Origin of the sequence: Xanthomonas sp. LMG 12459, from assembly GCF_009192905.1 — a bacterium.
Classification (GTDB): Bacteria; Pseudomonadota; Gammaproteobacteria; order Xanthomonadales; family Xanthomonadaceae; genus Xanthomonas_A; species Xanthomonas_A sontii.
This window is the reverse complement of the sequence record NZ_NSGT01000006.1, coordinates 1-57,671: the sequence shown is the minus strand read 5'-3', so window position 1 is coordinate 57,671 and position 57,671 is coordinate 1. Positions and strand designations below refer to the sequence as shown.

43 protein-coding genes (1 of these 43 running past the window's edge) are annotated in these 57,671 nt (G+C 69.1%); 18 read left to right on the top strand and 25 right to left on the bottom strand.

The features are described 5' to 3' along the window. From CEK65_RS02205 to CEK65_RS02180, 6 genes are all read left to right on the top strand, one after another. On the top strand, positions 1–1,447 hold the 3' portion of the coding sequence (locus CEK65_RS02205; RefSeq protein ID WP_152180625.1) for a methyl-accepting chemotaxis protein. It extends 779 nt beyond the left edge of the window; only the last 1,447 of its 2,226 coding nucleotides appear in the window; the start codon falls outside the window, past its left edge; its stop codon occupies positions 1,445–1,447. A 362-nt stretch (positions 1,448–1,809) separates the two neighbouring features. Continuing rightward, entirely contained in the window at positions 1,810–4,035 is a 2,226-nt protein-coding gene (locus tag CEK65_RS02200; protein ID WP_152180624.1) for a methyl-accepting chemotaxis protein, read from the top strand. A 97-nt stretch (positions 4,036–4,132) separates the two neighbouring features. Next, positions 4,133–4,999 (top strand): CheR family methyltransferase, encoded by an 867-nt coding sequence (locus CEK65_RS02195; RefSeq protein WP_017917563.1) that lies wholly within the window; start codon positions 4,133–4,135, stop codon positions 4,997–4,999. Continuing rightward, positions 4,996–5,598, top strand: a complete 603-nt coding sequence (cheD, locus tag CEK65_RS02190) for a chemoreceptor glutamine deamidase CheD (RefSeq protein ID WP_017908723.1) — start codon at positions 4,996–4,998, stop codon at positions 5,596–5,598. Before CEK65_RS02195 ends, cheD begins: the two co-directional genes overlap by 4 nt. Next, the gene (locus CEK65_RS02185; protein ID WP_026143996.1) at positions 5,595–6,668 is read left to right on the top strand and encodes a chemotaxis response regulator protein-glutamate methylesterase; all 1,074 of its coding nucleotides are present in this window, start codon (positions 5,595–5,597) and stop codon (positions 6,666–6,668) included. Before cheD ends, CEK65_RS02185 begins: the two co-directional genes overlap by 4 nt. A gap of 4 nt (positions 6,669–6,672) precedes the next feature. After that, on the top strand, positions 6,673–9,270 hold the full coding sequence (locus tag CEK65_RS02180) for an EAL domain-containing protein (protein WP_152180623.1): 2,598 nt from the start codon (positions 6,673–6,675) through the stop codon (positions 9,268–9,270). Between the two features lie 132 nt (positions 9,271–9,402). Here the strand turns inward: CEK65_RS02180 and acnB are convergent, their stop codons facing one another. The 3 genes from acnB to CEK65_RS02165 are packed head-to-tail and all read right to left on the bottom strand — an operon-like array spanning position 9,403 to position 12,714. Further along, on the bottom strand, positions 9,403–11,994 hold the full coding sequence (acnB, locus tag CEK65_RS02175) for a bifunctional aconitate hydratase 2/2-methylisocitrate dehydratase (RefSeq protein WP_152180622.1): 2,592 nt from the start codon (positions 11,992–11,994) through the stop codon (positions 9,403–9,405). 52 nt (positions 11,995–12,046) lie between these two features. After that, positions 12,047–12,454 carry a type II toxin-antitoxin system VapC family toxin gene (locus tag CEK65_RS02170; protein ID WP_017908728.1) on the bottom strand — a complete coding sequence of 136 codons (408 nt, stop codon included), beginning with the start codon at positions 12,452–12,454 and terminating at the stop codon, positions 12,047–12,049. Continuing rightward, the gene (locus tag CEK65_RS02165; protein ID WP_010343322.1) at positions 12,451–12,714 is read right to left on the bottom strand and encodes an AbrB/MazE/SpoVT family DNA-binding domain-containing protein; all 264 of its coding nucleotides are present in this window, start codon (positions 12,712–12,714) and stop codon (positions 12,451–12,453) included. Before CEK65_RS02165 ends, CEK65_RS02170 begins: the two co-directional genes overlap by 4 nt. Before the next feature lie 149 nt (positions 12,715–12,863). On the opposite strand from CEK65_RS02165, the gene acnA reads away from it, so the two are divergent. Then, positions 12,864–15,623 (top strand): aconitate hydratase AcnA, encoded by a 2,760-nt coding sequence (gene acnA, locus CEK65_RS02160; protein ID WP_152180621.1) that lies wholly within the window; start codon positions 12,864–12,866, stop codon positions 15,621–15,623. 523 nt (positions 15,624–16,146) lie between these two features. On the opposite strand, the gene CEK65_RS02155 is transcribed toward acnA, so the two are convergent. After that, positions 16,147–17,691 carry a BCCT family transporter gene (locus CEK65_RS02155; RefSeq protein WP_152180620.1) on the bottom strand — a complete coding sequence of 515 codons (1,545 nt, stop codon included), beginning with the start codon at positions 17,689–17,691 and terminating at the stop codon, positions 16,147–16,149. 168 nt (positions 17,692–17,859) lie between these two features. On the opposite strand from CEK65_RS02155, the gene betI reads away from it, so the two are divergent. The 5 genes from betI (at position 17,860) to CEK65_RS02130 (ending at position 24,670) form a co-directional block, all read left to right on the top strand. After that, the gene (gene betI, locus CEK65_RS02150; RefSeq protein WP_017913893.1) at positions 17,860–18,450 is read left to right on the top strand and encodes a transcriptional regulator BetI; all 591 of its coding nucleotides are present in this window, start codon (positions 17,860–17,862) and stop codon (positions 18,448–18,450) included. Between the two features lie 39 nt (positions 18,451–18,489). Beyond that, positions 18,490–19,962 (top strand): betaine-aldehyde dehydrogenase, encoded by a 1,473-nt coding sequence (gene betB / locus CEK65_RS02145; protein ID WP_017913892.1) that lies wholly within the window; start codon positions 18,490–18,492, stop codon positions 19,960–19,962. A gap of 90 nt (positions 19,963–20,052) precedes the next feature. Beyond that, entirely contained in the window at positions 20,053–21,735 is a 1,683-nt protein-coding gene (gene betA, locus CEK65_RS02140; RefSeq protein ID WP_017908733.1) for a choline dehydrogenase, read from the top strand. A gap of 230 nt (positions 21,736–21,965) precedes the next feature. Further along, entirely contained in the window at positions 21,966–23,651 is a 1,686-nt protein-coding gene (locus CEK65_RS02135) for a long-chain fatty acid--CoA ligase (protein WP_017908734.1), read from the top strand. A 149-nt stretch (positions 23,652–23,800) separates the two neighbouring features. Then, positions 23,801–24,670: a crotonase/enoyl-CoA hydratase family protein gene (locus CEK65_RS02130; protein WP_017908735.1), complete on the top strand. Its 870-nt coding sequence runs from the start codon at positions 23,801–23,803 to the stop codon at positions 24,668–24,670. Between the two features lie 66 nt (positions 24,671–24,736). Here the strand turns inward: CEK65_RS02130 and CEK65_RS02125 are convergent, their stop codons facing one another. The 18 genes from CEK65_RS02125 to CEK65_RS02040 all read right to left on the bottom strand — a co-directional run bounded on the left by CEK65_RS02125 (position 24,737) and on the right by CEK65_RS02040 (position 49,147). Then, positions 24,737–26,914 carry an ATP-binding protein gene (locus tag CEK65_RS02125; RefSeq protein WP_152180619.1) on the bottom strand — a complete coding sequence of 726 codons (2,178 nt, stop codon included), beginning with the start codon at positions 26,912–26,914 and terminating at the stop codon, positions 24,737–24,739. A gap of 1 nt (position 26,915) precedes the next feature. Next, positions 26,916–28,052 (bottom strand): two-component system response regulator, encoded by a 1,137-nt coding sequence (locus CEK65_RS02120; RefSeq protein WP_043086876.1) that lies wholly within the window; start codon positions 28,050–28,052, stop codon positions 26,916–26,918. 147 nt (positions 28,053–28,199) lie between these two features. Further along, positions 28,200–29,717 (bottom strand): lysine--tRNA ligase, encoded by a 1,518-nt coding sequence (lysS, locus tag CEK65_RS02115; RefSeq protein ID WP_148828371.1) that lies wholly within the window; start codon positions 29,715–29,717, stop codon positions 28,200–28,202. A gap of 94 nt (positions 29,718–29,811) precedes the next feature. After that, positions 29,812–30,937, bottom strand: a protein-coding gene (gene prfB / locus CEK65_RS02110) for a peptide chain release factor 2 (protein WP_100224025.1) whose coding sequence is annotated in 2 segments (ribosomal slippage) — positions 29,812–30,861 and positions 30,863–30,937 — 1,125 coding nt in all. Because the reading frame shifts where the segments join, the coding sequence is not laid out codon by codon here. 68 nt (positions 30,938–31,005) lie between these two features. Beyond that, positions 31,006–31,902, bottom strand: coding sequence for a LytTR family DNA-binding domain-containing protein (locus CEK65_RS02105; protein WP_226980446.1), 897 nt, complete (start codon positions 31,900–31,902; stop codon positions 31,006–31,008). A 50-nt stretch (positions 31,903–31,952) separates the two neighbouring features. Continuing rightward, positions 31,953–34,874 carry a VIT domain-containing protein gene (locus tag CEK65_RS02100; protein WP_226980445.1) on the bottom strand — a complete coding sequence of 974 codons (2,922 nt, stop codon included), beginning with the start codon at positions 34,872–34,874 and terminating at the stop codon, positions 31,953–31,955. 565 nt (positions 34,875–35,439) lie between these two features. Beyond that, on the bottom strand, positions 35,440–37,173 hold the full coding sequence (recJ, locus tag CEK65_RS02095) for a single-stranded-DNA-specific exonuclease RecJ (protein ID WP_152180617.1): 1,734 nt from the start codon (positions 37,171–37,173) through the stop codon (positions 35,440–35,442). Continuing rightward, positions 37,170–38,090, bottom strand: coding sequence for a phosphoglycerate mutase (locus CEK65_RS02090; protein ID WP_152180616.1), 921 nt, complete (start codon positions 38,088–38,090; stop codon positions 37,170–37,172). The genes recJ and CEK65_RS02090 overlap by 4 nt, the downstream gene beginning before the upstream one ends. A 4-nt stretch (positions 38,091–38,094) precedes the next feature. Continuing rightward, the gene (gene greA, locus CEK65_RS02085; protein ID WP_026143501.1) at positions 38,095–38,559 is read right to left on the bottom strand and encodes a transcription elongation factor GreA; all 465 of its coding nucleotides are present in this window, start codon (positions 38,557–38,559) and stop codon (positions 38,095–38,097) included. An 8-nt stretch (positions 38,560–38,567) separates the two neighbouring features. Further along, positions 38,568–41,810, bottom strand: a complete 3,243-nt coding sequence (gene carB / locus CEK65_RS02080) for a carbamoyl-phosphate synthase large subunit (RefSeq protein ID WP_152180615.1) — start codon at positions 41,808–41,810, stop codon at positions 38,568–38,570. A 53-nt stretch (positions 41,811–41,863) separates the two neighbouring features. Continuing rightward, positions 41,864–42,433, bottom strand: a complete 570-nt coding sequence (locus CEK65_RS02075; RefSeq protein ID WP_152180614.1) for a hypothetical protein — start codon at positions 42,431–42,433, stop codon at positions 41,864–41,866. Beyond that, complete coding sequence (carA, locus tag CEK65_RS02070; protein WP_152180613.1) at positions 42,430–43,557, bottom strand: glutamine-hydrolyzing carbamoyl-phosphate synthase small subunit; 1,128 nt, start codon at positions 43,555–43,557, stop codon at positions 42,430–42,432. The genes CEK65_RS02075 and carA overlap by 4 nt, the downstream gene beginning before the upstream one ends. Positions 43,558–43,719: 162 nt before the next feature. Beyond that, the gene (gene dapB, locus CEK65_RS02065) at positions 43,720–44,436 is read right to left on the bottom strand and encodes a 4-hydroxy-tetrahydrodipicolinate reductase (RefSeq protein WP_081613344.1); all 717 of its coding nucleotides are present in this window, start codon (positions 44,434–44,436) and stop codon (positions 43,720–43,722) included. 327 nt (positions 44,437–44,763) lie between these two features. After that, positions 44,764–45,480: an MOSC domain-containing protein gene (locus CEK65_RS02060; RefSeq protein ID WP_152180612.1), complete on the bottom strand. Its 717-nt coding sequence runs from the start codon at positions 45,478–45,480 to the stop codon at positions 44,764–44,766. A 20-nt stretch (positions 45,481–45,500) separates the two neighbouring features. Then, complete coding sequence (locus CEK65_RS02055) at positions 45,501–46,709, bottom strand: PLP-dependent aminotransferase family protein (RefSeq protein ID WP_152180611.1); 1,209 nt, start codon at positions 46,707–46,709, stop codon at positions 45,501–45,503. A gap of 74 nt (positions 46,710–46,783) precedes the next feature. Continuing rightward, a complete protein-coding gene (locus CEK65_RS02050; protein ID WP_148828380.1) occupies positions 46,784–47,038 on the bottom strand; it encodes a DUF6587 family protein in 255 nt (84 codons plus the stop codon). 1 nt (position 47,039) lies between these two features. After that, complete coding sequence (gene feoB / locus CEK65_RS02045) at positions 47,040–48,899, bottom strand: ferrous iron transport protein B (protein WP_152180610.1); 1,860 nt, start codon at positions 48,897–48,899, stop codon at positions 47,040–47,042. Continuing rightward, positions 48,896–49,147, bottom strand: coding sequence for a FeoA family protein (locus CEK65_RS02040; RefSeq protein ID WP_026143668.1), 252 nt, complete (start codon positions 49,145–49,147; stop codon positions 48,896–48,898). Before CEK65_RS02040 ends, feoB begins: the two co-directional genes overlap by 4 nt. Before the next feature lie 124 nt (positions 49,148–49,271). Here CEK65_RS02040 and CEK65_RS02035 point away from each other — a divergent pair, with 124 nt between their 5' ends. From CEK65_RS02035 to CEK65_RS02010, 6 genes are all read left to right on the top strand, one after another. Continuing rightward, entirely contained in the window at positions 49,272–50,060 is a 789-nt protein-coding gene (locus CEK65_RS02035) for an enoyl-CoA hydratase-related protein (RefSeq protein WP_043091924.1), read from the top strand. After that, the gene (locus CEK65_RS02030; RefSeq protein WP_152180609.1) at positions 50,057–50,461 is read left to right on the top strand and encodes a VOC family protein; all 405 of its coding nucleotides are present in this window, start codon (positions 50,057–50,059) and stop codon (positions 50,459–50,461) included. Before CEK65_RS02035 ends, CEK65_RS02030 begins: the two co-directional genes overlap by 4 nt. Before the next feature lie 144 nt (positions 50,462–50,605). After that, positions 50,606–51,502, top strand: a complete 897-nt coding sequence (locus CEK65_RS02025; protein ID WP_152180608.1) for a hydroxymethylglutaryl-CoA lyase — start codon at positions 50,606–50,608, stop codon at positions 51,500–51,502. 112 nt (positions 51,503–51,614) lie between these two features. After that, positions 51,615–52,385 carry an SDR family oxidoreductase gene (locus tag CEK65_RS02020; RefSeq protein ID WP_152180607.1) on the top strand — a complete coding sequence of 257 codons (771 nt, stop codon included), beginning with the start codon at positions 51,615–51,617 and terminating at the stop codon, positions 52,383–52,385. Between the two features lie 109 nt (positions 52,386–52,494). After that, entirely contained in the window at positions 52,495–53,061 is a 567-nt protein-coding gene (gene yeiP / locus CEK65_RS02015; protein ID WP_017912214.1) for an elongation factor P-like protein YeiP, read from the top strand. Positions 53,062–53,065: 4 nt separating this feature from the next. Then, the gene (locus CEK65_RS02010; RefSeq protein ID WP_152180606.1) at positions 53,066–53,497 is read left to right on the top strand and encodes a hypothetical protein; all 432 of its coding nucleotides are present in this window, start codon (positions 53,066–53,068) and stop codon (positions 53,495–53,497) included. A 318-nt stretch (positions 53,498–53,815) separates the two neighbouring features. Here CEK65_RS02010 and CEK65_RS02005 read toward each other — a convergent pair whose 3' ends face one another. From CEK65_RS02005 to CEK65_RS01995, 3 genes are all read right to left on the bottom strand, one after another. Next, the gene (locus tag CEK65_RS02005; protein WP_226980444.1) at positions 53,816–55,672 is read right to left on the bottom strand and encodes a DUF4105 domain-containing protein; all 1,857 of its coding nucleotides are present in this window, start codon (positions 55,670–55,672) and stop codon (positions 53,816–53,818) included. Positions 55,673–55,734: 62 nt separating this feature from the next. Then, a complete protein-coding gene (locus tag CEK65_RS02000) occupies positions 55,735–56,052 on the bottom strand; it encodes a DUF2388 domain-containing protein (protein WP_010341821.1) in 318 nt (105 codons plus the stop codon). Between the two features lie 111 nt (positions 56,053–56,163). Then, positions 56,164–57,552 (bottom strand): FAD-binding oxidoreductase, encoded by a 1,389-nt coding sequence (locus tag CEK65_RS01995; protein WP_152180605.1) that lies wholly within the window; start codon positions 57,550–57,552, stop codon positions 56,164–56,166. Positions 57,553–57,671: the final 119 nt, after the last annotated feature.

Below are 57,671 nucleotides of genomic sequence, written 5' to 3'. Positions count from 1 at the left end.
CGAAATGATCCGGATGCTGGAGCGCTTTTCCAGCGAGACCGCGCAGATGGCCGTACTGCACGCCGACAAGGACATGTCCCACCGCATGCCGGAGGATTTCCCCGGCGTGTACGGCGACCTGGCTGCCAGCATCAACCGCATGATGTTCGAGCACCTGGACGCGATCGTCGACGCCATCGCGGTGCTCAACGAGTACGCCAACGGCGACCTGCATCGCGACGCACGCCGCCTGCCCGGCAGCCGCGCGGTGCTGCACGAATCGATGGACGCGGCCAAGGCCAGCCTGCTGGCGATCAACACCGAGATCAAGCGCCTGGCCGCTGCAGCCGCCGCCGGCGACTTCAGCGTGCGCGGCGACGCCGGCCGGTTCCAGCACGACTTCCGGCTGATGGTGCAGGACCTCAACGCGATGATGGAGGTCAGCGACCGCAACCTGGGCAAGCTGTCGACGCTGCTGCAGGCCATCGCCGCCGGCGACCTGAGCGCGCGCATGCACGGCGACTTCCACGGCGTGTTCGCAAGGATGCGCGAGGATGCCAATACCACCGCCGACCAGCTCGCCGACATCGTCGGCCGCATCCAGACCGCGGCGCGCAGCATTCACGGCGCCACCACCGAACTGGCCGCCGGCAACGACGACCTGTCGCGCCGCACCGAACAACAGGCGGCCAACCTGGAAGAGACCGCGGCCTCGATGGAGGAGCTGACCTCCACGGTCAAGCAGAACGCCGAGCACGCCCGCCAGGCCAACCAGCTCGCCACCGGCGCGGCCGCGGTGGCCTCGCAGGGCGGCCAGGTGGTCGGCCAGGTGGTCACCACCATGAACGGGATCGAGGCTTCGTCGAAGAAGATCGCCGACATCATCGGCGTGATCGACGGCATCGCCTTCCAGACCAACATCCTGGCACTCAATGCCGCGGTGGAAGCCGCCCGCGCCGGCGAACAGGGCCGCGGCTTCGCCGTGGTCGCCACCGAGGTGCGCACCCTCGCCCAGCGCTCGGCCAACGCCGCCAAGGAGATCAAGACGCTGATCGACGAGTCGGTCGGTCGCGTGAACGAAGGTTCTGCCCTGGTCGACCAGGCCGGTCGCACCATGCAGGAGATCGTCGCCTCGGTGCAGCGGGTGACCGACATCATCGGCGAGATCGCCGCGGCCTCGCAGGAGCAGTCGATGGGCATCGAGCAGGTCAGCCGCACCGTGGCGCAGATGGACCAGGCGATCCAGCAGAATGTCGCCGTGGTCGAGGAAGCCAGCGCCTCGGCGCGGGCGCTGGAAGACCAAGGCCGCCGGCTCGGCGAGGCGGCGGCAGTGTTCCGGCTGGACCCGGCGCAGGCCGGCGCGCACGGCAGCGCAGGCCCCAAGACCGCGCCCCCCGCACGCGGTGCGTCGCGGCAGGCGCCGCTGCGGCTGGTGCGCACGGCAGCCTCGACCATCGAGGCCGATTGAGCGGACATACCGTTGCGATAGAAACAATCACGCACGACACGCCGATTCGCACCACAGCACGGTTCAAGCTATCGCCGCGCTAGTCGATATCAGGATCACGCTTCGTGGTCCGCGCATGTCACCGCCGGATCACCACCGCGACCGTTCAGGGAGCACGTGATGCCCAGCCGCCGACATCCGCCATCGTCCACCCTCCCGTCGCGGCGCCGCGGCGTCGCACGCGTGCCCCTGTTCGGCATGGGCTCACGCCCGCCTGCGCGCGCCGCCACTGGCGCGGCGCTGCCCTCGCCGCGCTTCGTCTTCGCCGGCTGACCGCCGGCCGCCCTGCCTTTTTTCAACCCGCTGCTGCACATGGAATGCCCATGAACGTACTTGCGCACCTGAAAATCCGCGACAAGCTGATCTTCGCCTTCGCCGTGACCACGCTGCTGACGGTCGTGCTGGGGGGCTTTACCTACTCCCGGACCAGCCTGTCCATCGCCGAGCTCAAGCACATCCAGCACGATTGGGTGCCGGCGACCCAGGCACTGGCCGAGGTGCGCGCGCAACTGGGCGAATTCCGTACCTACGAACTGGCGCAACTGTCGCGCGCCGGCGATCCCCAGGCCCAGGCCGACTACTTCAAGCGCATGCAGAAGGTGCGCACGGAGGTGGCGAAGAACCAGCAGGTCATCGCCGCGATGATGCGAGACCAGAAGCAGGTGCAGATGTACGCCGGCGTGCAGGAGACGCTGAAGGCCTACCTGCAGGCCAACACCGAGATGGGTGCGGCGCTGCGCGCCGGCGACGTGGCGGGCGCACAGAAGATCTCCGACACCCAGTCGCGGACGCTGCGCCGGACCCTGTTCGAGCGCATCGTGGCGCTGACCCAGTACAACGTCGCCGAACTGAACCGGGAGATGGATCTCGCCGACAGCCAGCTGTCCAACACCAAGACCCTGATCGTGACGCTGCTCGGGCTGGCCGTGCTGTTCGCCAGCGTCACCGCCTGGCTGATCGCGCGCGGGATGGCGCGCCAACTGCACGCGGCCAAGCGCCTGTCGCAGGCGGTGGCGCGCGGCGAACTGGAGGGCGCCACCTATCCGCACGGCAAGGACGAGATCGGCGAGCTGATGGACGACATGCTGATCATGCGCTCGCGCATCCACAGCGTGATCCGCGCCCAGGAGGAGATGGCCCGGCAGCACGCGTGCGGCACCATCAGCTACCGCATGGACGAGAACGCCTTCCCCGGCGAGTACGGGCAGATGGTCAAGGGCACCAACGAACTGGTGGCCTCGCACATCGCAGTGAAGATGCGACTGCTACAGATCATCCAGCGCTATGCGATCGGCGACCTTTCCGAAGACATGGACCGCCTGCCCGGCGAGAAGGCCGTGCTCACCGAAACCATGGACATGGCCAAGCAGAACCTGACCGCGATGAGCGAGCAGATCAAGCAACTGGCGGAGGCGGCCGCGGCCGGCGCCTTCGGCACGCGCGGCGACCCGGAACGCTTCCAGTACGGGTTCCGGGTGATGGTGCAGGACCTCAATGCGATGATGGAGGTCAGCGACCGCAACCTGGGCGAGCTATCCACGCTGCTGCGGGCCATCGCCGCCGGCGACCTGACCGCGCGCATGCACGGCGAGTTCCATGGCGTGTTCGGTCGCATGCGCGACGACGCCAACGCCACCGCCGCACAGCTGGCGGCGATCGTCGGCCGCATCCATGCCGCGGCCGCCAACATCAATGTCGCCTCCACCGAGATCGCCAGCGGCAACGGCGACCTGTCGCGCCGCACCGAACAGCAGGCGGCCAGCCTGGAGCGCACCGCCGCCTCGATGGAAGAGCTGACCTCCACGGTCAAGCAGAACGCCGAGTACGCACGCCAGGCCAACCAGCTTGCGGCCGGCGCCGCCGCGGTAGCCTCGCAGGGCGGCGACGTGGTCGGCCACGTGGTCACCACCATGAACGGGATCGAGGCCTCGTCGAAGAAGATCGCCGACATCATCGGCGTGATCGACGGCATCGCCTTCCAGACCAACATCCTGGCACTGAACGCGGCCGTCGAGGCCGCGCGCGCCGGCGATCAGGGCCGCGGCTTCGCCGTGGTCGCCACCGAGGTGCGCACCCTCGCCCAGCGTTCGGCCAATGCCGCCAAGGAGATCAAGACGCTGATCGACGAGTCGGTGGGCCGCGTCGCCGAAGGCTCGGCCCTGGTCGACCAGGCCGGCCGCACCATGAGCGAGATCGTGACCTCGGTGCGTCGCGTCACCGACATCATGGGCGAGATCGCCGCCGCCTCGCAGGAGCAGTCCGCCGGCATCGAGCAGGTCAACCAGACCGTGGTGCAGATGGACGAGAGCACCCAGCAGAACGCCGCGCTGGTGGAAGAAGCCACCGCCGCGGCGCGCTCGATGGAGGAACAGGCCGGCCAGTTGGGCGCGGCCATCGCCGCTTTCAAGCTGGACACCTACCAAGGCGTGGCCGCCAACGCGCCGATTGCGCAAGCCGCGCCGGCCCCGGCCCGCGCCAGGCCGCGTGCGGCAGCGCGCCCGCGCCCCGCCAGCGCCGCCGCCAGCGAGGCCCAGTGGCAGGAGTTCTGAGCCCGCAGGCCACCGCCGGCGGTCTTTCCTGACTGTCAGCTGTCAATTTCGTCCGTTCCCGGCCGATAACCCGATTGACCGACCATCGCTGCGCATCATGGCCATCCAGACTCCCGCTTCGCCCTCCTCCGGTTCCGACAATCGCGACTTCGACTTCAGCGACCGCGATTTCAAGCGGGTCTGCGACCTGATCTACCAGAAGGCCGGCATCGCCCTGGCCCCGGCCAAGCGCGACATGGTCTACGGCCGGCTGTCGCGGCGCCTGCGCGTGCTGGGCCTGCGCTCGTTCCGCGACTACCTGGACTGGCTGGAGCGCGACGGCGGCGACGAATGGGAGGCGTTCACCAATGCGCTGACCACCAACCTGACCTCGTTCTTCCGCGAGCCGCACCATTTCGAGCGGCTGCGCGAAGAGTTGCAGAAGCACTCCGGCGCGGCGCCGCTGAAGATCTGGTCCTGCGCCTCGTCCACCGGTGAGGAGCCCTACTCGCTGGCGATCACCGCCTGCGAGGCGTTCGGCACGCTGACCCCGCCGGTGCGGATCCTGGCCACCGACGTCGACACCCAGGTGCTGGCCACCGCCTCGCGCGGCGTGTACGCGCTGGAACGCGTCGCCAGCCTCGATCCCGCCCTCAAGCGCAAGTATTTCCAGCGCGGCAGCGGTGCCAACGAAGGCCAGTGCCGGGTGCTGCCGGCGCTGCGCGACCTGCTCGAGTTCCGCCAGCTCAACCTGCTGGAACCGCGCTACGACGTGGCCGGCCCGTACCTGGCGCTGTTCTGCCGCAACGTGATGATCTATTTCGACAAGCCCACCCAGCGCGGCATCCTGTCGCGGCTGATTCCGCACCTGGACGACGACGGCATGCTCTACACCGGCCATTCGGAAAACTATCTGCATGCGGCCGACCTGATCCAGCCCTGCGGCCGCACGCTGTATCGCCGGGCGCAGAAGGATCGCGCATGAGCGCCGCGGCCATGGCCCTGGACCAGGTGATGCGCTATCACGACACGCGCTTCCAGACGATGGCGGCCAAGCTGTTGCCGACCCAGTACCTGGTGGTGGACGACGACACCGCGCTGACCACCATCCTGGGCTCGTGCGTGGCCGCCTGCATCCGCGACCCGCTGCTGAAGATCGGCGGCATGAACCACTTCATGCTGCCCGACGGCCAGAGCGGCGACGGCGCGCCGGCCCGCTACGGCAGCTATGCGATGGAAGTGCTGATCAACGACCTGCTTAAGCGCGGCGCCGCCCGCAACCGCCTGGAAGCCAAGGTGTTCGGCGGCGGCAACGTGCTCAAGGGCTTCACCAACAATCCGGTCGGCACGCGCAACGCCGACTTCGTGCTGAACTACCTCAAGGCCGAACATATCCCGGTGGTGGCCGAGGATCTGCGCGGCATCCATCCGCGCAAGATCTGGTTCTTTCCCGCTACCGGCCGCGTGGTCGTGCAGCGCCTGCCGCACGCGCACGAGGAAGCCGAAATCGCCGCGGCCGAGTCGGCGGTGCGCGCCCGTCTCGCCAAAGCCCCCGTCACCGGTGCCGTGGAGTTGTTCGAATGAGCCTGGAAGCCCCTTGCCGCGTGCTGATCGTCGACGACTCGGCGGTCGTGCGACAGATCCTTACCGAAATCCTGTCGGGCGCGCCCGGCGTGGAAGTGGTCGGCTCGGCCGCCGACCCGCTGCTGGCGCGCGAGAAGATCAAGCGCCTGAATCCGGACGTGATCACCCTGGACGTGGAAATGCCGCGCATGGACGGGCTGGCGTTCCTGGAAAACCTGATGCGGCTGCGGCCCACGCCGGTGGTGATGATTTCCTCGCTGACCGAGCGCGGCGCCGACACCACCTTGCAGGCGTTGTCGCTGGGCGCGGTCGACTTCGTCTCCAAGCCCAAGCTCGACGTTGCCCGCGGGCTCGAGGAGTACGCCGAAGAGATCATCGCCAAGGTCAAGAACGCGTCCAAGGCCAAGGTCCGCGCCCTGGACCGGCCGGCCGCGCCGAAACCGGCCGGCGCCACCGCCACGCCCGCCGCGGTGTCCTCGCTGAAGTTCCGCACCACCGACCGGCTGATCGCCATCGGCGCCTCCGCCGGCGGCACCGAAGCGCTGCGCGTGGTGCTGGAAGGCATGCCGGCCGACGCGCCTGCGGTGGTCATGACCCAGCACCTGCCGGCCGGCTTCAGCACCGCCTTCGCCGACCGCCTCAACCGGCACTCGGCCATGGCCGTGCGCGAAGCGACCGAAGGCGAAGCGATCCTGCCCGGCCACGCCTACCTGCCGCCCGGCGGCAAGCACCTGCAGGTGATCCGCGACGGTGCGCGCTGGCGCTGCAAGATCGACGACGGCCCTCCGGTCAACCGGCACAAGCCGGCGGTGGACGTGCTGTTCCAGTCGGTGGCACGCAACGCCGGCGCCAACGCCATCGGCGCGATCCTCACCGGCATGGGCGACGACGGCGCGCGCGGCCTGCTGGAAATGCTGCAGGCCGGGGCCAGCACCCTGGTCCAGGACGAGGCCACCAGCGTGGTCTGGGGCATGCCCGGCACCGCCTTCCGCCTGGGCGCGGCGCAGGAGGTCTTGCCGCTGGACAAGATCGCCGAGCGCCTGATCGCGCTGTCCGTGCAGGCGCGCTGACACCATGCCGGGCCGCCGCGTCACAACGTCGAGCGTGCCCAGCGACGTCAGCGTGGAGGCGGCGCGGGTGGCATCGGCCCGTTCCGAACTGGACCTGCTGCTCTGCCTGCAGTACGCACCGGAAGGCGTGCTGATCGTCGATCCGCAGGCGCGTGTGGTTGCCTTCAACCACACCGCCGAGGCGCTGTGGAACCGTCCCCGCGCGCAGGTGCTGGGGCGGCCGCTCGGCGAGTTGGCCGATGCCGACGTGCGCGACGACTTCCTCGCGCATTGCCTGCACGACGGCGGCAGCGGCAGCTACGAGCTGCTGTTGCGCGACTACGATGGCGCAGCGCGCTGGCTGGCGGTGAGCGCGGCGCGGGCACCGCAGCACTACAGCCAATTGCAGGTGCTGTTCGTGCGCGACATCAGCGCCGAGCGCGCTCGCGACGCCAGGATGCGACTGCTGTCGCTGGCACTGGACTCCAGCGACGCCGCCATCGTCGTCTGCGATCCGGAGTTGAACATCCTCTACGTCAACGCCGGCTTCAGCCAGGTGTTCGGCTATGCCGAGAGCGAAGTGCTGGGGCATCTGCCGAGCAACGTGTTGGCCGGCCCCGGTACCGACCTGCAGACCGTGCAGCAGACCCGCGAGCGCGTGCGCGCCGGTTTCGGCCACCAGGCCGACATCCTGGTCTATCGCAAGGATGGCACGCCGCTGTGGGCCACCCTGGTGGCCACCCCCATCGCCAGCGAGGATGGCAGCCAACAGCACTACATCCTCTCGTTCACCGACATCACCCAGAGCAAGATGCACGAGGTGCTGCACAAGAACGTGCTGGATGCGCTGGTCCGCGAACAGCCGCTGATCGAGGTCGCCACGCTGATCTGCAAGGAGGTCGAGCGCATCGCGCCGGAACTGATGGCCGCGATCGTGAGTGTCGACGGCAGCGGCTGCCTGCAGCCGCTGGCGGCGCCGAGCATGCCGGCGCGGTTCGGCGAGACCATGAACAACATGCGCGCCGGACCGCGTGCCGGCGCCCTCGCCACCTCGATCTGGCGCGGCAAGCAGGTGCTCGTGCTCGACCCGCGCACCGACCCGCTGTTCGCCGACTACATGGGGCTGGTGCAGCATGTGGAGTTGGGTACCTGCGTGGCCACCCCGATCAAGTCCAGCAGCGGTCGCGTCCTCGGCAGCTTCGCGCTGTGCTATCGGCAGGTGCGCGAGCCATTGGCCTGGCACCTGCGCCTGATCGAGCTCTGCGTGCATCTGTGCGCCTTGGCGCTGGAACGCGAGCAGACCAGGGCACGCGTGCACCAGCTCGCGTTCTACGACTCGCTCACCGGCCTGCCCAACCGGGTGATGTTCAGCGCCCGCGCCGAGCAGGCGCTGGCCGCCGCCGAGCATCAGGGCGCACCGGTGGCGATCCTGTTCGTGGACCTCGACCGCTTCAAGCGCGTCAACGAGACCCAGGGCCATGCCGCCGGCGACGGCCTGTTGCGCGACATCGCCCGGCGCATCGGCGACACCCTGGGCCTGACCGATCTGGTCGGTCGCCAGGCCGGCGACGAGTTCGTGCTGATGCTGCCGAACTGCAGCGTCGAACAGGCCGCCGGCGTCGCCGAGCGCCTGCTGCTGGTTCTGGCCGAGCCGCTGGTGGTGGGCCAGGTGACCCTGCACCCCAGCGCCAGCATCGGCGTGGCCATGTTCCCCGACGACGGCCGCGACATCGAGACCTTGCTGCGCCATGCCGACCTGGCCATGTTCCGGGCCAAGCGCGAGGGCGGCGACAGCGTGCGTTACTTCAGTTCCGACATGAACCGCATGGCGCAGGAACGCGTGGCAATGGAGACCGCGCTGCGCGACGCCCTGCATCGCAACAAACTGCAGCTGCACTACCAGCCGCAACTGGACAGCCAGGCGCCGCACGCGCTGTACGGCGTGGAGGCGCTGCTGCGCTGGGAACATCCCAATCTCGGCGCGATCTCGCCGGCGCGGTTCGTGCCGATGGCCGAAGAATGCGGGTTGATCGACGAACTCGGGCAGTGGGTCTTGCGCGAAGCCTGCCGGCAGATGGCCGACTGGCGTCTGCGCGGCATCGCGGTGCCGCGCGTGGCGGTGAACCTGTCGGCGAACAACTTCGCCGACCCCGAATTGCCCACGCGGGTGGAAGGCCTGCTCACCGCGTCCGGCCTGCAACCGTCCGACCTGGCACTGGAAATGACCGAGAGCGTCATGCTCTCCAACACCAACGCGGTGCTGGCCAACCTGCGCCAGTTGCAGGCCAGCGGCGTGCTGCTGTCGCTGGACGACTTCGGCACCGGCTATTCCAGCCTCAGCCATCTGCACCAGTTGCCGGTCAACGAGCTCAAGCTGGACATGAGCTTCGTCAGCGACCTGGAGCACTGCCAGACTTCGCGAGCGCTGACCACCTCGGTCCTGCGGATCGGCGAAACCCTGGGCATGCACACGGTCGCCGAGGGCGTGGAAACCGAAGCGCAACGCGCGTTCCTGGCGCGGCTGGGCTGCCGCGTGCTGCAGGGCTTCCTGTTCGCGCCGGCGCTGCCGGCGGCGGCGCTGGAACACTGGCTGCAGGGGCGAGCGTCCGCACCACAGGCCTAGCGCAGGCAAGCGGCGAACCCACCGTCGTACGCACCACAGGCACCACCAACGAAAAAGCCCGGCAGTGCCGGGCCTCTTCGTTGCGACCGTGCCGCACGGGCGGCACGTCGCATCAGCGCATCGCCGGGGCGATCAGGCCGCGACCGTCGCGGCCACGTCCTGGTAGTCCTGGATCTGATCGAAGTTCATGTAGCGATAGATCTGTTCGCCACTGGTCTTGATCACGCCCACGTCGGCCATGTACTCGTCCTTGGTGGGGATGCGGCCCAGGCGCGAGCAGATCGCCGCCAGTTCCGCCGAGCCCAGGTACACGTTGGTGTTGCGGCCCAGGCGGTTGGGGAAGTTGCGGGTGGAGGTCGAGAACACCGTGGCGCCCTCGCGCGCCTGCGCCTGGTTGCCCATGCACAGCGAGCAGCCCGGCATTTCCATGCGCGCGCCGGCGGCGCCGAAGGTGCCGTAGTGGCCTTCCTTGGTCAGCTCCGAGGCGTCCATCTTGGTCGGCGGCGCGACCCACAGGCGGGTCGGGATGTCGCGCTTGCCTTCCAGCAGCTTGGCCGCGGCACGGAAGTGGCCGATGTTGGTCATGCACGAGCCGATGAACACTTCGTCGATCGCCGCACCGGCGACGTCGGACAGGGTCTTCACGTCGTCCGGGTCGTTCGGGCAGGCCACGATCGGCTCGTGGATGTCGGCCAGGTCGATCTCGATCACCGCCGCGTACTCGGCGTCGGCATCGGGCTCGAGCAGCTGCGGGTCGGCCAGCCACTCCTCCATCTTCTTGATCCGCCGCGCCAGCGAACGCGCGTCGGCATAGCCTTCGGCGATCATCCACTTCAGCAGGGTGATGTTGCTGGTCAGGTACTCGACGATCGGCTCCTTGTTCAGGCGCACCGTGCAGCCGGCGGCCGACCGCTCGGCGGAGGCGTCGGACAGTTCGAACGCCTGCTCCACCTTCAGCTCCGGCAGGCCTTCGATCTCCAGGATGCGGCCGGAGAAGATGTTCTTCTTGCCCTGCTTGGCCACGGTCAGCAGGCCCTGCTTGATCGCGTACAGCGGGATCGCGTTGACCAGATCGCGCAGGGTCACGCCCGGCTGCATCTGCCCCTTGAAGCGCACCAGCACGCTCTCGGGCATGTCCAGCGGCATGACGCCGGTGGCGGCGGCGAAGGCGACCAGACCGGAACCGGCCGGGAACGAGATGCCGATCGGGAAGCGGGTGTGCGAATCGCCGCCGGTGCCGACGGTGTCGGGCAGCAGCATGCGGTTGAGCCAGCTGTGGATCACGCCGTCGCCCGGACGCAGCGACACGCCGCCGCGGGTGGAGATGAACTCCGGCAGGGTGTGGTGGGTCTTGACGTCCACCGGCTTCGGATACGCCGCGGTGTGGCAGAACGACTGCATCACCAGGTCGGCGGAGAAGCCCAGGCAGGCCAGGTCCTTCAGCTCGTCGCGGGTCATCGGGCCGGTGGTGTCCTGCGAGCCCACCGAGGTCATCTTCGGTTCGCAGTAGGTGCCCGGGCGCATGCCCTGGCCTTCCGGCAGGCCGCAGGCGCGGCCGACCATCTTCTGCGCCAGCGAGAAGCCCTTGCCGGTGTCCGGCGGGTCCATCGGCAGGCGGAACAGGGTCGAGGCCGGCAGGCCCAGGAACTCGCGCGCCTTGGCGGTGAGGCCGCGACCGACGATCAGCGGGATGCGGCCGCCGGCGCGCACTTCGTCGAACAGCACGTCCGACTTCATCGCGAACTCGGCGATCACCTGCCCGTTCTTCAGCGCCTTGCCCTCGTACGGACGCAGTTCGACCACGTCGCCGTGCTCCATCTGCGACACGTCCAGCTCGATCGGCAGCGCGCCGGCGTCTTCCATGGTGTTGTAGAAGATCGGCGCGATCTTCGACCCCAGGCACACGCCGCCGAAGCGCTTGTTGGGGATGTACGGGATGTCCTCGCCGGTCCACCACAGCACCGAGTTGGTCGCCGACTTGCGCGAGGAACCGGTGCCGACCACGTCGCCGACGTAGGCGACCAGGTGGCCCTTGGCCTTGAGGTCGGCGATGGCCTGGATCGGGCCGCGCTTGCCGTCTTCTTCCGGCTCGAACGGCGCGCCGTCGCGCTTGTTCTTCAGCATCGCCAGCGCGTGCAGCGGGATGTCCGGGCGGGTGGTGGCGTCCGGCGCCGGCGACAGGTCGTCGGTGTTGGTCTCGCCCGGCACCTTGAACACGGTGATGGTCAGGCTCTGCGGCACTTCCGGCTTGCTGGTGAACCACTCGGCCTCGGCCCAGCTCTGCAGCACGGCCTTGGCGTGCGCATTGCCGGCCTCGGCCTTTTCCTGCACGTCATGGAAGGCGTCGAAGATCAGCAGCGTGTGCTTGAGGCCCTCGGCGGCGACGGCGCCCAGCTCGGCGTTGTCCAGCAGCTCGACCAGCGGATGGATGTTGTAGCCGCCAAGCATGGTGCCCAGCAGCTCGGTGGCGCGGGTGGGCGAGATCAGCGGGGTGGTCTCGCTGCCGAAGGCGACCGCGGCCAGGTACGAGGCCTTGACCTTGGCGGCGTCGTCGACGCCGGCCGGCACGCGCTGGCTCAGCAGCTCGACCAGGAACTGCTCCTCGCCGGCCGGCGGGTTCTTCAGCAGTTCGATGACCTGCGCGGTCTGCTGCGCGCTCAGCGGCAGCGGCGGGATTCCGAGCGCGGCGCGCTCTGCAACGTGGTGGCGATAGGCTTCCAACATGCGGGTTCTCCGGAAAAATACGGTGGGGATGTGCGGCAGCGGCGGCGCGGCGTCAGCCGGCAGGCTTGGGGACGATGATCTTCAGGCCTTTGAAGTAATCGCGGAAAAAACGGTCGTCGTGGGTGATCAGGCCATCGCATTGCAGCAGCGCATGCGCACCGATCAGGAAATCGGCCACCACCCGCTCGCGCTTGCCGCCACGGGCGCGGAAGCGGCGCTGCATCTCGCCGGCGCGCAAGGCCGACTTGGCCTCCAGCGCGCTGAAGCGGATGCTCATGTCCTCCAGCACCGACAAGGCCTCGGCACCGTCGCGCAGCGCGCTGCAGACTTCGGCCAGGACGATGTCGCAGACCACCACCGGGCCGGTGCTCAGGCACTGGCGCAGGCAGGCTTCGGTGGCGTCGGCCTGCGGGCCGTCGGCCAGCAGGTCCACCAGCACGGACGAGTCGATGGCGATCATGCGCCGGCGTCGGGCTCGGGTTCGAACGGATCGCCCGGGGCACGGCCGCGGATGGCGCGCATCGCCTCGTCGGTGCTGGCGAAGCCGTCGAGCTTGAAGCGGCCGCGGGCGCGCGAGATGGCATCGTCGACGCTCTTGCGCAGGATGATCCGGCCGCCATCCAGTTCCACCTTCAGGATGGTGCCCTTGCTCAGGCCCAGCGCATCGCGCACGGCCTTCGGCAGGGTGATCTGACCGCGTTCGGCGACAGTGGCTTCCATCGGGCGGGCTCCACAAGGTATGTACGAATTTTACATACTTGAAGCGTCATACTCAAGCCCGCATACAGCGGCGGTCACACCTGCCATACACACTGAATCGGTCAGAATGACCGCAGTCCCTACAGCCGCGACGCCATAGGAGTTCCGTGATGAGCGATTCCTTTTCCACCCGCGCCTCGCTCGAGGTCAACGGCCAACGCTACGCCTACTACAGCCTGCCCAAGCTCGCCGAGCGCTTCGATATCGCCCGCCTGCCCTACTCGCTGAAGATCCTGCTGGAAAACCTGTTGCGCCACGAAGACGGCGGCGTGACCGTGGGCAAGGACCACATCGAGGCGGTGGCCAAGTGGGATCCCAAGGCCGAACCCGACACCGAGATCGCCTTCATGCCGGCGCGCGTGGTGCTGCAGGACTTCACCGGCGTGCCCTGCGTGGTCGACCTGGCGGCGATGCGCGATGCGGTGGTCAAGCTCGGCGGACGCCCGGAGCAGATCAACCCGCTGATCCCCTCGGAACTGGTGATCGACCATTCGGTGCAGGTGGACGTGTTCGGCAAGCCCGACGCGCTGGACCTCAACGGCAAGATCGAATTCCAGCGCAACAAGGAACGCTACGGCTTCCTGCGCTGGGGCCAGAAGGCCTTCGACAACTTCAAGGTGGTGCCGCCGAACACCGGCATCGTGCACCAGGTCAACCTGGAGCACCTGGCGCGGGTGGTGATGACCGGCGAGCGCGACGGCGAGGCGATCGCCTACCCGGACACCGTGTTCGGCACCGACAGCCACACCACCATGATCAACGGCATCGGCGTGCTCGGCTGGGGCGTGGGCGGCATCGAGGCGGAAGCGGCGATGCTCGGCCAGCCCTCTTCGATGCTGATCCCGCAGGTGGTGGGCTTCAAGCTCACCGGCAAGCTGCCCGAAGGCGCCACCGCCACCGACCTGGTGCTGACGGTGACGCAGATGCTGCGCAAGCACGGCGTGGTCGGCAAGTTCGTCGAGTTCTTCGGCGACGGCCTGCAGCACCTGCCGCTGGCCGACCGCGCCACCATCGGCAACATGGCGCCCGAGTACGGCGCCACCTGCGGCATCTTCCCGATCGACGCCGAATCGCTGACCTATCTGCGCCTGTCCGGGCGCAGCGAGGAGCAGATCGCGCTGGTCGAGGCCTACGCCAAGGCGCAGGGCCTGTGGCACGACGCCGACAGCGCGCATGCCGAATACAGCGCCGTCCTGGAACTGGACATGGGCGACGTCAAGCCGTCGCTGGCCGGTCCCAAGCGCCCGCAGGATCGCGTGCTGCTGGAAGACATGCAGCGCAACTACCGCGACAGCCTGGTGCCGTTCGCCGACGCGCGCGCCAAGCGCCGCAGCGATGCCGTGCAGGAAGACCGGCTCAAGAACGAAGGCGGCGGCGGCACTGCGGTCGGCGCCCAGGCGGCGCATGCGCAGGACGCCGAGGCCAGCGGCGCTGGCTGGCAGCTGCGCGACGGCGCGGTGGTGATCGCGGCGATCACCTCCTGCACCAACACCTCCAACCCGGCGGTGATGCTCGGCGCCGGCCTGCTCGCGCGCAATGCCGTGGCCAAGGGCCTGAAGGCGCAGCCGTGGGTCAAGACCTCGCTCGGGCCGGGCTCGCTGGTGGTCACCGACTACCTCAAGAAAGCCGGAGTGATGGGCGACCTGGAACAGCTCGGCTTCTACGTGGTCGGCTATGGCTGCACCACCTGCATCGGCAACTCCGGCCCGCTGCCCGAGGACGTCTCCGCGGCGATCGCCAAGGACGACCTGGTGGTGGCCTCGGTGCTGTCGGGCAACCGCAACTTCGAAGGCCGCGTGCATCCGGAAGTAAAGATGAACTACCTGGCCTCGCCGCCGCTGGTGGTCGCCTACGCCATCGCCGGCACCACCGACATCGACCTGACCCGCGACCCGCTCGGCACCGGCAGCGACGGCCAGCCGGTGTACCTGCGCGACATCTGGCCGAGCAACAAGGAGATCGGCGACACCATCGCCGCCACGGTCGGCCCGGAGATGTTCAAGCAGAACTACGCCGACGTGTTCAAGGGCGACAGCCGCTGGAACACCATCGCCTCGCCCGATGGCGAGCTGTACGCGTGGGACGGCGCCTCCACCTACATCAAGAACCCGCCCTACTTCGACGGCATGACCATGCAGGTCGGCCGCATCGAGGACGTGCACGGCGCGCGCGTGCTGGGCCTGTTCGGCGATTCGATCACCACCGACCACATCTCCCCGGCCGGCAACATCAAGAAGGACTCGCCGGCGGGCCGCTTCCTGCAGGAGCGCGGCGTGCAGCCGGCCGACTTCAACAGCTACGGCAGCCGCCGCGGCAACGACGACGTCATGGTCCGCGGCACCTTCGCCAACATCCGCATCAAGAACCTGATGTTCGGCGGCGAGGAAGGCGGCAACACCCTGTACCACCCGCCCGGTGGCGGCCAGCCGGAAAAGCTGGCGATCTACGACGCGGCGATGAAGTACAAGGCCGACGGCGTGCCGCTGGTGGTGATCGGCGGCAAGGAGTACGGCACCGGCTCCTCGCGCGACTGGGCAGCCAAGGGCACCAACCTGCTCGGGGTCAAGGCGGTGATCGCCGAGAGCTTCGAACGCATCCACCGCTCCAACCTGGTGGGCATGGGCGTGCTGCCGCTGCAGTTCCTGGAAGGCCAGAACGCGCAGAGCCTGGGCCTGGACGGCTCGGAGGTCTTCGAGATCACCGGCCTGCAGGACGGCGCCAGCAAGCGCGCCAAGGTCGTCGCGACCAAGGCCGACGGCAGTGCGCAGTCCTTCGAGGTGGCGGTGATGCTGCTGACCCCGAAGGAAGTGGAGTACTTCCGCCACGGCGGCCTGCTGCAGTACGTGCTGCGGCAGTTGGCTGCGCGCTGACCGACCCGGCGGTTTCCAACAGCGGAAGCCCGGCCCCCGCGCCTGCGCGGGGGCGCTGCGCCGGCACGCGAACCCGTGGTTCGCAAGCGCGCCGGCTCGCCCACCACGGCGGCCTGCTGCAGTACGTGCTGCGTCAGTTGGCCGCGCGCTGACCGACCCTGCGGTTTCCGGCAGCGGAAACCCGGCCCCCGCGCCAGCGCGGGGGCGCTGCGCCGGCACGCGAACCAATGGTTCGCAAGCGTGCCGGCTCGCCCACCACGGCGGCCTGCTGCAGTACGTGCTGCGTCAGTTGGCTGCGCGCTGATCCGCCCGCGGGTGTCCGACAGCGGAAGCCCGGCCCCCGCGACTGCGCGGGGGCGCTGCGCCGGCGCGCGAACCCGTGGTTCGCAAGCGTGCCGGCTCGCCCACCACGGCGGCCTGCTGCAGTACGTGCTGCGTCAGTTGGCTGCGCGCCGATCCGCCCGCGGGTGTCCGACAGCGGAAGCCCGGCCCCCGCGACTGCGCGGGGGCGCTGCGCGGTGGCTCAGGGCACGTCCTCGTCGCTGCGCAAGGCGCGCAGCAAGCCGATCATGTACAGCACCAGGATGAACGAGAACGGCAGGCCGCACAGCACCACCGCGGTCTGCATCGCGGTGAAGTTGCCGGCCAGCAGCAGTCCGATGCTGGCCACCGTGATGCCCGCCGCCCAGAACACGCGCAGCCAGATCGGCGCATCGTGCTCGTCCTCCGTGCCGCCCTCGACCCGACGCGTACACAGGTTGGCGATCATCAAGGTGCCCGAATCCACCGGGGTCAGGAACAGCACGAAGCCGATCACCACCGCGGCGCCGGCCACGTACGGCGCGGCGGGCAGATATTCCAGCAGCTTGAACAGGGTCATCGCCGCATCGTGCTGCGCCACCTGGCCCAGAACCGCCTGGCCATGGTTGAGCACCAGATCGATCGCGGTGTTGCCGAAGATCGACAACCACGCCAGGGTGAAACCCAGCGGGATCAGCAACACCCCCAGAATCACCTCGCGAATGGTGCGGCCGCGCGAGATCCGGGCGACGAACAGCCCCACGAACGGCGCCCAGGCGATCCACCACGCCCAATAGAACAGCGTCCACGAGCCGAGCCAGGTGCGCCCGTTGCGATCGTTGAGATACATCTCGAAGCTCTTGCGCACGAACGCGGCCAGATAGTCGCCGGTGTTCTGCACCAGGCCGTCCAGCAGGTGCAGGGTCGGCCCGGTGCACAGCACGAACAGCAGCAGCACGCACAGCAGGCGCACATTGAGGTTGGACAGCCAGGCGATGCCCTTCTCCACCCCGGCGACCACGCCCAGCGTCGCCACCGCCATCATCGCCAGCACGATCAGCACCAGCACCTGCGGGGTATTGGGAAGGCCGAACAGGTAGACCAGGCCCGATTGCAGCACCAGCGCGCCGATGCCCAGGTTGGTGACCATGGAGATCAGCGTGGCCAGGATGCCGAAGCCATCCACCATGTCGCCGATGCGGCCATGCACGCGGTCGCCGAAGACCGGCTGCAATGCCGAGCGCAACGCCAGCGGCAGGTTGCGGCGATAGGCGAAATACCCCAGCGCCACGCCCACCAGCGCGTACAGCGCCCAGCCGTGCAGCCCCCAGTGCAGAAAGGTCAGCACCAGCGCCTCGCGCGCGGCCGCCGCGGTGCCGCCAGGCTGTCCGGGCGGGCTCAGGAAATGATCCAGCGGCTCGTAGGCACCGTAGTACAGCAGCGCGATGCCGATACCGGCGGAAAACAGCATCGACACCCAGGCCACGTAGCCGAACGCCGGCACTTCGTCGTTGCGGCCCAGGCGGATGCGCCCGTACGGCGAAGCCGCCAGCCACAGCACGAACCCCAGGCACGCCACGATCAACACCATGTACCACCAGCCGAAACCGGCCGACACCCCGGCCTGCGCCCATTGCAGCCAGTGTTCGCTGGCCTCGGGGAAGAGCACGGTGAGCAGCCCGAGCACGCCGATGGACAGCGATGCGCTGAAGAACACGAAGCGATTCAGGCGCAGGGCCGAGCGCTTGGGAGGAGCCTGGAAAGACATGCAGTTGTCTCATCGGTCCGGATGGGCGCATGGGCAAGGCCGGACCGGAAACCGGGCCCATGGCGTGGGGGGCGGGTGCATCGTATGGTTTATTGATTGAACGTTCAATCAATAAAAAGCATAATGGCCGCCAGCCGATCCCGTGGGATCGAAGACCGTGGAGCCGCGATGCCCAAGAAAGGCGTGGAACCGATCCGCCGCGAGCAGCTGATCCGTGCCACTTTCCAGACCATCGACGAGATCGGCATGGCCGATGCGACCGTCGCCACCATCGCCAGGAAGGCCGGGCTTTCCAGCGGCATCGTCGCCCACTACTTCGGCGACAAGGACGGCCTGCTCAATGCCGCGATGCGGCAGATCCTGCGCGATCTGCGCGCCGCGGTGTCGCGCTGCCGCGGCGCGTCCGAGGACACCCCGCGTGCGCAACTGCGCGCCATCGTCGATGGCAATTTCGACGACAGCCAGGTCAACGGCGCGGCCATGCGCGTCTGGCTGACCTTCTGGGCCGCGAGCATGCACCAGCCGGAACTGGCGCGGCTGCAGCGGGCCAACGATCAGCGCCTGTTCTCCAACCTGTGCCATCAGTTCAACCGGGCGCTGCCGCGGGCGCAGGCGCGCCAGTCCGCGCGCGGGCTGGCCGCGATGATCGACGGCCTGTGGTTGCGCGGCAGCCTGGTCGGCGCCGCCTTCGATACCGGCAAGGCGCAGCGCATCGCCTACGAATACATCGACTTCCAACTGCGGGCCGACACGCCCTGACGCGCGCCTGCCGCGCCCACCGCCTTTCCAGGAGCCCCCATGACCGCCCTTCCCGTCCAACAGCTCTACATCCACGGTCGCCTGGTCGATGCCAGCAGCGGCAGGACCTTCCAGACCGTCAATCCGGCCAACGGCCAGGTCCTGGCCGAGGTGCAGATCGCCAGCCAGGCCGACGTCGAGCGCGCCGTGCAGAGCGCGGCCGCAGGCCAGAAGGTCTGGGCCGCGATGACCGCGATGGAGCGCTCGCGCATCCTGCGCCGCGCCGTGGATCTGCTGCGCGCGCGCAACGACGCCCTGGCCCGGCTGGAAACCCTGGACACCGGCAAGGCGCTGAGCGAGACCACCAGCGTGGACATCGTCACCGGCGCCGACGTCCTGGAGTACTACGCCGGCCTGGCCACCGCGATCGAAGGCATCCAGTTGCCGCTGCGCGCATCGAGCTTCTTCTACACCCGCCGCGAGCCGCTGGGCGTGGTCGCCGGCATCGGTGCCTGGAACTATCCGATCCAGATCGCCCTGTGGAAATCGGCCCCGGCGCTGGCCGCGGGCAACGCGATGGTGTTCAAGCCGTCCGAAGTCACCCCGCTGAGCGTGCTGGAGCTGGCCAAGCTCTACACCGAGGCCGGCGTGCCGGACGGCGTGTTCAACGTGGTGCAGGGCCCGGGCCGCGAGATCGGCAACTGGCTGACCGAGCATCCGGCGATCGAGAAGATCTCCTTCACCGGCGGCGTGGCCACCGGCAAGAAGGTGATGGCCGCCGCGGCCGCCTCCTCGCTGAAGGAAGTGACCATGGAACTGGGCGGCAAGTCGCCGTTGCTGATCTGCGACGACGCCGACCTGGACCGCGCCGCCGACATCGCGGTGATGGCCAACTTCTTCAGCTCCGGCCAGGTCTGCACCAACGGCACCCGCGTGTTCGTGCCGCGCCGCATGCTGGCCGCGTTCGAGGCGGCGCTGGTCGAGCGCGTGCAGCGCATCCGCATCGGCGACCCGATGGCGGCCGCCACCAACTTCGGCCCGCTGACCAGCTTTGCGCACATGGAGAATGTGCTGCGCTACATCGACAGCGGCAAGGCCGAAGGCGCGCGCCTGCTGATCGGCGGCGGCCGCGCCAGCGCAGGCGCGCTGGCCGACGGTGCCTACGTGCTGCCGACCGTGTTCTCCGACTGCCGCGACGACATGCGCATCGTCAGGGAAGAGATCTTCGGGCCGGTGATGAGCCTGCTCGCCTACGACGACGAGGAAGAGGCGATCCGCCGCGCCAACGCCACCAGCTTCGGCCTGGCCGCCGGCGTGGTCAGCAAGGACATCAGCCGCGCCCACCGCATCATCCATCGCCTGGAAGCCGGCATCTGCTGGATCAACACCTGGGGCGAATCGCCGGCCGAAATGCCGGTCGGCGGCTACAAGGAATCGGGCGTCGGCCGCGAGAACGGTCTCTCGACCCTGGCCCACTACACCCGCGTCAAGTCGGTGCAGGTCGAACTGGGCGACTACGCCAGCGTGTTCTGAGCCGCGCCCCCCTCGTCCGGCCGACGCGCCGATCCGACCTTCCGCCGGGACGCCTGCGCGCAGCGCGCCCCGGCCTGCTGGAGAACCGTCATGAAGACTGCCCAAGCGTACGACTACATCATCATCGGCGCCGGCTCGGCCGGCAACGTGCTGGCCACGCGGCTGACCGAGGATGCCGATGTCAGCGTGCTGTTGCTGGAAGCCGGCGGCCCCGACTACCGCCTCGACTTCCGCACCCAGATGCCGGCCGCGCTGGCCTTCCCGCTGCAGGGCCGGCGCTACAACTGGGCGTACAAGACCGACCCGGAGCCGTTCATGAACCACCGCCGCATGGACTGCGGCCGCGGCAAGGGCCTGGGCGGCTCCTCGTTGATCAACGGCATGTGCTACATCCGCGGCAACGCGATGGACTACGACAACTGGGCCGGCATGCCGGGCCTGGAAGACTGGACCTACCTGGACTGCCTGCCCTATTTCCGCAAGGCCGAAACCCGCGACATCGGTGCCAACGACTACCACGGCGGCGACGGTCCGCTGCGCGTGACCACGCCCAAGTCCGGCAACAACCCCCTGTTCGCGGCGATGATCGAAGCCGGCGTGCAGGCCGGCTACCCGCGCACCGACGACCTCAACGGCTACCAGCAGGAAGGCTTCGGCCCGATGGACCGCACGGTGACGCCGCACGGGCGCCGCTCCAGCACCGCACGCGGCTACCTGGATCTGGCCAGATCGCGGCCGAACCTGACCATCGTCACCCACGCGCTGACCGACCGCATCCTGTTCTCCGGCAAACGCGCCATCGGCGTGCAGTGGCTGCGCAACGACGTGCTGCAGCGCGCCACCGCCCGCCGCGAAGTGCTGCTGTGCGGCGGCGCCATCGCCTCGCCGCAGATCCTGCAGCGCTCCGGCGTCGGCCCGGCCGACCTGTTGCGCGGGCTGGACATCGAGCTGGTCCACCACCTGCCCGGCGTCGGCGCCAACCTGCAGGATCACCTGGAAATGTACCTGCAGTACGAATGCAGACAGCCGGTGTCGCTGGCACCGGCGCTGAAGCTGTACAACCAGCCGGCGATCGGTGCGCAATGGCTGTTCCTGGGCACCGGCATCGGCGCCAGCAATCAGTTCGAGGCCGGCGGCTTCATCCGCAGCCACGAGGACTTCGCCTGGCCGAACCTGCAGTACCACTTCCTGCCGGTGGCGATCAATTACAACGGCTCCAACCCGATCAAGACGCACAGCTTCCAGATGCACGTGGGGTCGATGCGCTCGCCCAGCCGCGGCCGCATCCACATCGTCTCCAAGGACCCGCGTCAGCATCCGAGCATCCTGTTCAACTACATGTCGCACGAACAGGACTGGCGCGAGTTCCGCGCCGCGGTGCGGATCACCCGCGAGATCTTCGCGCAGCCGGCGCTGGCGGCGTACAGCGGCCGCGAGATCTCGCCGGGGAGCGAACTGCGCAGCGACGCGCAGATCGACGCGTTCGTGCGCGAACACGCAGAGACCGCCTACCACCCGTCGTGCTCGAACAAGATGGGCCACGCCGACGATCCGATGGCGGTGGTGGACGGCCAGGGACGCGTGCACGGCCTCGAAGGCCTGCGCATCGTCGATGCCTCGATCATGCCGCAGGTGGTGACCGGCAATCTCAACGCGCCGACGATCATGATCGCCGAGAAGCTGGCCGACCGCATCCGCGGCCGCCAGGCGCTGCCACGCAGCACCGCGCCGTACTACGTCGCCGATGGCGCACCGGTGCGCCGCACGCGCTGAGCCGGACCTAACCCGCGGTGGCGCTGCCGCCGGGCTGCGCGTGGCAGCATTGCTCGGGCCGGCACCGCCTACGCGCGCGCGCCAGTGGTGGCCGCGCGCCGCCGACGCGGCGCCGCAGCCTGCGGCCTTGCCCTGTTCGCCTTTGCCCTACGGAACGGTATGCTGCTGTCGTCGGTTCTGATGGATACTGTCCGCGCCGCACACATCACTACGTTTCCTGGAGGGGGAATATGAGTCTGGATCGTCCGTGGTTGCAGAGTTATCCGGCCGGCGTTGGCGCCGACATCAACGTCGACGAGTACCGCTCCGTCGCCGCGGTGTTCGAAAGCTCCGTGGCCAAGTTCGGAGACCGCCCCGCCTACTGCAACTTCGGCAAGACCCTGACCTACCGCGAGGCCGGCGAACTGGCCCGGCAATTCGCCGGCTACCTGCTGGGCGAACTGCAGCTCAAGAAAGGCGACCGCGTCGCCCTGATGATGCCCAACTGCCTGCAGTACCCCATCGCCACCTTCGGCGTGCTGCTGGCCGGCATGACCGTGGTCAACGTCAATCCGCTGTACACCCCGCGCGAACTGCGCCACCAGCTGATCGACTCCGGCGCCAGCGCCCTGGTGGTGATCGACAACTTCGGTACCACCGTGCAGGAAGTGCTCGCCGATACCCCCGTCAAACAGGTCATCACCACCGGCCTGGGCGACATGCTGGGCTTCCCCAAGGGCCCGCTGGTCAACTTCGTGCTGAAGTACGTCAAGAAGCTGGTGCCGGACTACGACATCCCCAACGCGATCCGCTTCCGCGACGCGCTGACGCTGGGCCGCCTGCACACGCTGCCTCAGATCGACATCGAACCGGACGACATCGCCTTCCTGCAGTACACCGGCGGCACCACCGGCGTGGCCAAGGGCGCGATGCTGACCCACCGCAACCTGGTCGCCAACATGCTGCAGGCCGGCGCCTGGATCTCGGCGACCGGCAAGCTGGAGGAAGGCAAGGAAGTCATCATCACCGCGCTGCCGCTGTACCACATCTTCGCGCTGACCGCGAACGGGCTGGTCTTCATGAAGCTCGGCGGGCTCAACCACCTGATCAGCAATCCGCGCGACATGCCGGGCTTTGTCAAGGAGCTGCAGAAGACCCGCTTCACCGCCTTCACCGGCGTCAACACCCTGTTCAACGGCCTGCTCAACACTCCCGGTTTCGACAAGGTGGATTTCTCCTCGCTGAAGTTCACCCTCGGCGGCGGCATGGCGGTGCAACGCGCGGTGGCCGAGCGCTGGAAGCAGGTCACCGGGGTCACCCTGGTCGAAGCCTACGGCCTCACCGAGACCTCGCCGGCGGCCTGCATCAACCCGCTGACCCTGACCGAATACAACGGCGCGATCGGCCTGCCGATCCCGTCCACCGACGCCTGCGTCAAGGACGACCAGGGCCAGGTCCTCGCCCATGGCGAGGTCGGCGAGCTGTGCATCCGCGGGCCGCAGGTGATGAAGGGCTATTGGCGCCGTCCGGAGGAAACCGCCAGCGCCATCGACGCCGACGGCTGGCTGCACACCGGCGACATGGCGCGGATGGATCCGCAGGGCTTCTTCTACATCGTCGACCGCAAGAAGGACATGATCCTGGTGTCCGGCTTCAACGTGTATCCGAACGAGGTCGAGGACGTCATCGCGATGATGCCCGGCGTGCTGGAAGTGGCCGCGGTCGGCGTGCCGGACGAAAAATCCGGCGAAGCGGTCAAGGTGGTGATCGTGAAGAAGGACCCCAACCTGACCGCCGACGAGGTGAAGGCGCACGCCCGCGCCAACCTCACCGGCTACAAGCATCCGCGCATCGTCGAGTTCCGCAAGGAACTGCCCAAGACCAACGTCGGCAAGATCCTGCGGCGCGAACTGCGCGACGCGCCGCCGCCGCAATAAGCAGGTCCGACGGGCGCCCACGCGGCGCCCGTGCAGGCGCTGGCGGGGCGAGTTCCGGCCGCGGCACCCGGGTGTAGCATCCGCCGGGTGGAAACGCACTCGCCCGCTGCGCCACGCCATCTCCGCGGGCGTCTTTCCGAGAGCCCGCCATGAGCACGATCGACACGCTGCCCCGTACCCGCGCCTACTCCAGCATCCGCATCGATGCGGACGGCGACGACGATAGCCATTGGCTGTACATGCATGCGAATCCGCAACTCGGAACGCGTCCCTGCTTCCATAGCCAGATGCTCGATGACGTCCTGGCAGCGCTGGAGGTCATGACGACGCGATCGCAGGCGCCCAGGAAGAGCGCGCTGCAGCATCTGGTCATCGCCTCGGACGCCAATGTCTTCAACCTCGGCGGCGATCTCGCGCTTTTTTCCGACCTCATCCGCCGCAAGGACCGTGCGCAACTGCTCGACTACGCCTATCGCTGCGTCAGCGGCGTCCACCAACTGCATCGCGGCCTGTCGGGCGATGTGCGCACCATCGCCCTGCTGCAGGGCGATACGTTGGGCGGGGGGCTTGAGATGGCGTTGGCCTGCCACACCATCGTTGCGGAGGAAGGCGTCACCATGGGCTTGCCCGAGGCGATTTTCGGGCTGATTCCCGGCATGGGCGCTTATTCGTTCCTGTGCAAGCGGGTCGCTCCGCATGTCGCCGAACGGATCATTCTGAGCGCCGACCTCTACAGCAGCGAGCAGATGCATGCGATGGGCATCGTCGATGTGCTGGTCCCGCGGAATCAGGGCATCGACCGCGTGAAGCAACTCATCCACGACCAGCGCCGCAACCCGCAGTCGTACCTGGCGATGAACGCCGTGCGCAATCTGGCGCAACCCGTGACGCTGCAGGAACTGCAGGCGATCACCGACATCTGGGTCGACTCCGCGTTGGCGTTGGACGAGAAATCGCTGCGCACGATGGATCGGCTGGTACGCGCGCAGACCCGGCGTGCGCGGGACGTCGCAGCCTAGGGCAAGACGTCAGCGGTCTGCGATCAGTGGTCGGCCCGGTGCCATGCCCGGGCCCTACTGCGGGCGTCAGCGCAGCTCGTTCTCTTCGGAACTGGCGCTGCGGCGCGCGCGCGCCTCGAGTACTTCCCTGCCCTCGGTCAGACTGGCATTGAGTGCCATCAATCGGGAGCGCCATTCGCTGCGCATCTGCCATTCCGCCATCTGCATCAGTTCGCCACCGAGGCTGGCCAACCGGATCAGGCCCAGATTGCTCGCCACGCCCTTGATCGCGTGGGCATGTTCGCGCAGGCGTTCCCAATGCTCCGCGTCGCCTGCGATCTGCATGCCGCCCAGACAGCCTTCGGCGTCGTTGAGGCACTGCGAAATGAACTCGCGCTCGAATCCCTCGCCCATGCCCAGCCCGGCCAGTTCGTCGAGCACAGAGGAATCCAGCACCCCTTCGGCGGTGGCACTCAACTGCCTGACCTGAGCCTCGCCCGAACCGCGCAGACGTCCTTCCACCGCGATGTCGGCCAGGGTATCCAGCAAACGGCTGGCCACCACCGGCTTGGCCAGGAACGTGTGCGCACCGGCCTGCTCGCAACGCTGGATCGCATCGGGCGTGACGTCCGCACTGAGCACCACCACAGGCGTCCGCGGGCCGCCAGCCTGCATGATCCGCAACTGCTTCAGCATGTCCAATCCGCTCATGCCCGGCATGTGCAGATCGACGATGACCCCGTCGAACTCGCTCTCCGCCAAGGCGTCCAGCACCGATTCGGCCCCTTCGACGCAGATCGGACGGTGACCGGCCTTCTGCAGCAGGCGCTGCAGCACCATGCGATTGGCGGCATGATCGTCGGCCACCAGAATGCGCATGCTGCGGATGCGTGCACGGTGGCGCAGGAAGGGATCGGAAAAGGCGATGACGTTCCCGGGCTGACCGTTTTCCTCGGGATGTTCGGCGGCAGCCGCTTCCGTTTCCGGCGCTTCCTCAACGCTGCTCGCAGCGATCTCGAAAGGCAGATCGAACCAGAACCGGCTGCCGCGCGGCAGGTTCTCCTGATAGCCGATACTGCCGCCCATCGATTCCACCAGGCCTTTGGCGATCGTGGTCCCTAGCCCGGTGCCCTCGTAACGCCGGGCCAGCCCCACATCCGCCTGCTCGAACGCATCGAACAACCGCGATCGCATCGATTCCGGCACCCCGATACCGGTATCGACAATATCGAAACTCAGCCACGTCCGCTCCGCGTCGCTGCGCAGCAGCTTGACCCGCACGTCGACGCGACCGGAATCGGTGAACTTGATCGCGTTCCCGGCCAGATTCAGCAGCACCTGGCGCAGGTGACCCGCATCGCCCAGCAGATGGTTCGGTACTTCAGCAGCGATGTCGACGAAATAGCCGATCGCCTTGGCCCGCGCCTGCGGCTGCAGGATCAGCCCGATCTGCTCCACGGTCTCGCGCAGCGAGAAGGCGCTCTTGTCGACGCGGACCTTTCCGGCCTCGATGGCGGAGATGTCCAGCACCTCTTCGACCAGCGAGAGCAGGCTCTTGGCAGAGGCCTGGATGGTGCTGACGCACTCGCGCTGCTCGGCATCGAGCCTGGTTGTCGACAGCACCTCGGTCATGCCCGAGAGGCCATTGAGCGGCGTGCGGAACTCGTGGCTCATGTTGGCCAGAAAGCGGCTCTTCGCCTCGTTGGCGCGCTGCGCTTCCTTGGTGGCCTGGGTCAACTGCCGCAGCAGCCCAGACAGATAGAGCGGCACCGCCAGCAGGCCGACGACCAGACCGATCCCCAGCCCAAGGTTGTTGCGCCAGTAGGGTGTCACCAGCACGGTGGTGCCGAAGCTGGTCACCCCCATGGCCACCGCCAGATACAGATACCGGTTGCCGTAGCGCAAACCGTTGCCGACCGTCACCCACAGCACCACGACGTACATCCAGGCCAGCGGCTCGCCCATGCCGATCATGGCCGCGGCGATCAGGCCGTAGTCGGCGATCATGCCGATGATCCGTCGCGTGTCGCAACGCTCCGGCCGCCACAGCAGCCAGGCCAGCACGCCCAGCGACAGCACCAGACCGGACGACACCACGGCGACCACGTTCAGGTACTCGCGCATCGGCAAGGTCGCCCGCGGACCCGGCAGCAACACGTAGCTCAGGATGATGGAGATCAGGATGATCCGCACCAGGGCCTGCGCATGCTCGGTATCCTTGCGCTCCGCGAACCGTTGCCGCACCCACGTGATCGCCGAGGTCATGTCAGACTCCTGGTCGCGCCGAGGCGGTGGAGAATTTCTCGCAGATCACCTGCAGTTGCTCGCGGCCGCGAAACAGCGCGTCCACGCAGCGCGGGTCGAACAGGCGGCCGCGCTGGGCGTAGAGATAGGCCAGCGTCGCATCCATGGTCCAGGCTTCCTTGTAGGGGCGCGGCGAGATCAGCGCGTCGAATACGTCGGCGACCGCCACGATCCGCGCTTCCAGCGGAATCGCCTCGCCGACCAGGCCGTCCGGGTAGCCGCTGCCGTCGTAGCGCTCATGGTGGCGCAGGGCGATCAGCGCGCCGACCTGGATGAAACGGTTCTGGCTGCCGCTGAGCAGTTCGTAGCCGATGCGCGGGTGCATGCGCATCACCGCCATCTCGTCCTCGTTGAGCTTGCCCGGCTTGAGCAGCACCGCGTCGGGAATGGCGATCTTGCCCATGTCGTGCAGGCTCGCGGCCATCTCGATGACCCGTACCTCGTCCTCGGACAGGCCCAGTTGCTCGGCGATCAGCCCGGCCACGTGCGCCATGCGTTCCAGGTAGGCGCTGGTGCCGACGTCGCGGTACTCGATGGCCCGCGCCAGCCGCGACAGGGTCTCGCGCTCGCGTTCCTCGACCTCGCGCATGCTGGCCAGCAGGCGCTGCTCCAGCGACATCGCGCGCTGCTTGATGTTCTCGCTCTGCAGCCGCAGTTGCAGCAGGTTGTGGCAACGCGCGCGCAGCTCGCGCGGGCGGATCGGCTTGACCAGGAAGTCGATCACCCCCGCTTCCAGCGCCGCCTGGCGGATCGGCTCGTCGCCGACCACGGTGATCAGGATGATCGGGATGTCGCGGTGCTTGGGCAGGCGGCGCAGGCGCCGCGCGAACTCCAGCCCGTCCATGCCCGGCATGCGGTAGTCGAGCAGCAACAGGTCGACCTTGCCGGCCTCGCACCAGGCCAGCGCGGCCTGCGAGTCGCCGAAGTCGCGCACGGTCAGTTCCGGGGCGATGTCCTCGATGACATGCCGCAGCATCGTCCGCGCGGAGGTCTGATCGTCGACGATGACGATGTTCAAACGATTGTCGCTTCCGTCCGCCCAGTGGAGACGGTCCCCGTTCGAGGACGCGCCGGAGAGGCTCATGCTGGCATCATGCATCTGCAATCCTCCGCCCGTCGCATCTGCGCGGGCTGCTGAGACGACAACGGGAACGCGCCGACGCTGACTCACCCCGGCCCGTCCACCTCACTTCCTTTTGCGTGCAACGCCTGGTGCAAGAACCGCGCCACCTCGTCCGCGGCTAGGTTAAGCCTCCGGACGCATGTACGGAAACAGCAGCACGTCACGGATCGAGCTGCTGCCGGTGAGCAACATTACCAGTCGGTCGATGCCGATGCCCAGGCCGCCGGTCGGCGGCAGCCCGACTTCCAGCGCCCGGATGTAGTCGGCGTCGAAGTGCATGGCCTCGTCGTCCCCCCCGTCCTTCGCCGCCACCTGGGCCTGGAACCGCGCCGCTTGGTCTTCCGGGTCGTTGAGCTCGGAGAAGCCGTTGGCGATTTCCTTGCCGTTGATGAACAGCTCGAAGCGGTCGGTGTAGCCCGGCTCGGTGTCGCTGGAGCGGGCCAGCGGCGACACCTCGACCGGGTGGTCGGTGATGAAGGTCGGCTGGATCAGGGTGTGCTCGACCGTGGCCTCGAAGATCTCCAGCAGCAGCTTGCCCCAGCCGTAGGACGGCTTGGTGCGGATCTTCAGCCGCTCGCAGTGGCGCAGCAGGGCCTCGCGGTCGGTGCAATCGGCGGCGCTGATCTCCGGGTTGTGGTGGCGCACCGCTTCGTCCATGCGCCAGCGGCGGAACGCCGGCGCCAGGTCGATGTCGGCGCCGTCCCAGTGCACCTGGGTGGTGCCCAGCACCTCGCGGGCGACGTCGCGGATGACGTTCTCGGTCAGGTCCATCACCTCGTGGTACGTGGCGTAGGCCTCGTACAGCTCCATCATGGTGAATTCCGGATTGTGCCGGGTGCTGACGCCTTCGTTGCGGAAATTGCGGTTGATTTCGTAGACCCGTTCCAGGCCGCCGACCACCAGGCGCTTCAGGTACAGCTCCGGGGCCACCCGCAGGTACAGGTCCAGGTCCAGGGCGTTGTGGTGGGTGGTGAACGGCTTGGCCGTGGCGCCGCCGGGGATGTAATGCATCATCGGCGTCTCCACTTCCAGGAAGCGGCGCGCGTCCAGCCAGGCGCGCATGGCGCGGATGATCTTGGAGCGCTTGACGAACACCTCGCGCGCCTCCGGCGACACGATCAGGTCGACGTAGCGCTGGCGGTAGCGCTGCTCCACGTCCGACAGGCCATGCCACTTGTCCGGCAGCGGCCGCAGCGCCTTGGTCAGCAGCCGCAGCCCGGTGGCCTTGATCGACAGCTCGCCGGTCTTGGTGCGGGTCAGCCCGCCTTCCACGCCGATGATGTCGCCGATGTCCCAGCCCTTGAAGGCGTCGTAGGCCTCGCCCAGGGCGTTGGCCTGCAGGAACAGCTGGATGCGCCCGGACTCGTCCTGCAGTTGCACGAAGCTGGCCTTGCCCATCACCCGCTTGGCCAGCAGGCGCCCGGCCAGGCGCAGGCTGCGGCCCTGGGCCTCCAGCGCCTCGGCGGTCCAGCGCTCGGTGTCGGCGAACTCGGCCTGCAGATCGCCGGCGAAGTCGCTGCGGCGGAAATCGTTCGGATAGGCCACGCCCTGCGCGCGCAGCGCGGCGAGTTTGGCGCGCCGTTCGGCGATGAGGCTGTTCTCGTCGACGGGAAGGGACGGCGCGGGGGTCTGCTCGGTCATGGGATGGGGGATGCGTGAGGAAGGGAAAGAATGCACCAGCCGGCGGGCCGTGTGCCGCCGCACGGCCTCCGTCGCCAGGACGGAGGCCGCCGGTTCAGGCGTCGCTGCGTTTCGCGCCGGCTTCCAGGCCGGACTTGAGGCTGGCCTCGACGAACTCGTCCAGGTCGCCGTCGAGCACCTTCTGGGTGTCCGAGCGCTCCACGCCGGTGCGCAGGTCCTTGATCCGGCTCTGGTCGAGCACGTAGTTGCGGATCTGGCTGCCCCAGCCGATGTCGGACTTGGTCGCCTCCACCGCATCGCGCTCGGCGTTGCGCTTCTGGATCTCCAGCTCGTACAGCTTGGCGGCGAGCATCTTCATCGCGTTGTCGCGGTTCTGGTGCTGGCTGCGCCCGGTCTGGCAGGCCACCACGATGCCGGTGGGCACGTGGGTGATGCGCACCGCCGACTCGGTCTTGTTGACGTGCTGGCCGCCCGCGCCGGAGGACCGGTACACGTCGGTCTTCAGATCGGCCGGGTTGATGTCGATGTCGATGTTGTCGTCCACTTCCGGCGACACGAACACCGAGGTGAAGCTGGTATGGCGGCGGTTGTCCGAGTCGAACGGCGACTTGCGCACCAGCCGGTGCACGCCGGTCTCGGTCTTCAGCCAGCCGTAGGCGAAGTCGCCCTCCACGCGCAGCGTGGCGGACTTGATCCCGGCCACTTCGCCGCCGGAGACTTCCATCAGCTCGGTCTTCCAGCCGCGCGACTCGCACCAGCGCAGGTACATGCGCAGCAGGATCTCGGCCCAGTCCTGGGCCTCGGTGCCGCCGGCGCCGGCCTGGATGTCGACGAAGGCGTTGCTGGCGTCCATCTGCCCGGAGAACATGCGCTGGAACTCCAGCTTCTCCACCTGTGCCTGGAAGCGGTCGACGTCGGCCAGCACCGCCTGAGCGGTGGCCTCGTCGTTCTCGCTCTCGGCCAGTTCCAGGAATTCCAGCGATTCGTTCAGGCCATCGAGCACGCTGGCGATGCCGCCGACGGTCTTCTCCAGGCTGGCACGTTCGCGGCCCAGGCCCTGGGCGCGCTCGGGGTCGTTCCAGACGTCGGGGCTTTCCAGCTCCCGGGTGACTTCCTCTAGACGCTCCTTCTTGGCGTCGTAGTCAAAGAAACCCCCGTAGCGACAGCACCCGATCGGACAGATCGGCGATGCGGTGGCGAATCGGATTGAGTTCGATCATTGCGGCATTTCCGGCAGACAAGAGCGCGATTCTAGCAACTCCGGCCGCCGCGCCACAGCGCCGCCGGACTACTCGATGGTCGCCGCCTCGCCCTCCCCGGCCGCCACGCGCAGCGCGGCGCGGTAGCGGCGGCTGCACGGCACCTGGCTGCCGTCGCGCAGGTGCACCCGCGCCTCGCCCGCCTCCAGCGGCTCGATCGAGACCACGCTGGCCAGGTTGACGATGTAGCTGCGGTGGATGCGCACGAACCGCGCCGGATCCAGCCGCGCCTCGATCGCGGCCATGGTGCTGCGCAGCGGGTAGTCGTGGCCGCGCACGCGCAGGTTGACGTAGTTGCCGGCGGCCTGCAGCCACTCGATGTCGGCCGCGGCGACCAGGAAATCGCGGCCCAGCTTGCGCACCAGGAAGCGCTCCGGCCGTTCCAGCGAGCCCACCGGCGGGCCGGCGTCGGGCGCGCCGAGCAACGCCGCTTCGCCCTGCCAGCGCCGCAACAGGAACCGGTACATCTCCACGCACAGCGCGATCGAGGCCAGGCTGCGCACATCCTTCAGATACTCGTAGGCCAGGCCCTGCAGCCACGGCCCGAAGTCGTAGTGCTGGCCCTGCAGGCGGTAGACCAGGCTGCGCAGGGCCACCATCCCCACCACATGCACTACCGACAGCACCACGCTGCCCAGCAGGTAGCCCGGCAGCCGGCGCCGCCAGGTGTCCCAGTGCAGCGGGTAGCGCCGGGTCAGCAGCACCACCAGCGGCACGATCAGCAGGAACATCAGTTGGCTGGACCACTCCCAGACCACCGGCTCCCAGGCGGCGAAGTGCAACCCGGTGGTGCGGATGTCGATCAGCACCGTGATGCTGTTGGCGGTGGCGTTGATCAGGGTCAGCGCGACCCAGAAGCCGATTTCGAAGCTGCGGCGCCAGGGCTGGAAACGGGAATAGGCGCTGGCGCCGGACGGATCGGACATGGTCGAAGTGTAGCGCGCCGGCATGACCGCACCGGCGCGCCATGGGCGGATCAGCGCACGTCGAACTCGCCGACCAGCACCGTTTCCTTGCGCTCGGTCAGGCGCAGCGTCACCTGCTGGTCGCGCTGCGCGGCCGTGCCCCAGCCCGTGCTCAGTTGCAGATGCAAGGTGGTGGCACCGGTGACCAGCGGCTGGCGCTCGCCGAAGAAGTTCGCTTCCACCTTGTACTTGCCGGGTTTGGCGGTGCGCAGCGAGAACTCCTCCGGCCCGTAGCCGCCGGTGAAGTCCGGCGACAGCTGGCCGCCCTGGTAAGTCGCGCGGTTTCCGTAAAAGCAGCGCTCGCCATTGGGGTCGGTCACCCACAGGTCCATGTCGCTGTTGTCGCTGTCCCAGTTCAGCACCACGCGCAGGTCCAGCGGCAGGTTGCGCAGCAGCCGTGGATCGACGAAGCCGGTGTCCAGCGGCCGCGGCGCCCGCGCCACGATCGCGTTCAGTTCGTTGAGCGCGATCATGCTCACCCCGTCGAAGCGCGTGTCCCAGTCGCGCACCACCACCTGGTACAGCTGTGCGATCGCCGCCTGCGCGTCGCCGCGCGCGGCATAGGCCAGGCCCAGGTCGCGGAAACTCTGCGGCTCCTCTTCGCCCAGCCGCAGCACCTGCTCGAACACCGGCACCGCCAGGTCGGCGCGACCGGCCTGCAGCAGCCGGTAGCCGAGCACGCGCAGCACGTGGCGATTTTCCAGTTGCAGCTCGGCCAGGTTGGAGAGCACCCGCAGGGCCAGGTCGCGCTGGCCGCGCTCGAACAGCACATCGGCCACATCCAGGTAGAACGCCACGCTGTCGGCGTGCGCCGCGCGTTCGCTCAGGTACAGCGGATACACCGCGTCCGCTGCGGCAGCACGCAGGCGCCGCGCATACGGCGAATCCGGCTGCCAGGGCTGCACGGCCAGGGAGATCGTGGCCGGAGCCGCCACACGCTCGCGCGCAGTCGCCGACGCGGCCGCGTCGCTGGGCGCGCCGGACGAACCGCCGACGATGTCCAGCTCCAGCGGCGCAAGTGCAGGCGCGGCAGCGGGCATCGGCGCAGGCGCTGCGAGGGCCGTGGACCGTTGCGGGCCCGACGGGGCCTGCATGCGCTGGTCGGCAGTGTCAGCGGCGGCGATCGCCACTGGCGGCGCGTCCTTGGGAAAGCGCCGCTGCCACCAGGCGACACGCTGCGCGAACGCGTCGGCGACCTGGTCGATGCGTCGCTTGCGCGTATCGTCTTGCAACTTCTGCTGCCGCACCTGCGCACCCGCCACCGCCGCACGCAGCGCCGGGGGCGCCGGGATGCCATAGCGGGCGTAGTCGTCGGCATTCTCCAGCACCAGCAACGAGGTGTCGGCGCTGACCAGCCCGAAGCGCGTCGCCAGCGCCTGACGGCGCGCGGCCGATCCCTGCGGCTCGGCGGACAGGTTGCGCAACATGGCCCGTGCCCAGGCGCCCGGCACCAGGTCGCCTGGAACTTCCTCCGCCTCGCGCAACGGCAGACTCAGGCGTCGGGTGCTGGCGGCGGTGGCTATCTCCAGATGCAGCGTCGCATCGGCGCCGAGCAGGCGCCCGGCGATGCGCAGGTAGCCATCGTCGGCGTCGCGCGAATCGGCGACCAAATCGGCGACCTGGCTACCGTCCAGCGCGACCAGTTCTCCGCCACGCAGCAACAGCCGCTCGCTGGCCAGTTGCACGCCCGGCAGGCCCTGCAATGCGATCGCGCGTCCGCCGCGCCCTTCCGCGATCGCCGCCAGGCGCGCGGCATCGGCGTGCACGCCGGCCGAGTCGATCGCATACAGGCGCTGCCCCGGCGCCAGCGTCGGCATGGTCTGCGCGCCGTAGTTGCCCAGGCCATCGCTGAACAACAGATACTCCTGCACCTGCGCCGCCGGTTGCCAGGCGCCCAGCGCACTGGCGCCGTCGGGCTGCTCGGCCTGCAACGCCGCCTTCAGGGCGCTCCAGTCGCCGTTGCGCACCTGGAATCTGCGCGGCGCCGCGGCACGGTCGCGCAGCACGATCAGATCGACCTGGGCGGTGCCGACCGCGGCGAAATAGCGCTGCAGCAAGGCCAGTTCGGCCGGAATGTCGCGCTGCCGTGCCGAACCGGACGCATCCCAGAGCAGGCCGATGCGTTGTGGCAGCGGGCGCGGGCCATGCAGGTCGGCGATCGGCACCAGCGCCTGGAAGTAGCGCTGGCCATCGTGGAGACCGGTCGCCACGCGCGGCGTGGCGCTTGCGCGCAGCGACAGCACCAGCTCCGACGGCAACTGCGCCGGGCTGCCGGACCAGGACGCGGCGTAGCCGCCATCCGCCGTCGGCAGCAGCCGCATGCCGGGGGTCGCCGCGCGTTCATCAGGCGCGGCCTGGCTACTCAGCGCGACCTGCAGCGACCGCGCGCCAACCGCATACGCCAGCGGCAAGCGCCATTGCCAGCCGGCGGCGGTACGCTGTAGCGATTCGCGATAGACCAGGCGCACATGGCGGCTGCCATGCGCCGGCAGCGGGTAGACGCGCAGCCGGAAGTGGTTGCCGGCGGTCTGCTCGAGCAGGCCCGGATCCACGCCGCGCCGCTCGACCGCTTCGAACACCTGGCGCCCGCGCGCCTTGGGCACCGGCACCGCGTCGCGCATCTGCCCGTCGACGTCCAGGGCGAAACCGCTGAGTTGCTGCCCCTCGCGCAGCGGGAACGTCAGCTGCCCTTCCAGCACGCGCGCGTTGGGATTGAAGAACTCCAGCTCCACCGTGGTTTCGGCCAGGCCAGCGGCGGCATGCGCACGCACGGTCGCCGAGCGCAGCTCGACCGGACGTTCGCCGGCGTCGGTGTGCAGCAACGGCGCGACCAATTGCCGCTGCGGCGCGGACTGCGCCCCGGCCGGGACCGCGGCGAGTAACGACAACAAAAGCAACAACACGCACACGTTGCTGCGCATGGTGGACGGCATGGATCGCTCCTTGCTGGGACGGTATGGCTTGAACGTCCGCCGTGACGCGATGGGGTTGCTTGTGTGCGTCCAGACTCAGGCGACGCGCAAGTCCCTCTCCCATCGGGAGAGGGGTTGGGGGGGAGGGTGCGGCGCAAGGCGCAGCGCTTTGGCGATGCGAGGCTGCGCCCGTACCCTCATCCGCCCCTGCGGGGCACCTTCTCCCGGGGGAGAAGGGAAAGCAAAGCCCCTCTCCCTCCGGGAGAGGGGTTGGGGTGAGGGTCCGGCGCAGGCGCGATGCAACAGACGGCGCGAGGCCGCGCCCGTACCCTCATCCGCCCCTGCGGGGCACCTTCTCCCGGGGGGAGAAGGGAAAGCAAAGCCCCTCTCCCACCGGGAGAGGGGTTGGGGTGAGGGTCCGGCACAGGCGCGATGCAACAGACGGCGCGAGGCTGCGCCCTACCCTCATCCGGCCCTGCGGGCCACCTTCTCCCGTTGGGAGAAGGGAAAGCAAAGCCCCTCTCCCTCCGGGAGAGGGGTTGGGGTGAGGGTCCGGCACCACGCGCAGCGTCAGACCGCCAACTGCTCAGCCATCCAACGGCAGACAGTGCTCCACCACCAGTTGCACCGCATCGCCGCCGCGGTAGTCGTCGGCGACCAGCCGATAGGCGATGTGCACGCGGCGGCCCGGTTCGCGACCGTGCCAGCCGTTGAAATGGATCGCGTTCAAGGGTTCGGCGCGGCCGGGGCAACGCAGGCTCAGCTTGACGTGGCGCTCCTTCAGCAAGCGCCACTGCAGCACCTCGAATTCGCCATCGAACAGCGGCTCGGGGAAGCCCTGCCCCCATGGCCCGCCCTGGCGCAGCGCCTCGGCATGGCGGTGGTCGAGTTCGTGCGGCTCCAGCACGCCGTCGCTGAGCAGTTCGGCCTGCAGCAGTTCCGCGTCCAGGCTGGCCAGCGCATGCGCGCGGAACACCTCTTCGAACTCGGCCAGCGCGTCCTGCGGCAGGCTCAGGCCCGCGGCCATGGCATGGCCGCCGAACTTCTCCATCAGGCCCGGCCGCTGCGCCTCCACCGCCGCCATCGCGTCGCGGATGTGAAAGCCGGGAATCGAACGCGCCGAGCCGCGCAACTGAGTGCTGCCCGGCTCGGCCGGGGCGAAGGCGATCACCGGCCGATGCAGGCGGTCCTTCATCTTCGAGGCGACCAGGCCGATCACGCCGGGATGCCACTGCGCATCGAACAGGCACACCGCCACCGGCGGCTGCTCGGGCGCGGCCAGCAGCGCCTGCGCCACCACCGCTTCGGCCTCGTCCGTCATCTGCTGCTGCACGGCGCGGCGCTCGGCGTTGATCTCTTCCAGCGTCGCGGCGATCGTGCGCGCCTGTTGCGGGTCCTCGCACAGCAGCAACTCGATGCCCAGGGCCATGTCCTCAAGGCGGCCGGCGGCGTTGAGCCGCGGCGCCAGGGCGAAGCCGATGTCGCTGGCGCTGAGCCGCGCCGGGTCGCGACCGCTGGCCTCGATCAAGGCGCGCAGGCCGATGCAACCTTCGCCACGCTGCAACCGGCGCAAACCCGCCGAGACCAGCGCGCGGTTGTTGGGATCCAGCGGCACCAGGTCGGCGACGGTGCCGACCGCGACCAGGTCCAGCAGCACACTCAGGTCCGGCGGTGCCGCCGCAAACGCGCCGCGCACGCGCAGGTGCCGGCGCAAGGCCAGCAGCACATAGAAGATCACGCCGACGCCGGCCAGCATCTTGCTCGGGAACGCGTCGCCGGCCAGGTTCGGGTCGACGATGGCGTCGGCCGGCGGCAAGGCCGGACCCGGCAGGTGGTGGTCAGTGACCAGCACCTGCCAGCCCAGCGCCTTGGCCGCGACGACGCCGGCATGGCAGGCGATGCCGTGGTCCACCGTCACCAGCAGGTCCGGCTGCAACGGCGCCAGTTCCGCGACCAGCGCCGGCGACAGCCCGTAGCCATGGACCATGCGGTTGGGCACCGCGTGCAGCACCTGCGCGGCGCCGAGCAGGCGCAGCCCGCGCACCGCCACTGCACAGGCGGTGGCGCCGTCGCAGTCGAAATCGCCGACCACCAGGATGCGCTTGCCCGACGAGATGGCTTCGGCCAGCAATTCCACTGCGGCGTCGATGCCGCTCAGCGCATCCGGCGGCAGCAACTGCGCCAACTTGGGCTGCGCCATGCCACTGTCGTGCGCGCCGCGCGCGGCGTAGATGCGCCGCAGCAGCGGCAAGGTCGCCTCGTGCCACGGGCCGGCCGCGGCCGCCGCGGGCCGCCGCACGATGCGCGCGCTGGAACTCATGCGTCCAGGCGCGACAGCGGTCGCCGCCACAGGCGCCAGCGTTGCGCGGGGGCGATGCGGAAACAGGTGCCGTCCTCGAAATCCAGTTGCAGCTGCTGCAACTCGCCGTCGCGCAGCGCCTGCAGCAGCGGCTGCACCACCTCGCCGACGAACTGCTCGGGCGCGCGCAACTGACGCAGGTCGACCAGCGCATCGACCCGCGGCGCCTGCGCATCGGCGACGCCGGCGGCCTGGGCCAACGCGCGCAACAGCGGATCGCGGCTGCGCACCTGCGCATGCGCAGTGCCGACGGTGGCCGGCAGGCGGCCGCCGCCCCAGAACCACAGCGAATTGATCGCCGGCTGGCCGTGGGCGACGCGTTCGCGGTTCCAGGGATGCTGGTGCAGCACGATCTGCACTTCGGTCAGCAGGGCACGCCAGCGGCGCGCGTCCTCGCCCTGCGGCAGATGATCGAACAGGTCCGCGCCGAGCACCTGCGCCGGTGCCGCGAACACAGGCAGCACACTGTCGGCCGGCAGGCGCAGGTACCAGCGGGTCGGATCGGGCGCGTCCAGGGTCAGCCCGCTCTCGGCGAACACGCCCTGGACCGCCGGCAACAGCGCGTCCAGGTCCACCGCGTCGAGCGGCAGCATGTCGCCATGCGCCATCAGCCGTGCGCCCTGCATGTCCGGCACCACGTAGGCGGGATCGGCGCGCAGCCACAGGCCGTCGCCGGCATCGCCAGCGTCCAGTTGGCGGGTCAGCGCCGCGGCCGGCAGCGATGCTTCCGCCAGCACGAAATGGCGGCGCAACTGCGCCTCGCCGCCGGGCGCGGCCTGCGTGCGGTCGGCGCGGCCGAACGCGCGCGCCACCTCGCCGGCCAGCACGGCGCCGGCCAGGCGGACCCGCTCCGGCAACAGCAAGGTGGCGACCGCCATCGGATCAGCCGACGTAGGCGACGCTGACGATCTCGTACTCGCGGCGTCCGGCCGGGGCGTCGATGCTGACGCTGTCGCCTTCCATCTTGCCGATCAGCGCACGCGCCAGCGGCGAGGAGATCGCGATCAGGCCCAGCTTGATGTCCGCTTCGAGGTCGCCGACCAGCTGGTAGCGCTTCTCTTCGTCGGTCTCCACATCGGCCAGGGTCACGGTGGCGCCGAACACCACCTTGCTGCCGACCGCCAGCTTGCTGACGTCGATGACCTCGGCGTGCGACAGCTCGCTTTCCAGCTGCTTGATGCGGCCTTCGATGAAACCCTGCTGCTCGCGCGCGGCGTGGTACTCGGCGTTCTCCTTGAGGTCGCCGTGCGCGCGCGCCTCGGCGATCGCGGTGATGACCTCGGGACGCTTGACCGACTTCAGGTGATCCAGTTCCTCGCGCAACCGCTGCGCGCCTTGCATGGTGATCGGGGCTCTCACGCTTCCAGCTCCTTGTGCAGTTCCTGCAGCGCCCAGACCGGACCGGTGCCGCGGAATTCCAGTGAATGCACCAGCGCACGCGCGCCGGCGACCGTGGTCGAATAGGTGACGCGATGCTGCAGGGCTTCGCGACGGATCGAGAACGAGTCGGAGATCGCCGCCCGGCCCTCGGTGGTGTTGACGATATACACGATTTCGCCGTTCTTGATCAGATCGACGATGTGCGGGCGGCCCTCGGCGACCTTGTTGACCTGCTCGCACTGCAGGCCGTGCTGCTGCAGCCAGGCGCAGGTGCCGCGGGTGGCGACCAGGGTGTAGCCGCGCTCGACCAGCGCCTGCGCCACCGGCAGCACGCGCTGCTTGTCCGGATCGCGCACCGACACGAAGGCCTTGCCCAGCGGCGGCGCCTTGATGCCGCCGGCTTCCTGCGCACGCGCGAACGCCGCGCCGAAGCTGCGGCCCACGCCCATCACCTCACCGGTGGAACGCATCTCCGGGCCGAGGATCGGATCGACGCCCTGGAACTTGGCGAACGGGAAGATCGCCTCCTTCACCGAGTAGTAGTCGGGCACGATCTCCTTCAGCGCACCCTGCTCGGCCAGGGTCTTGCCGGCCATGCAGCGCGCGGCGATCTTGGCCAGCGGCACGCCGATCGCCTTGGACACGAACGGCACGGTACGCGAGGCGCGCGGATTCACTTCCAGCAGGTAGACGATGTCGTCGCCGGCATCGTTGACCTGCACCGCGAATTGGGTGTTCATCAGCCCGACCACGTTCAGCGCCTTGGCCAGTTCGACCACCTGGCGGCGCAGCTCGGTCTGGGTGGCAGGCGACAGCGAATACGGCGGCAGCGAGCAGGACGAATCGCCCGAGTGCACGCCGGCTTCCTCGATGTGCTCCATGACGCCGCCGATCAGTACCTGGCCGCTGTGGTCGGCGATGATGTCCACGTCCACTTCCACCGCGTTGTCGAGGAAGCGATCCAGCAGCACCGGCGAATCGTTGGAGACCTTGACCGCGTCGCGCACGTAGCGCGCCAGGTCGGATTCGCCGTAGACGATTTCCATGGCGCGGCCGCCGAGCACGTAGCTCGGGCGCACCACCAGCGGATAGCCGATCTCGCGCGCCAGCACCAGCGCCTCGTCGGCGTTGCGGGCGATACGGTTCGGCGGCTGCTTCAGGCCCAGCTTGTCGACCAGTTGCTGGAAGCGCTCACGGTCCTCGGCCAGGTCGATCGAGTCCGGCGAGGTGCCGATCACCGGCACGCCGTTGGCCTCCAGCGCGCGCGCCAGCTTCAGCGGGGTCTGCCCGCCGTACTGCACGATCACGCCCTTCGGCTGCTCCAGCTCGACGATCTCCAGCACGTCTTCCAGGGTCAGCGGTTCGAAGTACAGGCGATCGGAGGTGTCGTAGTCGGTGGACACGGTCTCCGGATTGCAGTTGACCATGATGGTCTCGTAGCCGTCCTCGCGCAGCGCCAGCGCCGCGTGGACGCAGCAGTAATCGAACTCGATGCCCTGGCCGATGCGGTTGGGGCCGCCGCCGAGGATCATGATCTTGTCGCGACTGCTGGGCGCGGCCTCGCACTCGTCCTCGTAGGTCGAGTACAGGTAGGCGGTGCTGGTGGCGAACTCCGCCGCGCACGAGTCCACCCGCTTGTACACCGGGCGCACCTTGTGCGCGCGGCGCAGCGCGCGCACCGCGGCCTCGTTGGTGCCGCACAGCTCGGCCAGACGCGCATCGGAGAAGCCGGCGCGCTTGAGCGTGCGCAGGCGCTTGGCGTCCAGCGCGCCGAGGCCGTCGGCAGCCAGCTGCGCTTCCTGCGCGATCAGGTCTTCCATCTGGTCCAGGAACCAGGGATCGATGAACGACAGCGCGTGCACCTGCTCCACGCTCATGCCGGCGCGGAAGGCGTCGGCGACGTAGAACAAGCGCTCCGGACCGGGCGCCTTCAGCTCGCGCTTGAGCGTGGCCAGGTCGTCTTCGCTGCTCAGGTCCAGGCCGGTCGGGTCCAGCCCGATCTTGCCGGTCTCCAGGCCGCGCAGGGCCTTCTGCAGCGATTCGGAAAAGGTGCGGCCCATCGCCATCACCTCGCCCACCGACTTCATCTGCGTGGTCAGGCGCGCATCGGCCTGCGGGAACTTCTCGAAGGCGAAGCGCGGGATCTTGGTGACCACGTAGTCGATCGACGGCTCGAACGAGGCCGGGGTCAGCCCGCCGGTGATCTCGTTCTTCAGTTCGTCCAGGGTGTAGCCGACCGCCAGCTTGGCCGCGACCTTGGCGATCGGGAAGCCGGTGGCCTTGGAGGCCAGCGCCGAGGAGCGCGACACGCGCGGGTTCATCTCGATCACCACCACGCGGCCGGTCTGCGCGTTGATGCCGAACTGCACGTTGGAACCGCCGGTGTCCACGCCGATCTTGCGCAGCACCGCGATCGAGGCATCGCGCAGGCGCTGGTATTCCTTGTCGGTCAGGGTCTGCGCCGGGGCCACGGTGATCGAGTCGCCGGTGTGCACGCCCATCGGGTCCAGGTTCTCGATCGAGCAGACGATGATGCAGTTGTCCGCGGTGTCGCGGACCACTTCCATCTCGAACTCCTTCCAGCCCAGCACCGACTCCTCGACCAGCACTTCGCTGGTCGGCGACAGTTCCAGGCCGCGGCCGACGATCTCGATCAGTTCCTCGCGGTTGTAGGCGATGCCGCCGCCGCTGCCGCCGAGGGTGAAGCTGGGGCGGATGATGGTCGGGTAGCCGACCGTGGCCTGAATCTCCAGCGCCTCTTCCAGGGTGTGCGCCACTGCCGCCTTCGGGCACTCCAGGCCGATCTCGCCCATCGCCACGCGGAACAGCTCGCGGTCTTCGGCCATGCGGATGGCCTCGCGCTTGGCGCCGATCAGCTCGACGCCGTACTTCTCCAGCACGCCGTGGTCGGCCAGGTCCAGCGCGCAGTTCAGCGCGGTCTGCCCGCCCATCGTCGGCAGCAGCGCGTCGGGCTTTTCCTTGGCGATGATCTTCTCGACCGTCTGCCAGTTGATCGGCTCGATGTACACGGCGTCGGCCATGTTCGGGTCGGTCATGATCGTGGCCGGGTTGCTGTTGACCAGCACCACGCGGTAGCCCTCGTCGCGCAGCGCCTTGCACGCCTGCGCGCCGGAGTAATCGAACTCGCAGGCCTGGCCGATGACGATCGGGCCGGCGCCGATGATGAGGATGGTTTGGAGGTCGGTGCGCTTGGGCATTTCTTTCTCGAAGTCTGGACTGGCGGCGTTTGGATCGGCGCGTCTAAAGTCGTTCAGGAAAAATCTTTGTCGGACAATGCGCATCGCTGGAAGAGTTCGTCTCCGAGCGAGGCCTGCTGTGCTTGCGTCATCTCAGGCGGTGAAAGCGGCGGCGCTGCGCTAAACACCATCCCGGCCGGCGACGCCATGAACTCAAGCGTCTGCGCGGCTTGATCAGGCGTCATCCCAAGCAGCAACCCGGATCGATCCGGCCGTGGCCGCCCGAGGAACGTCGCCGAGGCATTAGCGGCCACGTACTGAATGTAGCGCTGCCCCGCCGCCGTCTTCGAGAAGGCGATCCAGCTCTCGGCTTGGGCGCTATTGCCAAAGATGGTCTTCAGCCGTGCCTGGGTATTCGTGTTCAGTATCTCTTCCAACAGCCCTGCAACGCAGGCTCGCTTCTCAGATGCGAGCTTCTGGAACATCGGCTGCGCTCCGACCGAATCCACGGCATAGGTGGCAATTGCTTGCCGTAGTCCGAGCAGATCAATGAGTTGCGCGGCCTGTTGCTCCGACACTTCGGAAGCACCCGCGCCGCCACTGAATGCGAGAGCGCCTAACAACGCCAGTTTGCGCAAGCTCATGCGCCTGCGGCCGCCATCAGCGCGGTGAAACGATCGAACAGCGGCGCCACGTCGCGCGGGCCCGGCGAGGCTTCCGGATGCCCCTGGAAGCTGAAGGCCGGCGCGTCGGTGAGCGCAATGCCCTGGTTGCTGCCATCGAACAGCGAGCGATGGGTGACGCGCACGTTGGCCGGCAAGGTCGCCTCGTCCACCGCGAAACCGTGGTTCTGCGAGGTGATCATCACCCGGCCGCTGTCCAGATCCTGCACCGGATGGTTGGCGCCGTGGTGGCCGTGGCCCATCTTCAGGGTCTGCGCGCCGGCGGCCAGCGCCAGCAACTGGTGGCCCAGGCAGATGCCGAAGGTCGGGATCTTGCGCGCCAGCAGTTCCTTGATCGCGGCGATCGCGTAGTCGCACGGCGCCGGGTCGCCGGGGCCGTTGGACAGGAACACGCCGTGCGGGTTCATCGCCAGCACCTCGGCGACCGGCGTCTGCGCCGGCACCACGGTCACCTCGCAGCCGCGCTCGGCGAGCATGCGCAGGATGTTGTGCTTGACCCCGTAGTCGTAGGCGACGACCTTGAACCTGGGCTCGGCCGTGACGAAGGCGTTGCTGTCCAGGTCGAGCTGGCCGTCGCGCCAGGGATAGGACTTGTCGGTGGAGACCACCTTGGCCAGATCCATGCCCTTCAACCCCGGGAACTTGCGCGCCGCGTCCAGCGCGGTGTCCACGTTCACCTCGCCGGCCATCAACGCGCCGTTCTGCGAGCCCTTCTCGCGCAGGATGCGGGTCAGCTTGCGGGTGTCGATGCCGGCGATGGCGACCACGCCGCGCTGGATCAGCCAGTCCGGCAGCGCCACCTGGTTGCGCCAGTTGCTGGGGCGGCGCGGCACGTCGCGCACGATCAGGCCGGCCGACCAGACCTGGGCGGCCTCGTCGTCCTGGTCGGTGCAGCCGGTGTTGCCGATATGCGGATACGTCAGCGTGACCAGTTGGCGGGCGTAGGAGGGATCGGTGAGGATCTCCTGGTAGCCGGTCATGGCGGTGTTGAACACCACTTCGCCGACGGACAGGCCGGCAGCGCCTACGGATTCGCCCTCGAACACGGTGCCGTCTTCAAGGACAAGGATTGCGGGTTGAGTCACGGGGTTCGCCTTGGGGAGAGAGGAACCCTGCCCCACCAACTTGCAGGCTGCAAGAAACCGCGAACTCGGCGCTTCTCCGGGTCCGTGGCGATGGGTAACAGGCGAGCGAGAATTGTACCGGCGCGGGGCGGTCCGCGCCAGCCGTTTATGTGAAAACCGCGTTCAGCCGAGCAGGTCGCGCAGCCGATAGGCCCCGGGCGCACGCCCCGGCAGGCGCGCGGCGGCATGCAACGCGCCGCGGGCGAAGATGTCGCGGTTGCTGGCGCGGTGCACCAGTTCGACCCGCTCGCCGAGTCCGGCGAACTGCACCAGGTGTTCGCCGACGATGTCGCCGGCACGCAGGCTGGCGTAGCGCGGGGTCGCGCCGCCGTGCGCGGCCGCGTCGCCGAGGGTCAGCGCCGTGCCGGAGGGCGCGTCCTGCTTGTGCACATGGTGGGATTCGACGATGTCGCAGTCCCAGCCCGGCAGCGCCGCGGCGGCGCGCTCGACCAGATCGTGCAGCACCGCCACCCCCAGGCTGAAGTTCGAGGCCCAGATCAGCGGAATGCGTTCGGCGGCAGCGGCCAGCGCCTGCCGCTGCGCGTCCTCCAGCCCGGTGGTGCCGGACACCAGCGCCGCACCGCGCGCGGTGCACAGGGCCAGCACCGGGTCGAAGCCCTGCGGCAGGCTGAAATCGATCGCCACGTCGAAGGCCGGCACGCCGCCCAGTTCGGCTGCGGCGAAGTACGGCACGCCGTCGATCACCCGCTGCGCCGGCGCGCGCCGCACCACCGCGGCCACCACTTGCAGCGCCGGGTCCTGCGCGGCCAGCCGCAACAACGCCTGGCCCATCCGGCCGGACGCACCATGGATCAACACACGCAGCGGAGAAGTCGTCATCGGCACAAGGCTAGCGGTTTGCGCGCGGGTGCGACAGAGGGCGCGCGCGCCCGAGACGCAAGCGTCCCACGCGCCACCTCAGACGTGGCGATGCTTCCCTCGTCGGGGCTGAAGCCCCTCCCACAAGGGCGTGGCGGCACTGGAAGCGACAAAAAAGCCGCCGGGCGAGGCACCTGGCAACTGCCAAGAGACATCGCAGCCGATCGGACACCCCCTGTGGGAGGGGCTTCAGCCCCCACGCATTGCACCGACCCAATCGGGCATGCACCTGTCGACGCCACCGCTCCCGCCAAGAGGGAAGCACACTCGCCGGATCGATCAGCCGCCTTACTCGGCTGCCGCCTGCCCCAGCAAGCGCTTGTCCCAATCCTCCACCGCACGCTGCGCCAGACGCCGCTCGAACAGGGTGCGCCAGTTCGGCACCAGCGGCAGCGCCAGCACCTCCTGCAGTTGCGCCGGATCGATCTCGCGGCGGTACAGCAGGCCGACCAGGCGTGCCAGCGGCCACTGCGGATACGGACGCTCCAGCAGCACCAGACTGTCACCGGCGGCGACCTCGCCGGGCTGCAGCACGCGGTAGTACCAGCCGGTACGGCCACTGTCCTGCACGCGCCGCGCCAAAGCCGGCACGCCGAAGCGGTCGGACAGCTTCCAGCACGGCTGCCGCGACTGCGACACCTCGACCACGGCCGTCCCCAGGCGCAACCTGTCGCCCAGGCACAGGTCGGCTTCGGTCACCCCGCTACTGCTGAGGTTCTCGCCGAACGCACCGGGCGCGTCCAGCAAGGCATGTGCGCCGAGTTCCTCGCGCCAGGCCGGGTAATGGTCGCGCGGGTAATGGTGCAAGGCCTTGTCGGGGCCGCCATGCACGCGGCGGTCGCCCTGCTCGTCCAGCTCCAGCCCCTCCGGGCCGATGCGCAGGCGTCCGTCCCGGGGACGCTTGTCGATCGCGCTGCGGCTGCCTGGGCGGGTGAACGCCTGCGCGCGGCCGACCAGGACCGCGTCGATGGTCCAGGACGCGACGGCGGCATCGGACGACGTCATCGACGGAGGCGACGCCCGACTCAGGCCGTCGCCCGCCGGTGCGCAGCGACCTCGTCCTGCAGCAGCGCACCGAGGATGCGCACGCCGGTCTCGATGCGTTCGGCCGGCACGGTCACGAACGACAGCCGCAGCGTATTGCGCTGCGGCGCGACCGCGAAGAACGGCGCGCCCGGCACGAAGGCCACGTTGCGCTCGATCGCCTTGCTCAGCAGCGCGCCGCCGTCCATGCCGGCCGGCAGTTCGACCCAGATGAACATGCCGCCGGCCGGGCGGTTCCAGCGCACCTGCGCCGGGAAGTACTTGGCCAGGGCGGCCAGCATCTGCTCGCAACGGCTGGCGTACAGCGCGCGGATGCCGGGGATATGCGCATCCAGGAAACCGTCCTGCACCGCCTCGTAGACGATGCGCTGGCTGAACGAGGGCGTGTGCAGATCCGCCGCCTGCTTGGCCTGCACCAGCTTGGCGTGCACCGCCTCCGGCGCGACCAGGTAGCCCAGGCGAAGACCCGGAGCGAACACCTTGGAGAACGAGCCCATGTAGATGGCGCCATCCGGGTTCATCGACAGCAGGCTCGGCAGCGTGTCGCCGCTGTAGCACAGCTCGCCGTAGGGATCGTCCTCCACGATGGGCACGCCGGCCGCGGCCGCACGCGCCACCAGCGCCTGACGCCGGTGCAGCGGCAGGCGCCGCCCGGTCGGATTCTGGAAGTTCGGCAGCACGTACATGAAGCGCGCCCCGGCCAGCTGCGCATCGTCCAGCGCGTCCACCACCATGCCGTCGTCGTCCGACTGCATCGCCGCGAACGCCGGCTGGAACAGCGAGAACGCCTGCAGCGCACCGAGATAGCTGGGCGTTTCCACCAGCACCTTGCTGCCTTCGTCGATGAACACCTTGCCGAGCAGGTCCAGGCCCTGCTGCGAACCGGTGGTGATCAGCACCTGGCTGGGACGGATGTGGGCGCCGTCGCGGCTCAGCCGCGCCGCCACCCATTCGCGCAGCAACAGATAGCCTTCGGTCGGGCCGTACTGCAGCGCCGCCTGTGGCGCGTCGCGCAGCACCTTGTCGCAGGCCTCGCGCATGCGCGCGACCGGGAAGGTATCCGGCGACGGCAGGCCGCCGGCGAAGGAGATCACTTCAGGCCGTTCGGTGACCTTGAGGATTTCGCGGATCGCCGAACTGGTCAGCGCCTGCGCACGGCGGGAGAACTGGAATGGGCTGGTCATCGGCATAGGATAGTCGTCGCCATCGCGACGCGCATGTGCGGCGCACAAGCGATGCGCCGGCCAGCAACGGGCGACGCGACTCAGTGCCGCCGCGGCGGCGTCGGCCCACAGCTGTCGCAGCCGCCGCAGGCGCCAGCACCGGCGCTGGCCGGCGGTGCGATGCGCCGCCCCAGCGCCTGCAGCCAGGCCGCCCGGCCGGGCTTGAGCAGGCGTAGTGCAAGCGCGCCGCGCAGCTTGCGCGCGGTGCCCGGGAACTGCTTCTTCAACACCACCCAGGCACTGACCAGCACCGCCAGCGCGATCACCAGGTACTGCAGCAGCAGCGAGGCGCTCATCTCAGCCGGCTCCCAGCGCCACCGCAACCTGGTAGGTGACCAGCGAGGCCAGATACGCCAGCGCGAACAGGTAGAACGCGGCGAAGCTCATCTGCTTCCACGAGTTGGTCTCGCGCTTGATCGTGGCCAGGGTGGAAATGCACATCGGTGCGTAGATGTACCAGACCAGCAACGACAGCGCGGTGGCCAGCGACCAGCCGTCGTGGATCAGCGGCGACAGCGCCTGCGCGGCGGCATCGTCGTCGGCCGCCGACAGCGCGTAGACCGTCGCCAGCGAGGACACCGCCACCTCGCGCGCGGCCAGGCCGGGGATCAGCGCGATGCAGATCTGCCAGTTGAAGCCCAGCGGCGAGAACACCGTGGTCATGGCGTGGCCGATGCGGCCGGCGAAGCTGTAGTCGATCGCCGGCAGGGTGGCGTCGGCCGGCGGCGCCGGAAAGTTCAGCAGGAACCACAGCAGGATGGTCAACGCCAGGATGATGCCGCCGACGCGCTTGAGGAAGATCGCCGCGCGCTCCCACAGGCCCAGCGCCAGATCGCGCAGGTGCGGCACGCGGTAGGACGGCAGTTCCAGCAGCAGCGGATGCTCGCCCTTGTCGCGGCGCCACTTCTTCATCGTCCACGACACCGCCAAACCACTGACGATCGCTGCCACGTACAGGCCGAACAACACCAGGCCCTGCTGATTGAGCACGCCCCACACCTGCTTCTGCGGCACAAACGCGGCGATCAGCAAGGTGTACACCGGCAGGCGTGCCGAACAGGTCATCAGCGGCGCCACCAGGATGGTCGCCAGGCGATCGCGCGGGTCCTGGATGCTGCGCGTGGACATGATCCCAGGCACGGCGCAGGCGAAGCTGGACAGCAGCGGGATGAACGAGCGCCCGGACAGGCCGGCCGCGGCCATCATGCGGTCGAGCAGGAACGCCGCGCGCGGCAGATAGCCGGATTCCTCCAGCGCCAGGATGAAGGCGAACAGGATCAGGATCTGCGGCAGGAACACCACCACCCCACCGAGGCCGGCGATGATGCCGTCCACCAGCAGGCTGTTCAGAGGCCCCTGCGGCAGCGTTCCGCCAACCCAGACACCCAGCGCCTTGGTCCCACCGTCGATCAGGTCCATCACAGGCTGCGCCCAGGCGAAAACCGCCTGGAAGATCAGGAACATCACCAGCACTAGGGTCAACAGGCCGGCCACCGGATGCAGCAGCCAACGGTCCAGCGCGTCGTCGACGCGCGAGGTGCGGGTCGGCATCGACACCGCCGCCGCCAGGATCGCGCGCACCTGCTGGTGGTAGTCGCCCTGCCCCTCGCTCGGCGCCACCGCCGGCGGCAGTGCCGGCGCCAGTGCGTCGAGCCGCTCGACCAGGGCGCGCGCGCCGTTGCGGCGCACCGCCACGGTCTCGATCACCGGCACGCCCAGCGCCTGTTCCAGCGCCTGGCGGTCGATCTGAATACCGCGGCGCTGCGCCGCGTCGACCATGTTCAAGGCCACCAGCATCGGCTTGCCCAGCTCGCGCAGTTCCAGCGCGAAGCGCAGGTGCAGGCGCAGGTTGGTGGCGTCGACCACGCAGACCAGCACGTCCGGCGCCGGCTCGCCCGGGTAGAAGCCGCGGCACAGGTCGCGGGTGATCGCCTCGTCCAGGCTGGCCGGCTGCAGGCTGTAGGCGCCGGGCAGATCCAGCACCGCGAACTCGCGCCCGGACGGCGCGCGGAAGCGGCCCTCCTTGCGCTCGACGGTGACGCCGGCGTAGTTGGCGACCTTCTGCTTGCTGCCGGTCAGTTGATTGAACAGCGCGGTCTTGCCGCAGTTCGGGTTGCCGACCAGGGCCAGGCGCAGCGGCTCGGCCACCGCGCTCACGAGCGCACCTCGTCCAGCGCACTGACCTGCACCCGTGCCGCCTCGCTGCGCCGCAGCGCGAAGCGCGTATACCCCACCTGCACCAGCAGCGGTTCGCCGCCGATCGGCCCGCTGGTCAGCACCTGCACCTGCTCGCCGGCGACGAAGCCCAGCTCGCGCAGACGCCGGGCGATGGCGTCGTTGGGCTGGCGGTCGTGCACGGATTCCACAAGGGCGCTGCTGCGCAACGGCATGTCGGACAACGTCACAGCACGTTCCGTCGATAAGAATGGTTATCAATTGTAGCATCGCCGCGGCGCGTCATGGCGGGACCGGCACGGCCGGCTATGATCGCCGTATGGCTGCCGTTTTCCCTTTGTACGAGCGTGTTCGATGAGCGATGCCCTGTTGTTGCAACGATCCGGCAAGGTCCTGACCCTGCAGTTGAACCGACCCGAGGTCCGCAACGCCTTCGACGCCGCGCTGATCGCCCAACTCAGCGACGCCCTGCTGCAGATCGGCGCCGATCCGCAGGTGCAGGTGCTGGTCCTGGCCGGTGCCGGCGCGGCGTTCTCGGCAGGTGCCGACCTGCAGTGGATGCGCTCGATGGCCGGCGCCGGCGAACAGGAGAACCTGGACGACGCGCTGGCTCTGGCGCGGCTGATGCGCCTGCTGGACGAACTGCCCAAGCCCACGGTGGCGCGGGTGCAAGGTGCGGCGTTCGGCGGCGCGGTGGGCCTGGTCGCCTGTTGCGACATCGCCGTGGCCGCCACCGATGCGCGCTTCGCGCTCAGCGAAAGCCGGCTGGGCCTGCTGCCGGCGGTGATCTCGCCGTACGTGATCGCGGCGATCGGCGCGCGCCAGGCGCGGCGCTGGTTCGCCAGCGCGGAAACCTTCGACGCCGCCACCGCGGCGCAGATCGGCCTGGTCCACCAGGCGGTGGCGCCGGAGGCGCTGGACGCGGCGGTGCAACGCCAGGTCGCCCTGCTCGGCCAGGCCGGGCCGCTGGCCGCCGCCGGCGCCAAGGCCCTGGTACGGCGGGTCGCGGCCGGCGGCGAGCGCGATGCGCTGGACCAGGCCAACGCGGCGCTGATCGCGCAATTGCGGGTCTCGGCCGAGGGCCAGGAAGGACTGAATGCGTTCCTGGAGAAACGCGAACCGGCCTGGAGGGCCAGCCCATGAACCCGCTCGACCATCTCGGCCTGCGCTGCAGCGACCTCGACCGCAGCCTGGCCTTCTACCGCGCCGCCCTGGCCGCGCTGGAGCTGGACGTGGTGATGCAGGTGAGCGCCGAGGAAAGCGGCGGCCAGCGCCACGTCGGTTTCGGCCGCGACGGCAAGCCCAGCTTCTGGATCGCCGACGGCGGCCGCGACGCCGGCGACAATGGCGTGCACGCGGCTTTCGTCGCCACCAGCCGCGCGCAGGTGGACGCGTTCCATCGTGCCGGCCTGGCCGCCGGCGGCCGCGAGCACGGCGCACCGGGCCTGCGCCCGCACTACCACCCCGACTACTACGGCGCGTTCCTGCTGGATCCGGACGGCCACAACATCGAAGCGGTCTGCCACCGTCCGGCGTCGGCCTGATCCGCGCTACCGCGTTGCGCCAGCGTACCTGGCGCCTGCCACGCCTGCCGCTGCTTCACCACCTCTCTTCATCAGGAATCCCATGACCCTCTTTGCTTCCCGCTTCGTGCGCAGCGCCCGGCCAACGGCGCAGGAATTCCGCGAATGAGCGACCGCGTGCGCATCGTCGAAGTCGGCCCGCGCGACGGCCTGCAGAACGAGAAGGCCTGGGTCGCCACGGAAGACAAGATCGAGCTGATCGCGCGACTGGGGCGCACCGGCCTGCGCAGCATCGAGGCGACCAGCTTCGTCAGCCCGAAATGGGTCCCGCAGCTGGCCGATGCGGCCGAGGTCTACGCCGGCATCGCGCAGGTGCCGGGCGTGGACTATCCGGTGCTGGTGCCGAACCTGCAGGGCTACGAACGCGCGGCCGCGGTCGGCGTGCGCGAGGTGGCCGTGTTCACCGCCGCCTCGGAGACCTTCAACCGCACCAATACCAATGCCGGCATCGACGAATCGCTGGCGCGCTTCGCGCCGGTGCTGGAGCGCGCGGCGGCGGACGGGGTCAAGGTCCGCGGCTACGTGTCCACCGTGCTCGGCTGTCCCTACCAGGGCGACGTCCCCCTGGCCGACGTGGTGCGGGTGGCGCAGCGGCTGCATGCGATGGGCTGCTACGAGATCTCGCTGGGCGACACCATCGGCGTGGGCACGCCAGGCAAGGCGCGGGCGATGCTGCGCGCGGTCGCCGCCGTGGTGCCGATGGACGCATTGGCGGTGCACTTCCACGACACCTACGGCCAGGCCCTGGCCAACATCGCCGCCTGCCTGGAAGAAGGCGTGCGCGTGGTCGATGCCGCGGTGTCCGGCGCCGGCGGCTGCCCCTACGCCAAGGGTGCCAGTGGCAACGTGGCCAGCGAGGACGTGGTCTACCTGCTGCACGGCAATGGGGTGGAGACCGGCATCGACCTGCCCGCGCTGGCCGCGACCGGCCGCTGGCTGGCGCAGAAACTGGGCCGGCCGACCGGCAGCAAGGTCGGCCAGGCGCTGGGTGCCGAGGCCTGAGCCGCAGCAGTTCCTTACCCGGCGACGGACCTGCACGCCGCGGCCCGTCGCCGATCTCGCCGCGATGGGGCGGCAGCCTCTAAACTGGGCGTTTTCCTGGGAGGGAACATCCATGCAGCTTGCCGATCTCAAAGCGGTGGTCACCGGCGGCGTGTCCGGCCTCGGCCTGGCGGTGGCGCAGCGCATCGTCGCCGAAGGCGGCAAGGTCGCGCTGTTCGATCTGAACGACGACAAGGGCGCGGCCGCGGTCGCCGCGCTGGGTGCGGAGCGGGCCTGCTACCTGCGCACCGACGTCAGCGACGAGGCCCAGGTGGCCGCGCAGCTCGGCGCAGCAAAGGGCTTCCTCGGCGGCCTCAATGCCGCGATCAACTGCGCCGGCATCCTCGGCGCCGGCCGCGTACTCGGCAAGGAGGCGCCGATGCCGCTGGCCACCTTCCAGGGTACGGTGATGGTCAACCTGGTCGGCAGCTTCAACGTCGCCAAGGCCGCCGCCGACCTGATGCAGCACAACGCCCCGGGCGAGGACGGCGAGCGCGGCGTCATCGTCAACACCGCCAGCGTCGCCGCCTACGAAGGCCAGATCGGCCAGGCCGCCTACGCCGCCTCCAAGGGTGGCGTGGTGGCGATGACCCTGCCGATGGCGCGCGAACTGGCGCGCTTCGGCATCCGCGTCAACACCATCGCGCCGGGCATCTTCTGGACCCCGATGGTCGACGGCATGCCCGAGGCCGTGCAGCAGTCGCTGGCCGCGGCGATCCCGTATCCTTCGCGTCTCGGCCGCCCGGACGAATTCGCCGACACGGTGATGTTCCTGCTGCGCAACCGCTACCTCAATGGCGAAACCATTCGCCTCGATGGCGCGGTGCGGTTGGCGCCTAAGTAGCCGGGAATGGGGAATGGGGAATGGGGAATCGCAACGGCGTTTCCCTTCCGCTGATCCTCTCCGCCTGCTTGACCCTGTTTCGATTCCCCATTCCCGATTCCCAGCCCTCATGAAAGCCAACGAAATCAAGAAAGGCAACGTCGTCGAGTACAACAACGGCGTGTACCAGATCCGCGACATCGAGCGCAGCTCGCCGCAGGGCCGCGGCGGCAACGTGCGCTTCCGCTTCGTGATGTACAGCGTGCCGGGCGGCAACAAGCTCGATGCCAGCTTCGACGGCGACGACGACCTGCGCGAAGTCGAGCTGATGCGCCGCCAGTCCACCTTCTCGTACAAGGACGGCGAGGCCTTCGTGTTCCTCGACGACGAGGACTACACGCCCTACACCCTGGACGCCGATGCGATCGGCACCGATGCGGGTTACATCACCGACGGCCTCAGCGGCATCTACGTGCAGGTCATCGACGATCAGCCGGTGGCGATCCAGCTGCCGCAGAGCGTGACCCTGGAAGTGATCGAGACCCCGCCGGAGCTCAAGGGCGGCACCGCCACCAAGCGCCCGAAGCCGGCCAAACTCAACACCGGCATCGAGATCATGGTGCCGGAGTACATCGGCAACGGCGAGCGCGTGCTGGTCAACACCACCACCGGCGAGTTCGCCGGTCGCGCCGACTGAGCCCATGGGCGGGCGCCGTGTCACCCACGTCTCCCGCACAGGCAGCGCCGCGCATGCGCCGCGGCGCGCCTGCCTCGGCCTGCTGCTGGCCGTGCCGGTGCTGGCGCTCGCCGCGCCGGCGACGCCGGCCACGGCGGCCGCCCCCAAGCCCGCGTGCACGATTCCCGACGCGGTCGATCCCGAGCACCACGACGGTTTCTGCACGCTGCCCGCGCCGATCCGCGCCTTCGTCGCCCGCCAGGACACCTGCACCCATTTCGCCGGCGAAGAGCCCTACGACGCGGCGCGGCGGCGCGAACTGGAGCAGGCGATGGCCAAGTACTGCGACGGCAACGAACAGACCTGGGCGACGCTGCGCGCACAGTACCGCCAGGATCCGCCGCGCGACGCCTGGCTGCGCCGCTACGGCAAGGATGCGGGTCTCGAGCTGCCGTGATGACGGCTTGCCGGCCGGCAAGGTGGCGCCCTTGCGGGCATCGGCGTCAGCCCTGACGGCCGTCGACATCGGCCGGCTTCGCGTCTTCGCTCGTCGCGGCTGAAGCCACCCCTACATAAATGGGTTGGAAGCTGCGCCGCGTTTCTGTGGGAGGGACTTCCGTCCCGACCCATGGAGCTATCAGTCTTCCTTCATGCGAACACGGCTGCGCCTGCGACGCACAGGTGCTGCGGACTCACGCCGCCACCGCGCCGCCGTCAACCGCACGCACGATCCAGTTCCCTTCGATCGCCTCGCATCGCAAGCCCGCACGCTGCGCTACGGCTGCCCACCACGCTGCCGCAACAGCGACGGCGAATCCAACTGCAGTCCACCGCCTTCGCGATTGAGCGTGCGCAGGCGCGCGCCCAGCGTCGCCAGGTTGGCGTCGATCTGCGCCAGGTCCGCCTGCAGCGGCGCCGGCAGCAACCCGCGCAGGCGCGTCTGCAGCGCGGCGCCGTCGTCGTGCAGCGCCGCGATCCGTGCCTGTCCCTGCACCTGCAGCCAGGCACGTTCCTGCGCCTGCGGCAGGCCATAGCCCGGCTGCCCCTGCAGCAGGCTCGCCGGTTGGCTCAGTAGCCCCTGCTCGGCCAGCACGGCACGCACCGCGCTGGCGGCGTCACGCGTGTCGGCACCCGCATCACCCTCGCCCGCATCGGCCACCGCGGTCGGCAGCGGCTTGCCCAGATAGCGCCGTTTCAATGCATCGCGACCGCGCTGCTCGGCGCGGCGGCGGGCGGCGTTCTCCAGCAGCAGCAAGGCGGCACTGGCACGCAGGTCGCCACGCTTAAGCCACGGCGCGCGCTGCGCGGCCGGCAGGTCCAGCCACGCGTCGGCATTGCGCGCCGGTAGCGCCAGCCCGCTGCGCGCCACCGCGAACATCTCCGCGAAGTGCGCGCTCGCCGCCGGGAAGTAATAGCCCTCCCGCACCGCCGCGTCGGCATTGTCGAGTACCGATGCATCGGCGATGCCGGCCCGTACCAGGCGCCGGCGCAATCCGGTCGGGCTGATCCCGGACAGGTGCGCGGCCGCCAACCGCGGCACGCCGTCGTGCAACAAGGCGTAGGTCTCCACCGCGCAGTTGTTGCTGAGGAAGTAGTAGCGGCCGTCGTAGCTCCAGTGCAGTTGCGCGGCACGCTCCAGCAGCGCGGCGATCTCTTCGCGCGACAGCCGCAGCGGCAGCGACTGCAGGCCGCGCAACTGCACCTGGGTGTAGTCGTCCACCACCTGGCGCAGCGGCAGCACGAACAGCCGCGACGGGTAGGAGCCGGTGAGCCCGCGCAGGTTGGAAATCTGCACGTCGTCGACGAAGGCGCGGAACGACAGCACCCGGTGCTCGGCCAGGTCCAGCCGGCATGCCGGGCCCAGCGGCCGCCCCGGCGCGCAGATCACCAGGCGTAGCATGCTGTGGCCCCAGTGGCTCATCGGCTGCGCGTTGCCTTCGGCCAGCAGGTAGTCCACCGCGTAGATCCGCGCCGGGTCCACCTGCAGCAAGGCGGCCGCGTCGGCCAGCGGGTCCTGCACGAACACCTGGCCGGGCGCGCATGCGCTCGCCGGCGGCGTCCATGCCAGGCGCGCGGCGAAGTAGCGGGCCAGCGCCGGCCGCCGGCAGGCGTAGTCCGGATCGAGCAGGAAATGTTCGAGATTCACCGCCACGAACTCGGCCGGCGACTGCAATTCGTAGCGATCCGGGCTGCGCTCGGTGAACCGGTTCTGGCCGCGGCGCAGGCCCAGGCGCATCGGACTGACCTGCCAGCCGGCCAGATCCAGCAAGCGCGGATCGGAGGACAGCCGGCCCGCCGCGGAGCGGTCGTAAAAGTGCGCCAGTTCGTGCAGCAAGGCGGTCAGCGCCGGCCGCCGCGCCGGATCGACGGCAGGATCGGTGTCGGGATCCTCCGCCGCCATCCAGTCGCGCAGCAGGCGCTTGTTCAACAGCAGGCGTTTGGCCTGCGCGCGCCCGTGCACCTGTGCGGGGAGGTCGTCGCGCCACTGCAGCGGCAGCCCTGCCGGCAGCGCCGCGGTCCAGGCCGGCGGCAGCCGCGCCTGCGCCGCAGCCAGCACGGCCTGGCTGGCGGTGCGCTCGGCTGGGCTCAGCCCGCTCTCGTCGGCAGACAGCGGCGCGGCCGCTGCGGGCATCGCAGCAGCCAGCGCCAGGACCGCCAGCCACCGCGCGCGCAGGCGCCGTGGCCGGCGCGGGATCACAGCGCCAGGATCGCCTGCGCCAGTTCCAGATCGCTGGCCTGTTGCGCCTGCGGGTTGCGCTCGCGCAACACGCGCAGCGCCGCTTCCAGTTGCACGCCGCGAATGCGGCCGGCGCTGGCGACGAAGCCGGCCGCGTCGTCGCGCGCCTGCAGCACCACCTTGTCGTTGTTGGAACTGCTGTCCGAGGACGCCGAACTGCCGGCCGAGCCGGCCGAGGCCGAACCGGCGGAGCTGCCGGCGAAGCTGGACGCCTGCGCGAACGCGGGCAGGATCAGGGCGAACAGCAGGGCGCAGCGCGCGGTCACTCGGGTCATTGCAATCGTTCCAAACGGGATCGTGAAAAAGGGGACGGCCAGCGCCGCATAGCCTAGCGGTCCGCCCCGCGCAGCGCCTGAACGGGCCGCGCGGCGGTCGCGCGGCTGGACTCAGGGATCGAACAGCTTTCCCGGATTGAGCAGCCCGGACGGATCGAACACGCGCTTGACCGCGCGCATCAGCGCGATCTCCTCGGCGCTGCGCGTGCTGTCCAGGTAGGGTTTCTTGACCAGGCCGATGCCGTGCTCGGCGGAGATGCTGCCGCCGTGCTCGGCCAGCACCTGCGCCAGCAGCTTGGTGACCTGCTCGCAGGCGGCGATGAACTCCGCCGGCGCAGTGGCCTCGGGCTTGAGCACGTTGATGTGCAGGTTGCCGTCGCCGATGTGGCCGAACCACACCACCTCGAACTGCGGGTAGGCCTCGCCGAGCAGCGCCTGGGTCCGCGCCAGGAACGCCGGCATCGCCGAGATCCGCACCGACACGTCATTCTTGTAGGGGGTGTAACGCGCCACCGCCTCGGTAATGCCTTCGCGCAGGCGCCACAGCTGCGCGGCCTGCGCCTCGCTCTGGCTGATCACCCCGTCCAGCACCCAGCCCTGCTCCATGCAGGCCTCGAACGCGGCCAGCGCCGCGGCCTCCTGCGCCTCGTTGCCGCTGGCGTACTCGGTGACCACGTAGTACGGATAGAGGGTGTCGAACGGCGCCTGCGCGCCATGCGCCAGCACGTGCTGCAGCGCACGGTCGGTGAAGAACTCGAACGCCTCCAACTGCAGCCGGCTGCGGAATGCGGCGAACACCTGCATCAGCACCTCGAACGAGGGCAGCGCCAGCAGCATCACGTTGCTCGGCGGCGGCGGATCGGTGAGGCGCAGGGTGGCTTCGACCACGATGCCGAGGGTGCCTTCGGAGCCGATCAGCAACTGGCGGAAATCGTAGCCGCTGGAATTCTTGATCAGCCCGCGGTTGAGCTCGAGCAATTCGCCGCTGCCGGTGACCACCTTCAACCCGGCGATCCACTCGCGGGTATTGCCATAGCGGATCACGCGGATACCGCCGGCATTGGTGGCGATGTTGCCGCCGATCGAGCACGACCCGCGCGCGGCGAAGTCCACCGGGTACAGCAGCCCATGCTCGCGCGCGGCGTTGTGCACCGCTTCCAGCGGCATGCCGGCCTGCACGGTGAGGGTGCGGTCGACCGGATCGAAGGCCAGCGCCTTGTTCATCCGCTCCAGGCTCAGCACCAGTTCGCCGTGCGCGGCCACCGCGCCGCCGGACAGGCCAGTACGGCCGCCGGAGGGCACCACCGCCACCGCGTGGTCGTTGGCCCAGCGCAGCACCGCCTGCACCTCCTCCACCGTCGCCGGCAACGCGATCGCCAGCGGCGCCGGGGTCCAGCGCCGGGTCCAGTCGCGGCCGTAGTGCTCGAGGTCGGCGGGATCGGTCTTCAGGCGCAGGCCAGGAACGGCAAGGGCCAGGGCATCCAGGCGCGGTTCGGTCATAAGTGGAGAGGTCGAAGCGTAGACAATCGTTCAAGCGTGCCAGCCTTGCGCAACGGCGTCCAGTTCGCTGCCAGCAGGTCGCCGCGTTTGCGAATCCCCACTCCCCACTCCCGAATCCC

Bases quoted from the DNA above. Each gene is read 5' to 3' on its own strand.
- CEK65_RS02180 (WP_152180623.1), top strand. From the start codon at position 6,673: ATGCCGGGCCGCCGCGTCACAACGTCGAGCGTGCCCAGCGACGTCAGC.
- CEK65_RS02075 (WP_152180614.1), bottom strand. From the start codon at position 42,433: ATGAGCTTGCGCAAACTGGCGTTGTTAGGCGCTCTCGCATTCAGTGGC.
- CEK65_RS02025 (WP_152180608.1), top strand. From the start codon at position 50,606: ATGAGCGACCGCGTGCGCATCGTCGAAGTCGGCCCGCGCGACGGCCTG.
- CEK65_RS02035 (WP_043091924.1), top strand. From the start codon at position 49,272: ATGAGCGATGCCCTGTTGTTGCAACGATCCGGCAAGGTCCTGACCCTG.
- CEK65_RS02060 (WP_152180612.1), bottom strand. From the start codon at position 45,480: ATGACGTCGTCCGATGCCGCCGTCGCGTCCTGGACCATCGACGCGGTC.
- carB (WP_152180615.1), bottom strand. From the start codon at position 41,810: ATGCCCAAGCGCACCGACCTCCAAACCATCCTCATCATCGGCGCCGGC.
- acnA (WP_152180621.1), top strand. From the start codon at position 12,864: ATGAGCGATTCCTTTTCCACCCGCGCCTCGCTCGAGGTCAACGGCCAA.
- betB (WP_017913892.1), top strand. From the start codon at position 18,490: ATGACCGCCCTTCCCGTCCAACAGCTCTACATCCACGGTCGCCTGGTC.
- CEK65_RS02000 (WP_010341821.1), bottom strand. From the start codon at position 56,052: ATGACCCGAGTGACCGCGCGCTGCGCCCTGCTGTTCGCCCTGATCCTG.
- lysS (WP_148828371.1), bottom strand. From the start codon at position 29,717: ATGACCGAGCAGACCCCCGCGCCGTCCCTTCCCGTCGACGAGAACAGC.
- CEK65_RS02135 (WP_017908734.1), top strand. From the start codon at position 21,966: ATGAGTCTGGATCGTCCGTGGTTGCAGAGTTATCCGGCCGGCGTTGGC.
- CEK65_RS02050 (WP_148828380.1), bottom strand. From the start codon at position 47,038: ATGAGCGCCTCGCTGCTGCTGCAGTACCTGGTGATCGCGCTGGCGGTG.
- CEK65_RS02105 (WP_226980446.1), bottom strand. From the start codon at position 31,902: ATGTCCGATCCGTCCGGCGCCAGCGCCTATTCCCGTTTCCAGCCCTGG.
- CEK65_RS02030 (WP_152180609.1), top strand. From the start codon at position 50,057: ATGAACCCGCTCGACCATCTCGGCCTGCGCTGCAGCGACCTCGACCGC.
- recJ (WP_152180617.1), bottom strand. From the start codon at position 37,173: ATGAGTTCCAGCGCGCGCATCGTGCGGCGGCCCGCGGCGGCCGCGGCC.
- CEK65_RS02005 (WP_226980444.1), bottom strand. From the start codon at position 55,672: ATGCCCGCAGCGGCCGCGCCGCTGTCTGCCGACGAGAGCGGGCTGAGC.
- CEK65_RS02090 (WP_152180616.1), bottom strand. From the start codon at position 38,090: ATGGCGGTCGCCACCTTGCTGTTGCCGGAGCGGGTCCGCCTGGCCGGC.
- cheD (WP_017908723.1), top strand. From the start codon at position 4,996: ATGAGCGCCGCGGCCATGGCCCTGGACCAGGTGATGCGCTATCACGAC.
- CEK65_RS02100 (WP_226980445.1), bottom strand. From the start codon at position 34,874: ATGCCGTCCACCATGCGCAGCAACGTGTGCGTGTTGTTGCTTTTGTTG.
- CEK65_RS02170 (WP_017908728.1), bottom strand. From the start codon at position 12,454: ATGATCGCCATCGACTCGTCCGTGCTGGTGGACCTGCTGGCCGACGGC.
- dapB (WP_081613344.1), bottom strand. From the start codon at position 44,436: ATGACGACTTCTCCGCTGCGTGTGTTGATCCATGGTGCGTCCGGCCGG.
- CEK65_RS02120 (WP_043086876.1), bottom strand. From the start codon at position 28,052: ATGCATGATGCCAGCATGAGCCTCTCCGGCGCGTCCTCGAACGGGGAC.
- CEK65_RS02185 (WP_026143996.1), top strand. From the start codon at position 5,595: ATGAGCCTGGAAGCCCCTTGCCGCGTGCTGATCGTCGACGACTCGGCG.
- CEK65_RS02125 (WP_152180619.1), bottom strand. From the start codon at position 26,914: ATGACCTCGGCGATCACGTGGGTGCGGCAACGGTTCGCGGAGCGCAAG.
- CEK65_RS02195 (WP_017917563.1), top strand. From the start codon at position 4,133: ATGGCCATCCAGACTCCCGCTTCGCCCTCCTCCGGTTCCGACAATCGC.
- CEK65_RS02155 (WP_152180620.1), bottom strand. From the start codon at position 17,691: ATGTCTTTCCAGGCTCCTCCCAAGCGCTCGGCCCTGCGCCTGAATCGC.
- CEK65_RS02165 (WP_010343322.1), bottom strand. From the start codon at position 12,714: ATGGAAGCCACTGTCGCCGAACGCGGTCAGATCACCCTGCCGAAGGCC.
- acnB (WP_152180622.1), bottom strand. From the start codon at position 11,994: ATGTTGGAAGCCTATCGCCACCACGTTGCAGAGCGCGCCGCGCTCGGA.
- CEK65_RS02010 (WP_152180606.1), top strand. From the start codon at position 53,066: ATGGGCGGGCGCCGTGTCACCCACGTCTCCCGCACAGGCAGCGCCGCG.
- yeiP (WP_017912214.1), top strand. From the start codon at position 52,495: ATGAAAGCCAACGAAATCAAGAAAGGCAACGTCGTCGAGTACAACAAC.
- CEK65_RS01995 (WP_152180605.1), bottom strand. From the start codon at position 57,552: ATGACCGAACCGCGCCTGGATGCCCTGGCCCTTGCCGTTCCTGGCCTG.
- CEK65_RS02130 (WP_017908735.1), top strand. From the start codon at position 23,801: ATGAGCACGATCGACACGCTGCCCCGTACCCGCGCCTACTCCAGCATC.
- betI (WP_017913893.1), top strand. From the start codon at position 17,860: ATGCCCAAGAAAGGCGTGGAACCGATCCGCCGCGAGCAGCTGATCCGT.
- betA (WP_017908733.1), top strand. From the start codon at position 20,053: ATGAAGACTGCCCAAGCGTACGACTACATCATCATCGGCGCCGGCTCG.
- CEK65_RS02200 (WP_152180624.1), top strand. From the start codon at position 1,810: ATGAACGTACTTGCGCACCTGAAAATCCGCGACAAGCTGATCTTCGCC.
- CEK65_RS02055 (WP_152180611.1), bottom strand. From the start codon at position 46,709: ATGCCGATGACCAGCCCATTCCAGTTCTCCCGCCGTGCGCAGGCGCTG.
- CEK65_RS02020 (WP_152180607.1), top strand. From the start codon at position 51,615: ATGCAGCTTGCCGATCTCAAAGCGGTGGTCACCGGCGGCGTGTCCGGC.